General features: G+C 69.5%; 44 protein-coding genes and 3 pseudogenes (2 of these 47 cut by a window edge). 19 read left to right on the forward strand and 28 right to left on the reverse strand.

The window, feature by feature from the left end:
- The 3 genes and pseudogenes from NLX86_RS10095 to NLX86_RS10105 all read left to right on the forward strand — a co-directional run.
- A pseudogene (locus NLX86_RS10095) lies at window positions 1–289 on the forward strand (NAD-dependent epimerase/dehydratase family protein); it begins 416 nt to the left of the window's first position.
- Between the two features lie 81 nt (window positions 290–370).
- A complete protein-coding gene (locus NLX86_RS10100; protein ID WP_254371281.1) occupies window positions 371–2,050 on the forward strand; it encodes a carbamoyltransferase C-terminal domain-containing protein in 1,680 nt (559 codons plus the stop codon).
- A 49-nt stretch (window positions 2,051–2,099) separates the two neighbouring features.
- A pseudogene (locus tag NLX86_RS10105) lies at window positions 2,100–2,762 on the forward strand (glycosyltransferase family 2 protein).
- A 408-nt stretch (window positions 2,763–3,170) separates the two neighbouring features.
- Here the strand turns inward: NLX86_RS10105 and NLX86_RS10115 are convergent.
- The gene (locus NLX86_RS10115) at window positions 3,171–3,782 is read right to left on the reverse strand and encodes a hypothetical protein (protein WP_254371464.1); all 612 of its coding nucleotides are present in this window, start codon (window positions 3,780–3,782) and stop codon (window positions 3,171–3,173) included.
- Between the two features lie 307 nt (window positions 3,783–4,089).
- Here NLX86_RS10115 and NLX86_RS10120 point away from each other — a divergent pair, with 307 nt between their 5' ends.
- The 3 genes from NLX86_RS10120 (at window position 4,090) to NLX86_RS10130 (ending at window position 7,203) form a co-directional block, all read left to right on the forward strand.
- A complete protein-coding gene (locus NLX86_RS10120; RefSeq protein ID WP_254371282.1) occupies window positions 4,090–5,070 on the forward strand; it encodes an NAD-dependent epimerase/dehydratase family protein in 981 nt (326 codons plus the stop codon).
- A gap of 38 nt (window positions 5,071–5,108) precedes the next feature.
- On the forward strand, window positions 5,109–6,347 hold the full coding sequence (locus NLX86_RS10125) for a glycosyltransferase family 4 protein (protein WP_254371283.1): 1,239 nt from the start codon (window positions 5,109–5,111) through the stop codon (window positions 6,345–6,347).
- 448 nt (window positions 6,348–6,795) lie between these two features.
- Window positions 6,796–7,203 (forward strand): VOC family protein, encoded by a 408-nt coding sequence (locus tag NLX86_RS10130; protein ID WP_254371284.1) that lies wholly within the window; start codon window positions 6,796–6,798, stop codon window positions 7,201–7,203.
- 332 nt (window positions 7,204–7,535) lie between these two features.
- Here the strand turns inward: NLX86_RS10130 and NLX86_RS10135 are convergent, their stop codons facing one another.
- From NLX86_RS10135 to NLX86_RS10155, 5 genes are read right to left on the reverse strand one after another with little or no spacing between them, the layout of a single operon-like run.
- Window positions 7,536–8,243 carry an ABC transporter ATP-binding protein gene (locus NLX86_RS10135; RefSeq protein WP_254371285.1) on the reverse strand — a complete coding sequence of 236 codons (708 nt, stop codon included), beginning with the start codon at window positions 8,241–8,243 and terminating at the stop codon, window positions 7,536–7,538.
- Window positions 8,240–9,001 carry an ABC transporter ATP-binding protein gene (locus NLX86_RS10140; protein ID WP_254371286.1) on the reverse strand — a complete coding sequence of 254 codons (762 nt, stop codon included), beginning with the start codon at window positions 8,999–9,001 and terminating at the stop codon, window positions 8,240–8,242. The genes NLX86_RS10135 and NLX86_RS10140 overlap by 4 nt, the downstream gene beginning before the upstream one ends.
- Complete coding sequence (locus tag NLX86_RS10145; RefSeq protein ID WP_254371287.1) at window positions 8,998–9,975, reverse strand: branched-chain amino acid ABC transporter permease; 978 nt, start codon at window positions 9,973–9,975, stop codon at window positions 8,998–9,000. The genes NLX86_RS10140 and NLX86_RS10145 overlap by 4 nt, the downstream gene beginning before the upstream one ends.
- A complete protein-coding gene (locus NLX86_RS10150; protein ID WP_254371288.1) occupies window positions 9,972–10,850 on the reverse strand; it encodes a branched-chain amino acid ABC transporter permease in 879 nt (292 codons plus the stop codon). The genes NLX86_RS10145 and NLX86_RS10150 overlap by 4 nt, the downstream gene beginning before the upstream one ends.
- A 2-nt stretch (window positions 10,851–10,852) precedes the next feature.
- Complete coding sequence (locus tag NLX86_RS10155) at window positions 10,853–12,028, reverse strand: ABC transporter substrate-binding protein (protein WP_254371289.1); 1,176 nt, start codon at window positions 12,026–12,028, stop codon at window positions 10,853–10,855.
- Between the two features lie 303 nt (window positions 12,029–12,331).
- Here NLX86_RS10155 and NLX86_RS10160 point away from each other — a divergent pair, with 303 nt between their 5' ends.
- Window positions 12,332–13,957 carry a carboxylesterase/lipase family protein gene (locus NLX86_RS10160; protein ID WP_254371290.1) on the forward strand — a complete coding sequence of 542 codons (1,626 nt, stop codon included), beginning with the start codon at window positions 12,332–12,334 and terminating at the stop codon, window positions 13,955–13,957.
- A gap of 130 nt (window positions 13,958–14,087) precedes the next feature.
- Here the strand turns inward: NLX86_RS10160 and NLX86_RS10165 are convergent, their stop codons facing one another.
- On the reverse strand, window positions 14,088–15,551 hold the full coding sequence (locus NLX86_RS10165) for an alpha/beta fold hydrolase (RefSeq protein ID WP_254371291.1): 1,464 nt from the start codon (window positions 15,549–15,551) through the stop codon (window positions 14,088–14,090).
- A gap of 166 nt (window positions 15,552–15,717) precedes the next feature.
- Between NLX86_RS10165 and NLX86_RS10170 the strand changes: the two genes are divergently transcribed.
- Complete coding sequence (locus tag NLX86_RS10170) at window positions 15,718–16,335, forward strand: TetR/AcrR family transcriptional regulator (protein WP_254371292.1); 618 nt, start codon at window positions 15,718–15,720, stop codon at window positions 16,333–16,335.
- A gap of 47 nt (window positions 16,336–16,382) precedes the next feature.
- Here NLX86_RS10170 and NLX86_RS10175 read toward each other — a convergent pair whose 3' ends face one another.
- From NLX86_RS10175 to NLX86_RS10205, 7 genes are all read right to left on the reverse strand, one after another.
- Window positions 16,383–16,667, reverse strand: coding sequence for a glyoxalase/bleomycin resistance/dioxygenase family protein (locus NLX86_RS10175; protein WP_254371293.1), 285 nt, complete (start codon window positions 16,665–16,667; stop codon window positions 16,383–16,385).
- Window positions 16,668–16,728: 61 nt separating this feature from the next.
- A complete protein-coding gene (locus tag NLX86_RS10180) occupies window positions 16,729–17,571 on the reverse strand; it encodes a tryptophan 2,3-dioxygenase (protein ID WP_254371294.1) in 843 nt (280 codons plus the stop codon).
- Window positions 17,572–17,626: 55 nt separating this feature from the next.
- Complete coding sequence (locus NLX86_RS10185; protein ID WP_254371295.1) at window positions 17,627–19,108, reverse strand: carboxylesterase/lipase family protein; 1,482 nt, start codon at window positions 19,106–19,108, stop codon at window positions 17,627–17,629.
- A 111-nt stretch (window positions 19,109–19,219) separates the two neighbouring features.
- Window positions 19,220–20,797, reverse strand: a complete 1,578-nt coding sequence (locus tag NLX86_RS10190) for an ABC transporter substrate-binding protein (protein WP_254371296.1) — start codon at window positions 20,795–20,797, stop codon at window positions 19,220–19,222.
- Entirely contained in the window at window positions 20,779–21,864 is a 1,086-nt protein-coding gene (locus NLX86_RS10195) for an ABC transporter ATP-binding protein (RefSeq protein WP_254371297.1), read from the reverse strand. Before NLX86_RS10195 ends, NLX86_RS10190 begins: the two co-directional genes overlap by 19 nt.
- Window positions 21,861–23,789, reverse strand: coding sequence for a dipeptide/oligopeptide/nickel ABC transporter permease/ATP-binding protein (locus NLX86_RS10200; protein WP_254371298.1), 1,929 nt, complete (start codon window positions 23,787–23,789; stop codon window positions 21,861–21,863). The genes NLX86_RS10195 and NLX86_RS10200 overlap by 4 nt, the downstream gene beginning before the upstream one ends.
- Window positions 23,786–24,733, reverse strand: coding sequence for an ABC transporter permease (locus NLX86_RS10205; RefSeq protein WP_254371299.1), 948 nt, complete (start codon window positions 24,731–24,733; stop codon window positions 23,786–23,788). Before NLX86_RS10205 ends, NLX86_RS10200 begins: the two co-directional genes overlap by 4 nt.
- 555 nt (window positions 24,734–25,288) lie before the next feature.
- Here NLX86_RS10205 and NLX86_RS10210 point away from each other — a divergent pair.
- Window positions 25,289–25,981 (forward strand): alpha/beta fold hydrolase, encoded by a 693-nt coding sequence (locus tag NLX86_RS10210; protein ID WP_254371300.1) that lies wholly within the window; start codon window positions 25,289–25,291, stop codon window positions 25,979–25,981.
- Window positions 25,982–26,164: 183 nt separating this feature from the next.
- Here NLX86_RS10210 and NLX86_RS10215 read toward each other — a convergent pair whose 3' ends face one another.
- The 9 genes from NLX86_RS10215 to NLX86_RS10255 form a co-directional block, all read right to left on the reverse strand.
- Complete coding sequence (locus NLX86_RS10215; protein WP_254371301.1) at window positions 26,165–27,004, reverse strand: PaaX family transcriptional regulator C-terminal domain-containing protein; 840 nt, start codon at window positions 27,002–27,004, stop codon at window positions 26,165–26,167.
- Window positions 27,005–27,147: 143 nt separating this feature from the next.
- Window positions 27,148–27,873, reverse strand: coding sequence for an Asp/Glu racemase (locus NLX86_RS10220; protein WP_254371457.1), 726 nt, complete (start codon window positions 27,871–27,873; stop codon window positions 27,148–27,150).
- 84 nt (window positions 27,874–27,957) lie between these two features.
- Complete coding sequence (locus NLX86_RS10225; RefSeq protein WP_254371302.1) at window positions 27,958–28,863, reverse strand: fumarylacetoacetate hydrolase family protein; 906 nt, start codon at window positions 28,861–28,863, stop codon at window positions 27,958–27,960.
- A 210-nt stretch (window positions 28,864–29,073) separates the two neighbouring features.
- Window positions 29,074–30,186 carry a cupin domain-containing protein gene (locus NLX86_RS10230; RefSeq protein ID WP_254371303.1) on the reverse strand — a complete coding sequence of 371 codons (1,113 nt, stop codon included), beginning with the start codon at window positions 30,184–30,186 and terminating at the stop codon, window positions 29,074–29,076.
- A complete protein-coding gene (locus NLX86_RS10235; protein WP_254371304.1) occupies window positions 30,183–31,217 on the reverse strand; it encodes a carbon-nitrogen hydrolase family protein in 1,035 nt (344 codons plus the stop codon). The genes NLX86_RS10230 and NLX86_RS10235 overlap by 4 nt, the downstream gene beginning before the upstream one ends.
- A 39-nt stretch (window positions 31,218–31,256) precedes the next feature.
- Entirely contained in the window at window positions 31,257–33,653 is a 2,397-nt protein-coding gene (locus NLX86_RS10240; protein ID WP_254371305.1) for a bifunctional salicylyl-CoA 5-hydroxylase/oxidoreductase, read from the reverse strand.
- 92 nt (window positions 33,654–33,745) lie between these two features.
- A complete protein-coding gene (locus NLX86_RS10245; RefSeq protein WP_254371306.1) occupies window positions 33,746–34,240 on the reverse strand; it encodes a thioesterase family protein in 495 nt (164 codons plus the stop codon).
- Window positions 34,241–34,324: 84 nt separating this feature from the next.
- Complete coding sequence (locus NLX86_RS10250) at window positions 34,325–35,950, reverse strand: AMP-binding protein (protein WP_254371307.1); 1,626 nt, start codon at window positions 35,948–35,950, stop codon at window positions 34,325–34,327.
- Window positions 35,951–36,052: 102 nt separating this feature from the next.
- A complete protein-coding gene (locus tag NLX86_RS10255) occupies window positions 36,053–36,526 on the reverse strand; it encodes an ATP-binding protein (RefSeq protein ID WP_254371308.1) in 474 nt (157 codons plus the stop codon).
- Between the two features lie 301 nt (window positions 36,527–36,827).
- On the opposite strand from NLX86_RS10255, the gene NLX86_RS10260 reads away from it, so the two are divergent.
- Both NLX86_RS10260 and NLX86_RS10265 read left to right on the forward strand, forming a co-directional pair.
- Complete coding sequence (locus tag NLX86_RS10260; RefSeq protein WP_254371309.1) at window positions 36,828–37,793, forward strand: alpha/beta hydrolase; 966 nt, start codon at window positions 36,828–36,830, stop codon at window positions 37,791–37,793.
- Between the two features lie 230 nt (window positions 37,794–38,023).
- Window positions 38,024–38,698 carry a phosphatase PAP2 family protein gene (locus tag NLX86_RS10265; RefSeq protein ID WP_254371310.1) on the forward strand — a complete coding sequence of 225 codons (675 nt, stop codon included), beginning with the start codon at window positions 38,024–38,026 and terminating at the stop codon, window positions 38,696–38,698.
- Window positions 38,699–38,710: 12 nt separating this feature from the next.
- Here the strand turns inward: NLX86_RS10265 and NLX86_RS10270 are convergent, their stop codons facing one another.
- Entirely contained in the window at window positions 38,711–39,718 is a 1,008-nt protein-coding gene (locus NLX86_RS10270; RefSeq protein WP_254371311.1) for a LacI family DNA-binding transcriptional regulator, read from the reverse strand.
- Between the two features lie 431 nt (window positions 39,719–40,149).
- On the opposite strand from NLX86_RS10270, the gene NLX86_RS10275 reads away from it, so the two are divergent.
- A complete protein-coding gene (locus tag NLX86_RS10275; RefSeq protein ID WP_254371312.1) occupies window positions 40,150–41,523 on the forward strand; it encodes a cytochrome P450 in 1,374 nt (457 codons plus the stop codon).
- 599 nt (window positions 41,524–42,122) lie between these two features.
- Here the strand turns inward: NLX86_RS10275 and NLX86_RS10280 are convergent.
- The 3 genes from NLX86_RS10280 to NLX86_RS10290 form a co-directional block, all read right to left on the reverse strand.
- Window positions 42,123–43,985, reverse strand: coding sequence for a glycoside hydrolase family 3 N-terminal domain-containing protein (locus NLX86_RS10280; RefSeq protein WP_308409570.1), 1,863 nt, complete (start codon window positions 43,983–43,985; stop codon window positions 42,123–42,125).
- A 246-nt stretch (window positions 43,986–44,231) separates the two neighbouring features.
- The gene (locus NLX86_RS10285; protein WP_254371313.1) at window positions 44,232–45,770 is read right to left on the reverse strand and encodes a carboxylesterase/lipase family protein; all 1,539 of its coding nucleotides are present in this window, start codon (window positions 45,768–45,770) and stop codon (window positions 44,232–44,234) included.
- A 183-nt stretch (window positions 45,771–45,953) separates the two neighbouring features.
- Entirely contained in the window at window positions 45,954–46,670 is a 717-nt protein-coding gene (locus NLX86_RS10290; RefSeq protein ID WP_254371314.1) for a phosphatase PAP2 family protein, read from the reverse strand.
- 786 nt (window positions 46,671–47,456) lie between these two features.
- On the opposite strand from NLX86_RS10290, the gene NLX86_RS10295 reads away from it, so the two are divergent.
- The 7 genes and pseudogenes from NLX86_RS10295 to NLX86_RS10325 all read left to right on the forward strand — a co-directional run bounded on the left by NLX86_RS10295 (window position 47,457) and on the right by NLX86_RS10325 (window position 56,561).
- Window positions 47,457–48,701: an MFS transporter gene (locus NLX86_RS10295; protein WP_254371315.1), complete on the forward strand. Its 1,245-nt coding sequence runs from the start codon at window positions 47,457–47,459 to the stop codon at window positions 48,699–48,701.
- 111 nt (window positions 48,702–48,812) lie between these two features.
- Window positions 48,813–49,718, forward strand: a complete 906-nt coding sequence (gene surE, locus NLX86_RS10300; RefSeq protein WP_254371316.1) for a 5'/3'-nucleotidase SurE — start codon at window positions 48,813–48,815, stop codon at window positions 49,716–49,718.
- 322 nt (window positions 49,719–50,040) lie between these two features.
- Window positions 50,041–51,633 (forward strand): carboxylesterase/lipase family protein, encoded by a 1,593-nt coding sequence (locus NLX86_RS10305; RefSeq protein ID WP_254371317.1) that lies wholly within the window; start codon window positions 50,041–50,043, stop codon window positions 51,631–51,633.
- A 119-nt stretch (window positions 51,634–51,752) separates the two neighbouring features.
- Window positions 51,753–53,036 (forward strand): Bcr/CflA family multidrug efflux MFS transporter, encoded by a 1,284-nt coding sequence (locus NLX86_RS10310; RefSeq protein ID WP_254371318.1) that lies wholly within the window; start codon window positions 51,753–51,755, stop codon window positions 53,034–53,036.
- 315 nt (window positions 53,037–53,351) lie between these two features.
- Window positions 53,352–53,597: pseudogene (locus NLX86_RS35000) on the forward strand (M20/M25/M40 family metallo-hydrolase); the annotation flags it as partial.
- 154 nt (window positions 53,598–53,751) lie between these two features.
- Window positions 53,752–54,402: a peptidase dimerization domain-containing protein gene (locus NLX86_RS10320; RefSeq protein ID WP_254371320.1), complete on the forward strand. Its 651-nt coding sequence runs from the start codon at window positions 53,752–53,754 to the stop codon at window positions 54,400–54,402.
- A 116-nt stretch (window positions 54,403–54,518) separates the two neighbouring features.
- Complete coding sequence (locus NLX86_RS10325; RefSeq protein WP_254371321.1) at window positions 54,519–56,561, forward strand: SpoIIE family protein phosphatase; 2,043 nt, start codon at window positions 54,519–54,521, stop codon at window positions 56,559–56,561.
- 104 nt (window positions 56,562–56,665) lie between these two features.
- On the opposite strand, the gene NLX86_RS10330 is transcribed toward NLX86_RS10325, so the two are convergent.
- On the reverse strand, window positions 56,666–57,671 hold the 3' portion of the coding sequence (locus NLX86_RS10330) for a carboxylesterase/lipase family protein (RefSeq protein WP_254371322.1). 593 nt of this gene lie beyond the right edge of the window; only the last 1,006 of its 1,599 coding nucleotides appear in the window; its start codon lies off the right edge, out of view — the gene reads right to left on this strand; its stop codon occupies window positions 56,666–56,668.

The raw sequence follows: 57,671 nt of genomic DNA on the forward strand, positions 1-57,671 counted from the left end.
TACGACGGCCGCGCCGTCCCCACCTTCGTCCGGCAGGCCCTGGCCGGCGAGCCCCTCACCGTCACCGGTGACGGCCGGCAGACCCGGTCGCTGTGCTACGTCGACGACACCGTGCGGGGCATTCTCGCGGCGGCCGCCCACGGGTTGCGCGGCCCGGTCAACATCGGCAATCCGACTGAGAATCACGCCGGCCCGCGACAAGCTCGAACGGGAGCCGCGAGTGACCGCCGAGCACGGCCTGCGGCGCTCCGTCGCCTGGTTCCGCGCGCAGGCGGACACCGGCTCCTGACAAGGCCGTACACCCGTTCCGGCCGACGCCTCCACGCCCGGGCCCGGCCGGACACGATTCGCCGAAAGGCCTGGTACGCCCATGCGCATCCTCGGAATCAACGCACTGTTCCACGACCCCGCCGCCGCCCTCGTCATCGACGGCCGGACCGTCGCCGCCACGGAGGAGGAACGATTCTCCCGGCGCAAGCACGGCAAGCGGCCGGTGCCGTGCTCCGCCTGGGAGCTGCCCGAACAGGCAGCCACCTGGTGCCTGAAGCGGGCGGGCCTGCGCCCACAGGACCTCGATGCCGTCGCGTACTCCTTCGACCCTTCGCTCGCCCGCCCCGCGGAGACGATGGGCCTGGACGACCCCTGGGACCACCTGAGGCTGGCGTACGCCCGGGAGGCCCCCGGCTTCCTCGAGACCGCGCTGCCGGGGCTGGACCCGGACATCGTCCGGTTCGTACCGCATCACATGGCACATGCCGCGTCGAGCGCCTTCGCCGCGCCCGACGCCGCGGCGTCGTCGGTACTCGTCCTCGACGGCCGCGGCGAACGCGCCTCCCACCTCGCGGCCCGCCGGGTCCGGGACCGGCTGGAGCCCCTGTACGCACAGGAGTTGCCGCACTCGCTCGGGCTGGTCTACGAGGAGCTCACCGCCCACCTCGGATTCCTGCGCTCCTGCGACGAGTTCAAGGTGATGGCCCTCGCCTCGCACGGCACGCCGCGGATGCTGCCCGAACTGCGCCGGTACGTACACCCCACCGGCGACGGCGGGTTCCGCGCCACCGGCGTGCCCTGGCACGAGATGTGCGCGCCCCGGCGGCCCGAGGAGGCATGGACGCAGGACCACGCGGACGTGGCCGCGAGCGCTCAGGCCGTGCTGGAGGAGACTCTGCTGGATCTGGCACGCTGGCTGCACGGGAAGACGCACGACAGCGTGCTCGCACTCGCCGGCGGCGTCGCGCTGAACTGCGTCGCCAACTCCCGTATCGCCCGCGAGGGTCCGTTCTCCCGGGTGTGGGTGCAGCCCGCCGCCGGTGACGCGGGCACCGCACTCGGCAGCGCGCTGCTGCTGGCCGTCGGCGCGGGGCACGAGCCGGAGCCCATGACCGGCGCCGACCTGGGCCGGGACTGGTCCGACGCGGAACTCGGAGCGTGGCTGAAGACGGCGGCCGTGCCGTTCGACCGGCCGGAGGACATCGCCACCACCGTGGCCCGGGCACTGGCGGACAACGCGATCGTGGCCTGGTTCCAGGGCCGTTCCGAGTACGGGCCGAGGGCCCTGGGACACCGCTCGCTGCTGGCCCACCCCGGTCACGCGGGCAATCTGGAGCGGCTCAACGACGTCAAGGGCCGGGAACAGTTCCGGCCGGTCGCACCCATGGTGCTCGCCGACCGCGCCCCGGAGATCTTCGACGGCCCGCTGCCGAGCCCGTACATGCTGTTCGTCCACGACGTGGCCGCGGCGTGGCGGGAGCGCATCCCGGCCGTCGTGCACGTCGACGGCACCGCCCGTATCCAGACGGTGGACCCGGCGGGCGAACCACTCGTCGCCCGTATGCTCACCGAGTTCGAGCGGCTCACCGGCCTGCCCGTGGTGGTCAACACCAGCCTGAACACGGCGGGCCGGCCCATGGTGGACGACCCGCGTGACGCCCTGGAGTGCTTCGGTTCCTCCCCCATCGACCTCCTGGCCATCGGCCCGTATGCGATCCGGCGCGGCGACTTCTTCCGCTCGTGCGGCGAAGGGGCCGTCGACGAGGGGGCCGCGCGATGACGGCGTACGGACAGATGCGGCGTACGGACGGGAGCCGGTGTACGGACAGATGCGGGCGTACGGACGGGAGCCGGCCACCGCGTACGCCGTGGTGATCCCGACGCTCGGACGGCCCAGCCTGAGCGCGTGCCTGCGGGCGCCGGCCGATGCCACCGGCACCTGGCCGGTACGGGTGGTCCTCGTCGACGACCGCCCGGACGCCGGCGGCACACCGCTCCCGGTGGAGATCCCGGCGCGGCTGCGGCCGGTCGCACCGTCGTCGTCGGCCGGGCCCGTGGGCCGGCCGCGGCGCGTAACACCGGGTGGCGGGCCGCCGGGCCGGTGCCCTGGATCGTCTTCCTCGACGACGACGTGGTGCCGGGCCCCGCGTGGGGCGACCATCTCGTACGGGACCTCGCCGCGGCGACGTACCGGAACGCCGGGGTCACCGCCCGGATCGCGGTACCGCTGCCGGCGGACCGCCGCCCCACGGTCCGCGGCGTGGCTGGCCGGCACCGCCGAGGTCGCCTGGGCACGGGTCGCGCCCGGTCCGCGGACCCGGGACGAGGTCGTCTCGATGGTGCTGACCAGCGTGCTCATTCCCCCGGCGGCCACGTGGCACTGGCTGCGCGGACACATACGGCACCGGCGGACGCTGCCGTGGGGCCCGCACGAGTCCGGCGCGCCGTCGCGCCCGCCGCGACAGCCGGTCCAGGAGCGGGTGCGGTCATGACCGGTCCTTGGCTGTTCACCGGTGGCACGGCCGCCGCACGCCGGGACGGTGCGTGCTTGGAGGCCGTGCTCTTCGACCGCGACGGCAGGCTGGTCGCCGACGTGCCCTACAACGGTGACCCGGCGCGGGTCACGCTCATGCCGACGGCGCGGGAGAGCCGTCGACGCGGTGCGGTCCCTGGGGATCCCGGCGGGCTCCTGACTCGTCGTCAGGTAGAGGCCCGTACAGCAGCGGGTGGAGGCCCTCCTCGGACAGTTCGAGGTGTGGGCGGTCTGTCCGCACGGGCCGGACGACGGCACCAGCGTGGCAGCGTCGCCCCATACCCGGGGGACCAGCCCCCGCGCAGCGGCCGACCCGCGCCGCAGGTCGCGGGCGCGGGTCGGGGCTCGTTCCTTGCGTGGCGGGACGTCAGTAGCGGATGACCCGCTCGCAGGACACGGGGTCGACAACGTCCCTGCTCACCGGGTCGGCGATAACCGTGTCGAAACCGGAACCGCAAATCACCCGGTCGAAGCCGCCGTTACGGACCATCACGGTGTCGTCTCCGCCCTCGGCGCTGACGTTGGGCGATCCGGGCAGGGCCGGCCAGCCGTCGGAGTCGGTGATCCTGTCGCTTCCGTTCGCGGCGTCGATGTCGTCCGCGCCTGGACCGCCGACGATGTCCGCGGGGATGGTCAGCGAGTCCTGGATGTCGATCGTGTCGTTCAGGTTGCCACCGGTGAGGCTGAGCCTGCTCGTACTGGCGATCGTCCCGCAGGTCACGCTGGCCTGTGGGGCAAGGGTGGTGCAGCCGGGCCCGGCGATGATGCCGGGGTCGCTGACGCGCACCAGACCAAGGAAGTCGTCGACCAAGAGGTTGTTCATCTCGCCGCTGAACGCGGTCCACCGGACCTGGGACCCCTGACGGGTCGCTGTCGACGGATTGGCCGCCGCAGGTCCGACGGCCATCACGGTGAGGGCGACGGCAGCCGCGGTCGTAGCGGTGACGCGGCCGAACGAAAGCAGGGACTTGCGTTTCATCGGATGTCTGTCCTTTGTGTGATCGTCCCCCGAGGGGTGATCCGGGCCGGGACACGGCGGTGCGGCGCGCGGAGCCGGGAGATCTCCACGGCTGTACCCCTGCGCCTCCTCGCCGACGCCACACCCGAGAACAATCCGCCCGAACGGTGCAACTACCAAGATTTGGAACATTTCCACGCGTGGCATATCGCATTAATTGCGACAAGTCACCCGTAACCTACCGGAACGGTCCCGCGTCACCGGCAGCCGGCACGGCCTGGGAGCGGTCGACCGCACACCAGATCCCCGGGGTTCCAGAGGAGTTGCCATGAGCAAGCAGGTGGACGTCGTTGTTGCCGGAGGCGGTGGATTCATCGGTGGTCACCTCGTGGCCGACCTCCTGTCCCAGGGCCTGACCGTCCGTTCCATCGACATCAAGCCTCAGCACGAGTGGTACCAGGTCCACGGCGCCGCCGAGAACGTCGTCGCCGACCTGTCGCTCCTGGAGAACGCCCGCGCGGGCGTCCGCAACGCCGGCCAGGTGTACATGCTGGCCGCCGACATGGGCGGCATGGGCTTCATCGAGAACAACAAGGCCGCCTGCATGATGACGGCGCTGACCAGCACCCACATGCTCAAGGCCGCGCACGAGGCCGGCGTGGACCGCTACTTCTACTCCTCCTCGGCCTGCGTGTACGCCGCCGGCAAGCAGACCGACCCGAACGTCACCGCCCTGAAGGAGGAGGACGCCTACCCAGCCCAGCCCGAGGACGGCTACGGCTGGGAGAAGCTCTTCTCCGAGCGCATGTGCCGCCACTTCGAGGAGGACTTCGGGTTCACCTCCCGCGTCGCCCGCTACCACAACGTGTACGGCCCCGAGGGCACCTGGACCGGTGGCCGCGAGAAGGCCCCGGCCGCGGTGTGCCGCAAGATCGCCGAGGCGGTCGTCTCCGGTGAGCACAAGATCGATATCTGGGGCGACGGCCGGCAGACCCGTTCGTTCATGTACGTCGACGACTGCCTCCATGGCAGCCAGATGATCGCGAAGGGCGACAGCAGCATCCCGGTCAACCTCGGCTCCTCCGAGCTGGTCACCATCAACCAACTGGTCGACATCGTCGAGGAGATCGCCGGCATCCGCTGCGAGCGCACCTACCAGCTCGACGCCCCGCAGGGAGTGCGCGGCCGCAACTCCGACAACACCCTGATCCAGGAGATCTACGGCTGGCAGCCGTCCATCGCACTGGCCGACGGCCTGGAGAAGACCTACCCCTGGGTGTACGACCAGGTGAAGCGCGCCCGCCGCTGATGCCCCCAACCGGCTCTCAAGGACAGTAGAGGCAGCTGATGAGGATCCTCGTCCACGACTACAGCGGCCACCCGTTCCAGGCTCAGCTGAGCCGTGAGCTGGCGCGCCGCGGTCACGTAGTCGTGCACTCCACCTGCGCCGCCTACATCTCCGGCAAGGGAAACCTTGCCGGAGATGTTGCCGCCGGCCTCCGTTTCGTCACCATCGGCGACAGCACCGTGGTGAGGAAGGAGGCCTACTTCTACCGGCTCTTCCAGGAAACCCGGCTGGGTCTGGAACTGGCCCGCCAGGTACGACGCGAGAAGCCCGACGTGGCGATGTTCGCCAACCTGCCGATCCCGATCCTGGTTGTGGTCGCGTTCGTGCTGAAGCTGCTGCGCATCCCGTGGGTACTGTGGCATCAGGACGTGACCGCCGTCGCGCTCCGGAGTTTCGCAGCCGCCGGCATCTCGAAGTCGATGGGCATCGCCGCCAAGGTCTTCGAGCAGGGCGAGAAGTGGTCGGCGCGACGCGCCTCGGCGGTCGTGGTCATCGCCGACTCCTTCGTGCGGGTCCACAAAGAGTGGGGCACCGCCGACAAGGTCACCGTGGTTCCCAACTGGGCGCCGCTGGACGAGATCGTCCCCGTGGCCCGCGCCAACGCGTGGTCGGCCGGGCACGGCCTCACCGGCCTCAAGACCGTGCTGTACTCCGGCACCCTCGGCCTCAAGCACAACCCTGTGCTGTTGGTGCAGCTCGTAGAGCGGCTGCGTGAGCAGGGCGAGCAGGTCCGCCTCGTCGTCGTCAACGACGGCCCGGCCGTACCGGTCCTGAGGATGGCAGCTGCCGCCCGCGGCATCGAGCTGACCCTGCTGCCCTTCCAGCCCTACGAGCGCCTCCCCGAGGTGCTGGGCACGGGCGACGTGCTCGTCGTACTCCTGGAGGCGGATGCCGGGGAGTTCTCGGTCCCGTCCAAGACGCTGTCCTATCTGTGCGCGGGGCGTCCGGTGCTGGGGCTGATGCCGGCGGAGAACCTGGCTTCGAAGCTGCTCCAGCAGGCCGGGTCGGCGGTGTTCCCCCCGGAGGAGTCCTCCCTGACCGGCGCGGCCACCTGGATCCACGAGCTCCTGGCCGACCCGGCCCGTGCCGAGTCGCTGGGCAAGGAAAGCCGGGCCCTGGCCGAACGGGAGTTCGCCCTGGAGCGCTGCGCCTCGCGGTTCGAGGACATCCTGAATGGCGCGAGAAGAGGGATCCGTCGAACCGGAGACTGCCCGGCAGGTGACGCTGATCGCCGTTGAACTCACCGCCGGCGCCGTGCGGCACACCGACCAGCTGGGCGGTCGCGCCGCGGGAGGACGCCCGGTAGGACCGTATGGTCGGCGCTGCGGCAAGACGTGACGGAAACCGCGCCACAGCGCACGTTTCACACCAATGACCAGCGCTTTTCCGGAAGACAAGGCGTCTGATGACGGCCGCGCCCACTGACCTCGTCGCCCCGTGCCTGGGCACGGCCTACCGCACGCTTCGCACCCCGGCGGTGAGCGCGGTGGCGGTGGCCGATCGACCACCGCATCGCTCAGACCAATGGGCAGTCACCTCGGGCGACTGTCCATTGGTCTGCCTCTCTCCCCGTGGTGCGTCACAAGGACAGTTCCAGCCGAAACAGGTGGAAGAAAGCCGGAGATCAGAGCAGTAGACGCCAGAAAGCCAACCTAAAACAGCGGTATTTGGCCTAGGCTGCTATTCATGACTCCGCGTGTTGATAAGAGCCTGTTCTCGGCACTAGGTCGAGTGGTGGTGCTTGTTCACGATCCTGACGCAGCCTTGGCCTTCTATCGCGACATTCTCGGCTTCTCCGTCCTGCACGACCAGACGCCGGACGGGTATCGCTACTTGCATATCGGGGTGTCCGGCCCGGAAGGGGTCGGCCTGTGGCTAATGACCGCCACGACCGATCGGGAGCGTGAGCTGGTGGGGCAGCAGTGCGGTGGCCAACCCCTGCTCGTCCTGTACACCAATGATCTGGAGCCGGTAAGCAAGCACCTTCGTGAACACGGTGTGCGCGTATGGAACGAACGCAAGGATACCGGCAGTTGGTCGCTGCACTTCGCGGACCTGTACGGCAATGTCATCGTTGTGGCACAGCTGCATTGACGGCTTACGACCTCGGGAGGAATAGTCGGGGTCGGAGCGGGCAACACTTCGGCGAGTTGCTGAAGAACTCGCGCCACGCTGGGAGTCGGCCGTGAGTCCGCACGCGCCGAGGAACGCGGCGGTGGCCGTCCGCCAGGTCAGGCCCCTGCTCGCAGCCCGCGGCTTCGCAGCATGCGCCGAGGCGGTCCATGACATCGGCGCAAGGGTCCGCAGACGACGGCGTGGAGCGATGGTGAGCCGCGCGGCCGGCATGGCCGCACCTCAGCGATCGCGCGGGTGACAGAGGAGCGGTCCACGCCGAACCAGCAGGCCGGCTCGTCGGGCGTGACGGTTCAGTCGACGCCGAGCAGCCGGCGCCGGTCATCAGGGCGAGACTGGAATTCCGCGCAGCTTGTCCGGTGGACGATGCGGCCCTTCTGCATGACGGCCACGTCCTGGGCGACGGAGAAGGCCAGCCGCAGGTTCTGCTCGACGAGGACTACCGACATGCCCTCCGCGCACACCTCGCGGACCACCTCACCCACCTGGGCGACGACGGCGGGGGCAAGACCGTCGGACGGCTCGTCGAGGAGCAGGAGGCGCGGATTGCCCAGCAGGGCGCGGGCGATCGCGAGCATCTGCTGCTCCCCGCCGGAGAGCTGGTCGCCGCGGTGCCCGAGCCGCTCTCCCAGCCGCGGCAGCAGTTCGAGGACGCGCGCCCGGGTCCACGGCCCCTGCGCCCGGCGCCCGGCGGCGATCGCCAGATGCTCCGCCACAGTGAGCGGCGCGAACACCCGGCGCCCCTGCGGAACGATGCCCACCCCGGCCCGGGCGATCACATCGACCCGGGCTCCGGCGATCTCCCGGCCGTCGAGCGTGACGCTGCCCTCGTACGGCCGGACGAATCCCATGATGGTCGAGATGAGGGTTGTCTTGCCGACCCCGTTGCGGCCGAGGACGGCGACGACGCCGCCCGCGTCGAGGTCGAGATCGACACCGTTCAGGACGACACCGCCGGCGTAACCGGAGCGCAGCTCGCAGACGCTGAGGAACGGCTTCACGACGAGACCTCCATAGTGCCCAGATAGGCGGACTGAACCTCGGTGGATGCCCGTACCTCATCCGGGGAGCCGGTCATCAGGTGTCTGCCGAGGTGCATGACCGTCACCGTGTCCGCGAGCTCGAAGACCATGTCGAGATCGTGCTCGATGAGCAGAACGGTCACCTCGCCGGGCAACGCGGCGAGGAGTTCGGTGAGTCGCGCCGTCTCGGCCGGAGACATGCCCGCGGCGGGCTCGTCGAGCAACAGCAGCCGCGGTTCGGTGGCCAGCACGACGGCGACCTCGAGCTGCCGCCGCTCGCCGTGCGAGAGCGCTGCCGCCGGCACGTCGTGCCGGGCCGGCAGGCCCACCTGGTCCAGCAACCCGTGCGCCTGGGCTATCGCGGTCCGCCGCGCGCGCACCGGGCGCCAGCCGCCGAGCCCGGACCCGGCCCGCCGCAGCGCGGCGAGCAGGACGTTCTCCAGCGCGGTCTCGCGCATGAAGAGGCTGGAGTGCTGAAATGTTGTGGCGATACCGAGCCCGACCCGGCGGTTCACGGGCAGCCGGGTCACGTCCTTTCCGTCGAGGAGTATGGCTCCGGCGGTCGTCGGCAGGGTTCCGGAGACCAGACCGAACAATGTCGACTTGCCGGCGCCGTTCGGGCCGATGACGGCGTGCCGCGAGCCGGCCTGCACGGCGAGGTTGACGGCCTCCACAGCCTTGAAGGACCCGAAGTCCCGGGACACCTCGCATAGTTTGAGTAGTTCGGGACCTGTCACGCCGTCCTCTTTCGGGTCAGTCTTGGCGGTAGCCGTACGCCGGCGAGTCCGCGGGGCAGCGTGTAGACGGCGATGACGAAGAGCAGTCCGAGCAGCAGCGGTCCGCGGCCGGCGACGGCCTCGAGGTTGCCGAGATAGTCGCGGGTGAGCCAGACGAGCGCGGCGCCGGCACAGGCACCCCACATCGAGCCGGTCCCGCCGATGATGACGGCCAGCAACGCCAGCGCGGCGATCTCGAATCCGGCGTCCCCGGGCGAGACGAACCGCTGCACCGAAACCCACAGTGCCCCGGCGGCACCGGCCAGCGCCCCGGCCCCGCAGTAGACGGTCAGGGCGTACCTCTGGGTCGGGTAGCCGATCGCCTGCATGCGCTTCTCGTTGTCACGGATGCCGCGCAGCGCGAGTGCGAACGGCGTGGCGGTCAGATGGGCGATCACCGCGAAGAGCACCAGGAACACGGCCAGTACATAGAAGTAGACCAGTCCGTCGAGCTCCAGCGCGGGCATCCCGGGCAACGGCACGACGGGCGGGATGCCGGACATTCCGTCGGTGCCGTTGGTCAGCGACTTCCAGTTGACCGCGGCGCTGTATGCGATCTCGCCGATGGCCAGCGTCAGCATCAGGAACACGACGCCACGGGCCCGGACGGCGAGCCACCCGGTGGGCACTGCCACCAGCGCCGAGACGCCCGCGGCAATGACGAGCTGAAGGACCCCGACGTTGGTCACTTTCGTCGCCACGATCGCCGCCGTATAGGCGCCGACGCCGAAATAGGCCGACTGGCCGAGCGTCGGCAGTCCGGTCAGCCCGGTGAGCAGGTTCACGCTCATGGCGAGGAGGGCGAACACCAGGATCCGCGACAGAGTGCCGACGGCGTAGGGGCCGAGGACGAACGGGGCCAGCGTCAGCCCGACGAGAACGGCAGCCACCGACAGCCGCCGCGCGACGGATCCGGCCCATACGTGCGTGCTCATGCGCGCACCGCCGACGTGACCAGGCCGTGCGGCCGTACGACGAGCACGGCCAGCATGGTGCCGAAGAGGAGGAACGGAGCGTACTCCGGGAGCAGCGCCACACCGAGCGTCTGCACCTGGCCGATGAGAAGCGCTCCGACGAGTGCCCCGCGCACCGATCCCAGGCCGCCGACGACGACCACGACGAGCGAGAGCACAAGCACGGTTTCGTCAACACCCGGCCCGGGGCCCAGAATCGGTGCCCCGAGGACGCCGCCGAGGGCCGCCAGGGCGGCGCCGAACGCGAAGACTCCGTAGAGCACCTTGCGGGTGTCGACGCCGAGCGCACGGACCATGTCGCGGTCGGCGACCGTGGCCCGCACCAGCGCTCCGAGCGAGCTGCGTTCGAACACCAGGTACACGACGATCGCGAGCGCGACCGCGATGCCGATGAACACCAGCCGGTAGACCGGATACGTGTGTCCGAGGAGGTCGACCGACCCGCGGAGCGCACTCGGCGGGTCCGTGGGCAGCACGTCGCCGCCGAAGGCCGCAGTGAGCAGATCGGCGACGATGAACGTGATACCGAGCGTCAGCACGGCCTGGTCCAGGTGGCCGCGCCGGGCCAGCGGCTGGGTGAGCAGCGTCAGCAGCGCTCCGCCCAGCGTGCCCATCAGAACACCGGCCACCAGCGCGATGAGCAGGCCCCACAGGCTTCCGTCGGACAGTGCGTAGGCGACGTAGGCCCCGGCCAGGTAGAGCGTGCCGTGGGCCAGGTTGAGCACGTCCATCATGCCGAAGACCAATGACAGGCCGACCGCGAGCGTGAACAGGAGCAGACCGAAGGCGACCCCGTCGACGACGCTGACGAAGTTGCCGTCCAACCATCCGGTCATATTCAGCCGCCCAGCCGGCCGAGTTCCGCGGTGACGGTGTTGGTCCCCTGCTTGACCTCACGCAGATACCAGGGCTGGGCGGGAGTGCCGCCGCTGTTGAACCGCCAGGTTCCCCGCGGGCTGTCGATGTCGCCCACCTTCCCGATGGCGGCGTTGACGGTCTCAGAGGTGACCTTCCCGCCGGCGGCCTTGATTGCCTTGTCGAGCACCTGCGCCGCGTCCCACGACGCCATCGCGTACGTGGTCGGGGCCGACCCGTAGGCCGCCTTGTAGGCCGGCGCGAACGCCTTGTTGGCGGCGTTGTCCAGGTCGGCGCTGTAGTTCATCGAGGTGAGGATGCCGGTGGCCGCGTCCCCCTGCCCCTTGAGCACGCCGCCCTCGGTGAGGAAGCCGGGCGCGTAGAGCGGGATCTTGCCGGCCAGTCCGAAGTCCTTGTACTGCTTGACGAAGTCGACCGCCGCACCGCCCGCGTAGAAGCAGAAGACCGACTTCGCGCCGGACTTCTCGATCTGCGCGAGGTACGGCTGGAAGTTCTTGGTCCCCGGGAACGGCGTGTAGACCTCCGCTCCGGCGATCTTGCCGCCCGCGGGGAGGAACGTGGACTTGAAGCCCTCGATCTCGTCCTTGCCCGCCTGGTAGCCCGCGGCGATCAGGAAGACCGGGCCGTCCGCCTTCGTCGCCACGTGCTTGCCCAGGGCCTCGCCCGGTTCGTCGTTGACGTACGAAGTGCGCCAGATGTACTCGGCCCCGGTCAGCGTCGTCGGCGAGGCGTTCGAGCCGACGAGCGGGATCTTGCTGGTCTCGAACAGGTCCTTGACTCCGTTGATGGTGGCCGAGCTCACGACCCCGCTCACCGCCAGCACCCGGTCCTGCTTGACGAGCTTCTCCGCCGCCGCCTTGCCGGAGTCGGCCGTTTCGCCCTCGTCCGCGACCACGATCTCCACCTTGCGGCCACCGAGTTGGCCGCCCTGCTGCTTCACGTACAGCTCGAAGCCGTTCTTCATGTCGTCACCGAGCGCCTTGAAGACGCCCGACTGCGGGACGAGGAGCCCGATCTTCACGGGCCCGTCGTCTTCGTTGCCGCTGCCGTTCCCGAGGCTGGACCCGCCGCACGCCGTGGCCAGCAAGAGGCCCGCGGTGGCTGTGATCAGACCAACGGGGCGAAACCGACGTGTCATGGGAGCTCCCTGGCTGTTCTGGAGGTTCAAGAGGGGATGGCTGGTTCTATCGCGTATTCATGACGTCCGTCAAGGGATCGCGAGAAAGCTTGTTTACCCGTCAATCATTCCGCCAGGCGGACCGAATGAGGCCGCACGGCCAATCGGCCGGACGGACCGGAAGTGCCGCCCCGACCCTTGACCCGGGACCGGAAGTGTGGCCTATTCATGACAGGTGTGTGGCGCAAAAATGACTGCCGCCAATTTTCCGCAATGTTGGTTCGCCTGGCGAACCGCACGTCATCCCCCACGGAGTGATGCGACATGACCCACGATCCGCTGCGGCGGAACATCCTCAAGACCGGTGGAGTGCTGGCCGGCAGCATGCTCCTCGCCGGCGTGCCGGGTACGGGCCCGGCCCACGCCGGCTCACGAACAGCCCTGTCCTCGCCCACTGTTGACCTGCCGGCGGGCCGGCTGCGCGGCGCCGTGGAGGGAGGTGTCGCCGTGTTCAAGGGCGTGCCCTACGCCGCACCACCGGTCGGTGCCCTTCGGTGGCGGCCGGCCCAGCCGCATCCCGGGTGGGACGGAACGCGGGATGCGACCGCCTTCGGCCCGAGCGCGCCGCAGCTCTACCGGGAGCAGGGCGACCAGGTACTCGGCCACCACGGCTCGCCGCCCTTCGACGAGGACTGCCTGACGCTCAACGTCTGGACTCCGGGCGCCGACGAGGCCAAGCGCCCGGTGATGGTCTGGATTCACGGCGGTGGCTTCATCTCAGGATCCGGCTCAATGCCCAACTACTCCGGCGAGACCTTCGCGCGCAACGGCGACCTCGTGGCAGTGACCATCAACTACCGGCTCGGGCCGCTGGGATACCTCTACTTCGGTGAGGACGGCGCCGGGGGAAACTTCTGGCTCACCGACCAGCGCGCCGCGCTCCAGTGGGTACGAGACAACATCGCCGCATTCGGTGGAGACCCGGACAACATCACCGTCGCCGGTCAGTCCGGCGGTGCGCTGTCGGTGGCGGCACTCGCCGGCCAGTCCAAGGGCCGTCCGCTGTTCCGGCGCGCCATCCTGCAGAGCCCGCCGCTCGGGTTGCAGATCCCCACCCGTGCCGAATCGCTGCAGCGCACGGCCACGTACCTGGAGATCCTGGGTGCCAAGGATGTCGCGGAACTACGGTCCGTGCCGTGGCCCCGGCTGATCGCCGCCACCCTGCAGATGTTCGGGCGCACCACGCGGTGGGGATACTGGTCCACCCCGTTCCTGCCGGTGCTCGACGGGGTGACGCTGGACCGTCACCCCGCAGACCTGCTGCTGCGCGGTTCAGGCGAGGGCGTCGATGTTCTGATCGGCTGGACCAGGGAGGAGGCCAACTTCGCCTTCGGGCTCAGCGAGCCATACGCCGCAGCGACCAAGGACCAGGTGCTCGGCAGGGCACGGGACACGTTCGGGAACCGGGCTGCCGAGGCCTACACCGCCTACGAAGAGGCCCGGCCCGGCGCCCGTCCGGTGGACGTTCTCATGGACCTGATCAGCGACGACCTGTTCCGCATACCCAGCCTGGCCCTCGCCGAGCGGCGAGCGGCCCGCGGGCGCCCGGTCTGGGCGTACCAGTTCGACCTCCCCACGCCTGCGCACAACGGTCAACTCGCCGCCGCACACTGCCTGGAGCTGCCGTTTGTGTTCAACAACTTCGACAAGTGGTCGCACGCGCCCTTCCTGACGGGACTCAACCCAAGAATCCGTGACGGCCTCGCCGCGACCATGCACCAGTCCTGGATCTCCTTCATCCGCACCGGCAACCCCAACCACCACCCGATGCCGAACTGGGCACGTTACGACCGGAACTCCCGCACCACCATGAGCCTGGACGCCGTCACCACCGCCGCCGGCGACCTCGCCGGATACTGGCGGCGACTGCACAATCCGGCCGCCTCATAGCGGTCCTGGCACCCGGGCGAACGACGTTGCCGTCTGGCCCTGCACCGCCCGGCGCCGCATGGCCGGACGGTGCAGGGCCAGACCGATCACTTCGGGCTTCCTCCCGTGCGGCTCCCGGGTTCGACGAGGGTCACTCGTACCAGAAGTTGTGGGTGCTGAGGTCGCAGCTCAACTGTTCGAGTGCGGCGCCGTTGAGGTAGAGATTGTTCCAGTGCACGCGGACGCACTTGTTGCTGTTCAGGTTGCGCAGCACCTTGTTGGAGCTGTTGGCGGTCTCGATCTTCCACATCTGGCCCGGGGTACCGGCGCAGCCCTGCGCGACGATCCCCGCCAGGTCGGCCTTGGAGTCACCGCTCACACCCATGCAGTCTCCGGTGACACGGTTGAAGAACATGCTGTAGCCGTTGGGGGCGGTGGCGATGGCCCAGTCGTCGTCCATGTCCAGGGACTGGTACGACTGCACGATCGCGGGTCCCGCCAGCCCGACCGAATCGGTCAGCGCGTAGTTCAGGCTGCCTGACGAACGGATCTTCCAGGTGCGGTAGACATCCGTCCCGTTGCTCTCGCGGCCCAGATAGGGGTGGGGAAAATCGAACTCGGTGAGGTCGGGCCACCCGAGGGTCACGAGTGGCGGGGCGAACACGCAGCCGACCGGGACCGGGTGCGCCGGGTCCAGGGCGTTGAGGACATGATTGAGCACGTTCTGGCTCGTGTGGATGCTCGCATGGTCGCTGAAGTCCAGCTTGCAGGAATCCTGGATCCGGATGTTGGTGACCGATGCGCCGGTCATGAAAGCGGTATTGGGGTCGGTGCCGCCCCAGGTCGTGCTGCCGCTCGGCGCCATGAACCAGTCGTTGCCGGAGGCGATGTTCGTGTAGGTGACCCCGGGGACGGTTTCGCCACCGGCGTTGAGGTCGGTGAGGAAGGCAGAGCCGGGCGCCTGATCGCTGAGTGCGTCGAAGGGTGTCGGTGCGGGCGACAGGTCAAGAAGCTCACCGACGGCGGACACGAGATCCTCCCCCAGGGACAGGTCGGTGCCGTGGTGCGGTGTGGAGATCGCGACGAGGTTGCCGACTCTGGCTCCGCCGTGCTGCTTGAGGTACGCGCGGGCCAGCAGTCCGCCTTGCGAGTGGGCCACCAGGTCGACCTTGGCCGCGCCGGTGGAGGCGAGCACCTCGTCGATCTTCGCCTTGATGGTCGGGATGCTGTTCGCGATGTGCTGGGTGGCGTGTACCGGGCCCGGGGTCGGGCCGGATCCGTAGTTGAACGTGTAGACGCAGTAGCCGCTGTTGGCCAACAGCGGGGAAGCGGTGACCCAGTTGGTGTTCTGGTTGGCATAGGTGCCGTGCACCAGGATCACCGGACTGGGGTGTGCGGCGCTCGGCTGGCAGGTCGAGATGTTCGCCCCGGCAGGCGCGCTGTCCCACTGACTGGTGGCGCTGATGAGGGCCTCGATGGACGGGTTGTACGGAACCGGATAGGTCGCCGCGGCGGCGGGTGCCGCACTCGCGCCGGCGAGCAGCGCCGCCAGCAGTGCTGTGAGCAGCACGAAGAGGGTGGTGGGCAGGGTCCAGGCCATGCGCAGACGTGCCATGAACGACCTCCAGAGGTCGGTCGGCGGGAAGGGCGACAGGCGTCTACCGGCCGGTAGTTGGCGGGACTGTAACGTCCGGGAAACCTCCGCACAATAGAAATGACCGACCGGTCAGTCATTTGGTGGCGGGTCACTATGCTGTGCGGTGACCACTGATCGGAGCACCGTGACCGAGCCCGCCATACGCCGACGGGGACCAGGCAGCCACGCCGACGAGCGCCACCCCACCCGCCACCAGCTGCTGGACGCCGCCTTCCAGCTTGCCGAGGAGCAGGGACGCGGCCTCAAAGACCTGTCCGTCGCCGCCGTCACCCGCCGCGCCGGGGTGGCCAAGGGCACGTTCTACGTCCACTTCACCGACCGGGCCGCATTTCTGGTCGCCCTGCACCACCGCTTCCACGAAGAACTGCTCGCTCGGGTAGGGGCGGCCGTGGAGGAGATGGAGCCAGGCGCGGAATGGATGCGTACGGCAACCACGGCCTATCTGGACGGTTGCCTGGAAGCCAAGGGCGTCAAGGCCGTGCTGCACGGGGCACGCAGCGAGTCCGCCGTCCTGGAGGCTGTGGCGGAGCGCAATGTCCAGGCGACGGCCCTCGGCGCGGCCTGCTACCGGGCCCTCCGCGTGCCGCACCCCGAAACCAGTGCCCGGCTGCTGACCGCGATGGTCATCGAGTTGGCGATACTGGAACTGGAGCGGGGCGCGGCCGACCCCGCGGCACGCGAGGCGCTGTGGCGTATGGCGGGGCTCGATCCGGCGGCGGGCTGCCGCCCCTATGAGGCGTAGGGCACGAAGACACAGTTCAGCGGCCTGGGGTGTGCGGTGTCCGCAGTTCACCGTGGCCGGGGAGCGGATGAGGGTGTTCTTAAGGCAGTTACCTCGACGGTTCGGCCGTCGGGGTCCGTGAGCACGTGGCGGCCGGGAGCGAGTGCGGGTGTGATGGTGGACTCGTTGACAGCGAGGCCGAGCCGGAGGGCGCCGGTCCGCTGCTCGGGGCCCTGTCCGTGCCGTTCGGCGGTGAAGCTCAGGCCGAGGCCGCGATAGAAGCGCCGACACTCCTCAAGCTGCGGCGAGTACAGCACCAGCAGAGTCACACGGATCACGCTCTGATCGGTCATGAGCTCCTGGCCAGGGGCGGGAACGGGGTTCGGCAGCCGAGCCCGGTGTACCCGTTTCGTGTCACAACAGGCTCCTTGCACTCCACAGTTCGGGAAAGAACCGGTGCTCGCTCGCACGTCGGAGCCAGTCCACCCCGGCCGTTCCCCCGGTGCCGGCCTTGTTGCCGATGATCCGTTCCACGGTGAGCAGATGCAGGGCGCGCCAGCGGCCGAAGCCTTCGGCAACGGAGATCAGAGCCTCGGCGAGTTCGAACATGTCGTCGCCCGGGCCGGCCCGGTAGAGGTCTGCCCAGGCTCGCTCCACCGCGACATGCGGCACATAGGGCTCGGCGAGGTCTCGCGCGAGCACGGCCTCCGGGATGTCCGCCCCGCGCCGGGCCAGCAGGTGCAGGGCGGCGTCGTACACGCTCGGCGCTTGTAGGGCTTCCTGGACCTCCTCGTGCACGTGCGGGACGCGGCGGTGCGGACGGGCCATGGAGGCGTTCTTGTTGCCCAGGACGTACTCGAGCATGCGGTACATGTAGGACTGAAAGCCCGAAGCCTGGCCGAGGTGCTCGCGGAAGGCGTTGAACTCCGTCGGCGCCAGTGTGCCCAGAACATCCCAGGTGCTGGTGAGCAACTCGATCACCCGGCGTGTGCGACGCAGCGTCCATACCGCCTGAGCGACATCGTCACCGTCGAGCAGGCCCCGAACGGCACACAGCTCCCCGTAGAGCAGTTTGAACAGGAGCTCCTTCACCTGGCCGAGGATGTAGAACGTCGGCTCGGCGGGCGCGTCGGAGAGGGGGCGCTGAAGGGAAAACAGGACATCGAGGCACTGGTAGTCGATGTAGGGGGTGCTCGGGCCGGGGAAGTCCAGGTGTGGCTCACCGGTGGCGGGTTCACGTCCGCCGAGTGTGGTCATGTGCAGTCCTCAATTCCGTGTGGCGGGATGGCGCCGAGGAATGATGTGAACGCCTCTACAACCCGCGTATGGCGCCCAGGGGGTCGTCGGCCGTCATGGAAGCGGTGTCGAAGATCATGGTCCGGTGGCTGTCGGTGTCGAAGGGGGCCCAGTCGGCGCCGGGGTCGCCGAATCGGGCGAACGTCGCCCAGGCGGTGCTCATGCTGTGGGCCAGGCTCGTCGGCGGTTCGTCGCCGGTGAACTTCCGGATGCCCGGCTGGTCGAGGTTGTCGAAGACGAAGGGCAGTTCCAGGGAGTGACAGGCGCCCAGCTCCCCGTTGCCTGCCTTGGAGCGCCAGGTGAAGAGATACAGCCATAGGTCGGGGCTGACGAGGGCCTGGGTTTCGGCGAGCCGGGCGGTGGGCGCTCTGAACATCTGCTCGCCTGTCAGGGCGGCCAGGAGTCCCAGTGGGCTGGGGTCGGGTTCGAGGGCCCGGAAAGCGTCCAGCGCCTTGTCCGGCTCGTCGTAGGCGGCGCCGAAGAGAGCGGTCAGTGATGCTTCGTCAATGGCGGGGGCGTCGGGACCGATGAGGAAGAGGCGCCCCTCTTCGAGGTTGGTTCCGAGGATGACCGGGATGCCGGCAGCTGACCCGTTCCTGATCGCGTCGAGCGGTGCCTCGGGCAGGGTGACGCCGTCGATGACGGGGGCGAACGGGAGCCCCAAGCCTTCGCCGCGTGCCCGCATTGCCTCGCCGACGGCCTGCTGAGCCTGGAGGAGGCGTCCGACCGGGACGTCGTGCAGGGTGTGCGCCGCGTCTTCCGCGATATCCAGTGCGGCGAGGAGTTCACGGGTCACGGCGGTGGCGTGGGCGGGCTCGTGTACGTACTCGGCGCTTCCGCTCTGCACGATGGCCTTGTGGAACAGCCCCGCGGCCGCCGGCATCGCCAGCAGCGAGACGACGCTCATCGCCCCGGCGGACTGACCGAACACCGTGACGTTCCCGGGGTCGCCTCCGAAGGCTTCGATGTTGTCGCGTATCCACGCCAGGGCGGCAGCCTGGTCGAGCAGTCCGAGGTTCCCCGACTGCGCGTACCTCTCCCCCAGCAGCTCGCCGAGGTGGAGGAACCCCAGTGCGCCCAGGCGGTAGTTGAGGGTGATGACGATGACGTCGTGCCGGTGGGCGAGGCGGCTGCCGTCGAAGACCGGGTCACGGCCGGAGCCGGTGAGGAATGCGCCGCCGTGCAGCCACACCATGACCGGGCAGGCTGTGCCGCGGGAGTTGGGGCTCGGAGTCCAGATGTTGAGGGTGAGGCAGGATGCTTCGTCGGTGGGAAACGGCGGCTGGCCGAACATCTCCTCAAGGACGAGGTCATGGGGCTGGGGGGCTGCGGGCCCGTACGCCGTCGCCGGGCGGACCTCGGCCCACGGCTGGGGCGGCTGTGGGGGCTGGAAGCGCAGGGATCCGATGGGCGGTGCCGCGAAAGGGATGCCTTTGAAGGCGGTCCCTCTCGTGGTGCTGGTGCCTTCGACCGGACCGTACGCCGTACGAATGATCACTCGGAGCCTTTCGAGTCGTGGCGCGGGGTACGCCGCTTGGAGGGGCAGCGCGAGGCGGCGGGCCGGAGTTGATGCCGGCCCGCCGCCCGGACGGCAGGTTGTGCCGCGCCTCTACTTGGGTTCCACGGCCCAGGCGAGATCGGGAAGGTAGTTGGGAGCCGCGGTGAATCCGGTCAGCTTCTTGTTGTTGAAGGCGTACAGCCCGTCCATCCTCAGCACCGAGACGAACCATGCCTGATCGACGACGTGGCGCATGACGTCCTGGTAGAGCGCGGGCTGACGGCCCGCGTCCGCGGCTGCTGCGGCGGCGAGCATGCGGGTGAGCTTGGGGTCAGAGGTGGCGAAGGGGTTGAAGGCGGTGGCGTGCGGCAGCATCCAGTCGAGCGAAATGGCGTAGCCCGGCGCTCCCCCGTAGCCGAAGCCGAGGGCGGAGTACTTCTTGGAGGTGGCGCTGGCGAGCCATTGGCCGATGCTGGTGTCAGTGGTGACCTTCGCGGTGACGCCGATCTGCTTCCACTGCTGGACCACGGCCTGGGTGACGAGGTCGATGCCGAAGAAGCCCTGGGTCTCCATCTTCAGGGAGAAGCCGTTCGGGTATCCCGCGTCGGCGAGGAGCTTCTTCGCCTTGGCCGGGTCGTAGGGGTAACGGTTGTCGGAGTCGGCGGCGAAGCTGTCCAGGCCCGGAAGGGATATCTGGCTGGTGGAGTGGCCGTACTTCTGGACCACGGCTTTGGTGATGGCGTCGCGGTTCACGGCGTAGTTGAGGGCCTGGCGGACCCGGACGTCCTTGAGGGGCTTGGCCAGCGTGCCCTTGCGGTCGGCGAGGTTGACACCCAGGAACGCGGCGGGTGAGCCGACGACCTCGAGCCCGCCGGACTTGGCGGTGTCGACCTGGTTGGCGGTGATGGCCATGACGTCGGCCTGCCCGGTCTTGACCGCCTGGAGCGCGGAGTTCGGGTTGGCGACGACCTTGATGACCACCTTCTTCCAGTGGATCTTCTTCTTGTCCCAGTAGTGGGGGTTGGGGGTGTACGTGTAGTGGTCGCCCGAGGCGGTGTGTGCGGTGTCGAGTACGTACGGGCCGGCGCCGAAGGACTGGGTACCCATCGTGGCGGGACTGGCCAGGCCCTTGGGGCTGATCACCGATCCGACCATCAGCATCTGGGTCATCAGCATGGGCAGCATGGGATGGGGGCTGGCGCAGTGGATCCGCACAGTGAGGGGACCGGTGGCGGTGACGGAATCGATCGCCGAGGTCCAGGAGACGTTGAGGCCGTTCTTACGGCTGTAGTTCAGCGAAGCCGCGACGGCCTTGGCATCGAGCGGAGTGCCGTCGGCGAACTTCAGCCCACTGCGCAGGGTGAACTCGAACTCCTTGTTGTCGGCGCCGACGTATCCCCACTTCGTGGCCAGCCCGGGGCCGGCCTTCCCGTCCTTGCCCTGTCGCAGGATGGTGTCGTACGTGAGGTTGACGAACCAGTTGTCGGAGCCGACGTTGGCCTTGGCCGGGTCGAGGCTGGCGGGAGCACTGAGGGAGACCGCCGTGATGGTGCCCCCCTGTCCGCCACCTCCGCCGCCTCCACCGCTGCCGCCGGACGACGATCCGGATCCGGATCCGCTGCACGCGGTGGCGGAAACGGCGAGTACTACCAGTGTCGCCAGCCCACTGGTCATGCGCTTTCTGAACATGGTGCTTCCTTACCTGTGGAGCCCACGGCCGTGGACTGGTCCTCTTGCGGCTGGTCTTCTCGTGTGACGCTCAGCGGATGGAGTTCCGCGGAGCGGTGGCAGGCGACGGCGCGGCCGCCCTCGGAGTGGCTCTCACCTCTTCCCGAGATGGACAGCAGTGGAGGCCGCTCGCGATGACACGTGTCGACGGCGTGCGGACAGCGGTGGGCGAAGACGCAGCCGGCGGCAGCGGGCGCCCTCGTGGACTGGACGGCGTCCCGGGTCGCCCTGCGGGCGCGTTGGGCGCGCGGGTCAGGTTCGGGGACGGCCTCGAGCAGTGCCTGGGTGTACGGGTGGACGGGGTCGGAGTACACCGTCTCCGCCGGTCCGGACTCCATGACCTGGCCGCGGTAGAGGACGACGATGCGGTGCGAGAGGTGCCGCACCACGGGGAGGTCGTGGGCGATGAAGAGGTAGCTGAGGGAGAGTTCGCTCTGCAGCTCGGCCAGCAGGTTCATCACCTGGGCCTGGATGGAGAGGTCCAGTGCGCTGACGGGCTCGTCGCATATGACGAGGCTCGGTTCGAGCATGAGGGCGCGGGCGATGGCGATCCGCTGGCGCTGTCCGCCGGAGAACTGGCCGGGGTAGCGGCCGGCGGTGTCGGCGGGCATGCCGACCCGCTCCAGCATCTCGGTGATGCGTGCGCCGGTCTGCCGGTGGTCGGTCTTCTGATGGACCAGCAGCGGTTCGGCCAGGGTCTGTCCGATGGTGCGGGCCGGGTTGAGGGAGGAGTACGGATCCTGGAAGACCACCTGCAGGCGGGCGCTGAGTTCCCGCCGGGTGCGGGGCCGGGCGCGGGTGATGTCGGTGCCCTCGAAGTGGACGTGGCCCGAGTGGACGGGGTTGAGGCCGAGGACGGCACGTCCGATGGTGGACTTGCCCGATCCGGACTCGCCGACGAGTCCGACCGTCTCCCCCGCCGCGATGCTCAGGGACACGCCGTCAACGGCTCGCAGCGGCGGGTTGCGGCGGCCCTGGCGGAACTCGACCGTCAGATCCCGTATGTCGAGGATGAGTGGCTGGGTCATGGGCGGGTGCCTTCCACGAGGAGCTGCTGGGAGTGGATGCACCGGGTGAGCCGGTCCGGTGCCGGCTCGGTGAGGGCAACCGGTTCGTTCGTGCACGCGGCGGTGGCCAGGGCGCAGCGGGCGGCGAACCGGCAGCCCAGCGGCCAGTCCCTGGGGGCCGGTACGGTGCCGGGGATGGTCGGCAGGGGTTCGCCTTCGCCCGCCAGGTGGGGGTTGGCGGCCAGCAGGCCCGCGGTGTAGGGGTGGAAGGGGCGGGTGAACATCTGCTCGACCTCCGCCTGCTCGACGATCTGCCCGGCGTACATCACCACCGACCGGTGGCAGAGGTCGGCGACCACCCCCCAGTCGTGGGTGACGATGAGCACCGCCATCCCGGTCTCTGCCTGGAGCGTGCGGAGCAGGGCGAGGATCTCGGCCTGGACGGTCACGTCCAGCGCGGTCGTCGGTTCGTCGGCGATGAGCAGCTTGGGGTCGCCCGCGAGTGCCAGCGCGATGGCGACCCGTTGGGCCAGACCGCCGGAGAGCTGGTGGGGGTAGCGCCTGGCGACCGCGGCCGGGTCCGGAATGTTCACCATCCTCAGGAGTTCGGTCACCCGCTCCTGTGCGGCGCGGCGGTCGCAGCGCTGGTGCCGTCTGACGGCCTCGGCGAGCTGGCGCCCTACCGCGAACGTGGGATCGAGAGCGACCATGGGCTCCTGGGAGACATAGGCGATGCCGGCCCCGCGCACCCGGGCAAGGGCGGCGGGCGAGCCCGCCAGATCGACGCCGTCGAACAGCACCTGGCCGCCGGTGATCCGGCCGCCGCCGGGTACGAGACCGAGGATGCCGAGCGAGGTCACCGACTTACCGCATCCGGACTCACCGACCACGCCCAGTGTTTCGCCGGCGCTGACGTCGAAACTCACCCCCTGAACGACCGGGATGCCGCCGATCTCGATCGAGAGGTTCCGTACGGAGAGCAGGGCGCCCGGGTCCGGTTCGGCCGTCTCCTTCGTGCTGGAGGGCTCGGTCTCTGCGGGCGCCGGGGGTGCGGCTGCGGGCCCGGCCATCTTCGAGACCGACCAGCGCTCGATGGCCGCGTCGCGGATGGCGTCGCCCATCTGCGCGAGGGCCATCACGGTGAGGACCAGGGGGACACCGGCGGGGACGAGCATCCACGGAGCGCGGTCGATGGCCTGCGAGGCGTCGGCCACGAGTCCGCCCCAGGACGGATGGGGGGGCTGCGCCCCCAGGCCCAGGAACCCCAGCCCCGCCTGGATGATGACGACGATCGCGGCGAACAGTGCCCCCTGGACGATGACCATGCTGGTCATGCGCGGAAGGATGTGGCGGCGCAGGATCTGGGCGCGTGTCAGTCCGGCGACCGTGGCCGCGGCGACGTACAACTCCTCGCGGATGCCGAGAGTTTGCGAGCGCAGAATGCGGATCATGCCTGGGCTGCCGAGCACGCCGAAGGTGACCATCGCTGCGTGCAGGTTGCCGGGGAACACCGACAGCACGACCAGGACGATGATGATGCCGGGGAGGGCGAAGAACAGATCGGCCGTGCGCGTGACCAGCCAGTCCACCCAGCCACCCAGGAATCCTGATGCCAGCCCCAGGGTGACCCCGATGAGCAGGTAGACGGCAAGCGCCTCGCCCACCGCGAGCAGGGTGGAACGGCCGCCGAAGAGCAGTCGGCTCAGCAGGTCACGGCCCAGGTTGTCGGTGCCCAGCAGGTGATCCGCCGAAGGTCCGCCGAGTACATGGCTGAGATCCTGATCCAGCGGCCCGTGGGGGGCGATCAGGGACGCCCCGAGGGTGGCGAGGGTCAGCAGCATCAGCCATCCGACGGAGACCGCCCCGGCCGGGCGCCGCAGCACCCGTCGCGCCAGGCCCGGTCCTGTTACGGCCTTGCCGGCCGCCGCACGTGTCGACCGCCTCATGACGCACGCACCCGGGGGTCGAGTCGGCCGTAGGCGAGGTCCACCAGCAGGTTGACCAGCACCACAAGCACCGTGATGTACAAGACGGCTCCTTGGATGACGGGGATGTCGTGCTGGATGGTGGCCTGCTGGGTCAGGCTGCCGAGCCCGGGCATGGCGAACACCGTCTCCACGAACACGGCGGTGGCCAGCAGGCTGATCAGGACCACGCCCAGCACCGTCACCACGGGCAGAGCGGCATTCCGCAGCACGTGGCGGTAGAGGATCGAGCGCTGCGAGAATCCGTTGGCCTGCATCACCCGGATGAAGTCCCGGCCGGAGGTGTCCAGTACCGAGTCGCGGGTCTGCTTGGCGATCATGGCCACGGCGCCCAGCGACAGGGACAGGACGGGCAGCACCAGTGAACGCCCCCACTGGGCGGGGTCGTCGGCGAACGGCACGTAGCCCGTCACCGGGAACCAGCGCAGACGCACCGATCCGACCGCGATCAGAACGAGTGCGAACCAGAACGCCGGCACCGCCAGGCCAACGAGGGAAAGACCGTCCACGATCTTGACGAGGATGCCGCCGCGCCGAGCGGTGAGCAGCCCCAGCGATACGCCCAGGATCCCGGACACAACGGTGCCCGCGATGATCAGCGACAGTGACACCGGAAGCCGGTTGTTCAGCACCGACGTCACCGGCTCCCCGCTGAAGAGTGAGGATCCGAGGTCGCCTTGGAAGACGCGCACCAGCCAGTCCCAGTACTGGACGGGCAACGGCTCGTCCAGGCCCAACTGGCCGCGCACCGCCTCGTATTGCTCCACCGTGGCGTGCTGGCCGACGATCGTGCGGGCCGGATCCCCGGGGACCAGGGACACCAGAACGAATGTCAGGGCGGAGACCAGGAACAACAGGGGGGCCGACGACAACAGCCGCCTTACCGCTAGTCGGAGAATTGCCATGCTCACCTCATCGGGAGTCGTGCAACTGATCGGTCATTCAGGGGATATCGGGCCTTTAGAGGGTTCCGATGCGAGGTGCGGGACAACGGCGGACGGTTCGGCTCCCCGGCCGAACACAGGGAAAGGCGGTTCGCGGGCCTTCGCCCGCGCTGTGCGGCCCTCGCCGCAGGGAGGGCTTGTCGCCGCCGGATGAGAAGGGACCGCAGCGACGCTGCGGGTCCAACAGGCGATGCTCCGGATCAAGCACGGAAGTGAGCCGACGGGCCCCGGGCGGATTACGCCAAGCCCCTCCGGCCGGCCGCCGCTTCGGGTTCACGCGACGCTCCGGCTCCGGCACCCGCACTCGGCAGTTCGGGAGGACAACCGGTGGCCGACTTCTCCACCTCCGAGGAAGGTATCTCGCAACATTTACCACCGCCAGAAGAAATATATAAACATTGGGTAACCGATGCGACATCCGCGCACCCGTGAAATATCCACCCCTCCCTCTTGCCCGGAGCGCCGTTCGGCTAGAGACTGCTTACACGTGTTAACGCATATCGTCCAGGGGTGGGTATGAAGCTGAACGTTCACGAGCACGGCGAGGGCGACAAGGTGGCCCTGCTGATCCACGGAGGAATGTCGGACCATCGCACCTGGCACGCGGTGGAGGGCCGGCTGGTGGACCAGGGCTACCGTGTGGTGGCCCCCGATCTGCGCGGCCACGGCCGCAGCGACCGCGGGGAGTACCGTCCGGAGCTGCTGGCTGACGACCTGGTCGAGAATCTGCCGGCCGGAGCCGACGTGGCCATCGGGCACTCGCTGGGAGGGGTGTCGCTCTCGCTGGCAGCAGCGCGCCTGAAGCCCAAGCGTGCCGTGTACTGCGATCCTGGTTTCCGCCTGGGCGCCCTCGCCGCCGAGGCTTTCGCCTTCATGCGGGCGATGGTCGATGAGGCAAGTCCGGAGAGCGTGCGGCTCGCGAATCCTCGTTGGTCCGCAGCGGACGTGGAAGCGGAACTGGCCGGGTTCGCACTCTTCGACCGCGCCTTCCTGGGCAGCGTCGCAGGCTTCGACGGGGACTACCTGCCCTTGGCGCCGGCGGTGCCCTCACTCGTCCAGCTGGCCGACCCCAGCTTGACGATCGACGCCTCGGCAGCCGAGCTGCTGCGCGAGCGGGGCTTCGATGTCACCGTCGTCGCGGGAACCGGACACTGCATCCACCGCGACGACCTGGACGCCTTCATGGCCTCTCTGAAGGGCTGGATCTGATGCCACGGACTGCGGCGTTCCCGCCCGGGAACGGTCCGGTCCCGGCGCCCCCCTCGCTGCGCCGGGACCGGGTGACGCCGCGTCACTTCGACTGCGGCGCCGGGCTGGGAATAATAAAGTTACACGTGTTGATCGAAAAACTTTGAATACGTTTTCGCTCGTCCTGTTCCACTGAATGTCCGACTATGCCTGGGGAGACTTGTCCCCGAGGCCGGTGACTTTCCGTACGTGTAGCAAGCTCGGTTCGGCGAGCACTGCGTGCAGCCGCAGAAACACCTTGCGCGCGGCAACGGCGTTCCAGTCCGCGGGGAGCAGTTCGGTGGGCAGGCCGGGGTCGAGGTACGGCAGTCGACGCCACTGCGTGAGCATCGGCACGTAGTGGCGGAATGCCTCCGTCGTGTCGAGGTCGCTCTGCCGCCTCAGCCGTTCGGCGACCGGTGCGTAGGTCTCGGTGAACGCGGCGTACTGCGTCTGGATCGCCGGGAAGTCCCACCAGGTGCTGACGGTGGTGCGCAGGTCGCTGAATGCGGCGTAGTCGGCGGCGAAGAGGTGCACGTAGTCGCTGAGTCCGAGGCGGACGAGCGTGCCGCGGGCGTCGTCGAGGATCCGGCCGGGCGCCAGCCAGACGCCGGGGGCGATGTTCCCGAAGCCCAGCCAGGTCAGCCGGGTGCGCAGCTGGTAGCGGTGGGAGCGCTCGGACTCCGGCACGGAGAAGACGGCCATCGCCCAGCCGTCGCTGAGGTCCGCGGGTTCCAGGCTGCCGAAGATGCGCCGGTCGCCCTCGTCGAAGACGGGCAGGACGGCCGGGCTGAGCCGGTATCCGGTGGCGCCCTGCCGCTCGGGCTCCAGGATGCCCTTCTTCTTCAGCCGGGAGATCGCCGAGCGCACCGCCGGGCTGTCGACGTCCAGTTCGGACATCAGGGTGATCAGGTCGGCGATGGAGATCCATCCGCCGAGGCGGCGCAGGAATGCTCCGTAGACCGTGTTGATCAAAGAGCTGGGCCTGATGGGGCTGTCCGACATGATCGCCTTCCGTCGTGTGCGGTGGCGATCCTACCGACCCCTGCAGCCATGCCACGGCCCCGGGATCCGGGTGGGTGGGTGCTGTGGTGCGATGTCCGCCGTCCTGCGGGGGCCGGCGGACAGGAAGGTCATTCCCCGGCTGTCTACTGCTGCGCGAGCGGTGTCTCCGCGTAGGCGCCGGACAGCAGGTGGCCTGCACCGGGAGCGATCGCGGGGAGGTCGAGGGCGCGCAGCATCTGGTGGGCGGTGCAGACCGCTGCGGACACCACGGGCTTGCCCAGGAGTTGCTCGGCTTCTTCGATGGCTCCCAGGGAGGGCATCTGGACGCAGGCGGAGAGCACGACGGCGTCGGCGTCGGCGTAGTCCAGGGCGCGGGCGAGGCCGGGCAGGTTGCCCGGGTCGTGGGCGGCGACGTCGAGGTTGTTGGGGATCTCCAGGGCCTGGTAGTCGAGGACTTCGATTCCTTCGTGGGTGAGGTAGTCCACGACGGTCTTGGTGAGAGGGCGCATGTAGGGGGCGATCAGGGCGATCTTCTTCGCGCCGAGGGTGTGCAGTCCGTGGACCAGGGCTCCCGCACTGGTGACGACGGGGGCCGGGGCGCCGTTCTCCACCGTCCGGGTGTGCAGGCGCTCCTCGGAAGTGCGGTGGTAGCCCAGGCCCATGCTCATGATGGCCACCAGGCAGGCGTAGCCGAGCACATCGACGTGGGCGTCGGAGAGTTCCACGGCGCACCGGTCGGAGTCGGCGTCCATGGCCTTGAGCTGCTCGGGCGTGACATGGGTCATGCGCATCCGGCTGGAGTGGAAGGTGAAGCGTTCCGGCGCGATGGTGTGCCTGGCGCGCAGGATGGCCGGCACTTCGGTTTCCATGGTGACGTTCGAGCTCGGCACGATCTGGCCGATGCGATAGGTGCGGTGCGACACGTCAGACTCCTGGTTACGGGGGCGGGGCGGTCAGCGGGCGTCGATCACGGGGTTGGTCAGCGTGCCGATGCCTTCGACGGTGGCTTCGACCGTGTCGCCGGGGGTGAGGAACTCCGGCGGGACCATGCCGGCGCCGACGCCCGAGGGAGAGCCGGTGGCGATGACGTCGCCGGGCTCCAGGGTCACGCCCGAGCTGATGTCGGCGATGAGGCGGGCAATGGGGAAGAGCATGTGGCGGGTGTTCGACTTCTGCTTGGTCACGCCGTTGACGCGCAGCGACAGGTCCAGGTCCATGGGGTTCGGCACATCGTCCGCGGTGACCACGGCGGGGCCGAAGGGTGCGTAGGAGTCCTGGCCCTTGGAGAAGAACCACTGGCCGGAGCGGCGCTGGTCGCGGGCGCTGATGTCATTGACGATGCTGTAGCCGAAGACGTGGTCGAACGCGTCCGCCTCGCTCACGCGGTAGGCGGTGCGTCCGATGACGACGGCGAGCTCGCACTCCCAGTCCAGCTGGGTCGTCAAGTCAGCGTTGTGCAGGATCGGCTGCCCGGGTCCCGTGACGGCGGTGGCGGGCTTGCTGAAGAGGACCGGGCGAGGGGGCAGTTCCTTGTCCGTGTCCAGGCTGCGGCTGGACTCCTCGACATGCTCGACGTAGTTCAGCCCGACACCGATGATCTTGCCGGGGCGCAGCGGGGCGCGCAGCGTCACCTCTGCGAGCTGGTGAACGGCCTCGGCCGGCCAGTCGGCGGAGTCGCTGTCCAGCAGGCGCTGCGCGGCCTCGCGGGCGGCGTCACCGGCCTGGATGAAGGACAGCAGGTCGCCGGGCAGTTCAACGCCGGCGTGAGCTGCCAGCGCGGCGAGGTCGACCACGCAGTCGTCGACCTGCGCGCCCAGGCGGTTGGGCGAATCGTTGTGGGTGTACGTGAGCAGACGCATGGCGTTCCTCGCTGAGGGGGACGGCTGAAGGGGCAGCCGTCCGGGATTAAGGGGACCGGTCGGCGGTGGAGTGTCAGGTCACCCCACCGCCGGCCGGGACCGGGGAGCGGTGCAGGGCAGGAAGGCCGCCCCCGGCTTGATGCGCCGCCGTACCGGTACCGGTGTCAGGGCCGGCGGATGCCGTTACGGCGGCGCGGTCTTGGGGGTGTTCTAGGCGGTGGGCTGGTGCCCGCCGTTGTCGGTGTACGCCTCTTCCCGGAAGAAGCCGAGCGAGCGCATCACGGGGAAGTCGTTGAAGGAGAACAGGCAGGCGTCCTCCGACTGGTCGAGGTTGGTGTGTTCGTGCCAGGCCCAGGACGGGACGCAGAAGATGTCGCCCTGCTTCCACTCGAAGCACTGTCCGGCGATCACCGAGACCCCGTGGCCCTTCGCGGCGGTGTAGATGACCGATCCGGTGTGGCGGTGGGCCCGGGTGGCCTGGCCGGGTCGCAGGAGCTGCATGTGGGCGCCCATGGTGGGCATGACCGAGCCTCCGGTGACCGGGTTGGTGTACTCCGCGATCACTCCGTCGTACGGGGATCCCTCGCTGGCCTTCGCCAGGTTGCGCAGGGCCTCGTAGGTCGGCTCCCACGGGTAGGCGAGGAGCGGCGAGTAGGGCCTGGTCCACTTCTCCACGCCGTACGGCAGCAGGTTCGCGCCGTAGGTCAGGACCGAGGAATTGATGACCTTGCCAGGTGTCTGGTAGAGATCGGGGTGGACCTCGTAGAAGCCGGCGTCCAGCGCGTTGACCAGGGGAATGTCGAGGCCGTCCTGCCAGATGACGGGGGCGTCGCCGGACTCGTTGCCGTGCTCGTGCCAGGTGCCGTTCGGGGTGATGGCGAAGTCGCCAGGACCCACCTTGAGCTTCTGTCCGTCCACGACGGTCCAGGCACCGGTGCCCTCGTGGACGAAGCGCAGGGCGGCGGCCTGGTGGCGGTGGGCGGTCATGGCCTCGCCGGGGCCCATGATCTGCAGGCCGGTGTAGAGGAGTCCGACGGCGGCGCTGACGTCCCTGCGGCCGGGGTTGACGAGCATGACGACGCGTCGCCCGGCGTCGTCGGCCTTGACCAGGTCGAGCGCCTTGTGGACCAGGGGCCGCAGTTCGTCGTAACGCCACAGGACGGGGACGGACTTCGGTTGCGGGTACCAGGGCTCGATGTCGTTGGCCACGGTCCACAGAGCGCCGGCCTCAAGTTCGGCCAGTTCGCCGTAGTACGCGGTGAGCTCGGGGGTGTCGGACACGCGCGCCCGGCCCAGCATGCTGTCGTCCTGCTCGGTGGTCATGCTTCCTCCTTCATGATGCCGGTGGTTTCGGTCGAAAGGGGTGCAGTGGTGGGTGCCGCATGCGCTGGATCAGTCGCGAAGGTCACCGGGGTGCGCGGCCGGTTGTCGACGTGGAGCTGGAAGACGTCGAAGCGGTTGTAGTGGCCGACGATGTCGTGCATCTGCTTGGGCTGGATGCACTTGGTCAGGTCGATCTCGGCGTAGACGATGCCCTCGTCGTCGATCAGTGGTTCGGTGACCGGCCGGCCGTCGGGACCGAAGATCCCGGACAGGGCGCTGCGGGGACGGGCGAGCATGCGCCGTACGTCCTCGTCGTCACCGGCGATGGTGTCGACGATCTCCGGGGAGATGGTCGAGCAGGCCACGACGGAGAAGACCTTGCCCTCGAAGCTGTGGGCGGCGGTACGGACCGCGATGGCGTCCGCCATGTCGTAGTCCTCCGGGGCAACCGGCAGGGCGATGTAGCTGGAGGCGTGGACCAGTTCACCCTGGGCGAGGAGGGTGAAGCGCGCCAACGTGTTGGTGTTCTCTCCGCAGGCGAGCACGCCGAGCGGCCCGACGGGCGTGTGGTGGACTCGCAGGGAGCTGCCGTCGCCGCCGGTCCAGGTGAGTTTCTCGGCCCAGGTGGGCACCAGTTTGCGGTGTACGCCGAGGAGTTCTCCGTCCGGGCCGATGGTGAGCAGGGTGTTGTAGAGAACACCGAGGCTGTGCGGGCCTCGCTCGTTGACCCCGATGACGAGAACGACGCCGTGTTGGCGGGCCGCCGCCCGCAGTGCGTCCACGTGCGGGCCGGGGACGTCGATGGATGAGCGGTAGAGGCGTTCGAACCACGGGGAGCCCTGGACCGGGTTCATGGTCCAGTTCCAGTACGGGTAGCCGGGGACGAAGACCTCGGGAAAGACGATCAGCGAGGCGCCGTTGGCCGCGGCCTCGCCGATGAGGGCGATCGCCTTGTCGACGGTCGCCGCGGCGTCCAGGTAGACGGGGGCCGCCTGGACGGCCGCCGCGGTGAAGCGGGGCAGGTTCTCCATCAGTTCCTCCTCGGGCCTGCTGGTGCGGGACGGTTCATGTCAGCGGCCGGCCGCCGCGGGCACGGCGGCGGCCTCTCCGTGCGGAAGCCAGCGCTGGTGCACGGGAGCGGGAGGTTGGCGGAGCAGCTGGAGGCGGGGCGGGATGCGGTCGGATCGGGCGCCAGGAGGTCTACCGCTGCCTGCCTTCCAGGACGGGGGCCAGGGCGCTCCGGGGCCGGTGTAGTTCTGGGCTGCCGCGGCGTGCAGGGTCCACAGCGGGTCATGGAGCTGGGCGCGGCCGACGGCGCACAGGTCGGCCCGGCCGGCCAGGATGATCGAGTTCACGTCGTCGTAGGTGGAGATGGCACCGACCGCGATGGTGGGGACGCGGGTGGCGTTGCGGACCAGGTCGGCGTAGGGCGTCTGGTAACTGCGGCCGTACCGGGGCCGCTGGTGGGCGACGACCTCCCCGGTGGAGACGTCCACCGCGTCCGCGCCGGCGTCGGCGAGGGCGCGGGAGATCTCGACGGCGTCGGCTTCGCTGGTTCCGCCTTCGGCCCAGTCGGCGGCGGAGATACGGACGACGAGCGCCTTGCCGGCGGGCCAGACCGCCCGGACCGCCCCCAGCACTTCCAGCGGGAAGCGCAGCCGGTTGGCCAGGGTGCCGCCGTAGGCGTCGGTGCGCACATTCGTCAGCGGTGAGAGGAACCCGGACATCAAGTGCCCGTGGCCGTACTGGAGTTCAAGGGCGTCGAATCCGGCACGGTGGGCCCGTTGGGTGGCGGTGACGAAGTCGATGGCGATGCGGTTCAGGTCTTCACGGGTGGCTTCGCGCGGCACCGTACTGGCCGGATCCCAGGCGAGGGCGGAGGCCGCGACCAGCGGCCATCCGCCGGTGCCGAGCGGGGCGGAACTTCCGTCCCGGCGGGGCGTGCTGGTCGCCGCGCGGCGGCCGGCGTGGGTGAGCTGGATGCCCAGGCAGGTGTCCGACTGCCGGTGGACGAAGTCGGTGATCCGCCGCCAGGCGGCCTCCTGTTCGTCGGTGTACAGCCCCGGGCATCCGGGGGTGGCCCGCCCGTTGGGGCTGACGGCCGTCATTCCCGCGAAGACCAGGCCGGCTCCACCCAGGGCCTGGGTGCTCAGGTGTACGAGTTCGAAGTCGCCGGGCACCCCGTCGCGTGCCGCGTACAGCGCGGTGGGCGGCACGACGACCCGGTTGCGCAGATGCAGTCCGCCCAGCTGGAACGGGCGGAACATCGGCGGGACGGGGCCGCCGGCGGGCAGGGCGTGCGGTGTGTCTGCCGCGGCGTGCCAGGTGTCGACGTCGGTGGTGAATTCCTCGTCGCGTACGCGCAGGTTGTCGTAGGTGACGCGGCGGCTGCGGGTGAGCAGGTTGAACGCGAACTGGTGCGGATCCTGACCGGTGTAGCGGCCGACGTTCTCGAACCACTCGAGGCTGGCCTGGGCGGCGCGCTGAGTGGATTCGACGACCGGCCTGCGTTCGGCCTCGTGTGCGGCGAGCGCGGCGGGGACGTCGGGGTGTTCGTGGAGGCAGGCGGCCAGGGCGAGCGAGTCCTCCATGGCGAGCTTGGTGCCGGAGCCGATGGAGAAGTGGGCCGTGTGGGCGGCGTCCCCGAGCAGCACGACGTTGTCGTGGCGCCAGGTCCGGTTGCGCACGGTGGTGAAGCGGATCCACTTGGAGTTGTTGGGGATCAGGCGGTGGCCGTCGAGGTGGCCGGCGAGTATCTTCTCGCACAGCCTGATGCTGTCCTCGTCACTGGCACCGGGCGGGAAGTCGCCGGCGGCGAACTTGTCGAAGCCCGCGCGCCGCCACGCGTCCTCGTCGATTTCGACGATGAAGGTACTGCGGGTGTCGTCGAACGGGTAGGCGTGCACCTGCACGGTGCCGAAGTCCTGCTCAGCGACGATGAAGGTGAAGGCTTCGAAGACCTTGTCCGTGCCGAGCCACATGTAGCGGCAGTTCCGCTCGTCGAGGTCCGGTACGAAAGTGTCCGCGTAGGTGTCCCGGGTCGCCGACCGCACCCCGTCGCAGGCCACCACCAGGTCGTATTCGGCGGCGAGTTCCTCGACGGGTGGTGCCTGGGTGCGGTAGCGGACGTCCACGTCAAGGGCAGCGCAGCGCTCCTGCAGGATCTGGAGCAGGCGCTTGCGCCCCAGGGCCGCGAAGCCGTGGCCGCCCGAGGTCAGGACCTGACCCTTGAAGCGAACGTCGATGTCGCTCCAGCGTGCGAAGTCCGCGGACATGGCTTCAAAGACTTCCGGGTCGGCCTGCGCGATGCCGTCGAGCGTCTCGTCAGAGAACACCACCCCGAAACCGAAGGTGTCGTCGGGCGCGTTGCGCTCCCAGACGGTGACCTCCCATTGCGGGGAGAGCTGCTTGGCCAGGGCCGAGAAGTACAGCCCGCCGGGCCCTCCTCCGATGACTGCTACGCGCACGGCGTTCCTCCTAGTGGTTCCTGGGAACAAATATACTGTAATTTCCACGACCGTCAAGAAAGCTATATACGACCTGGAGGCCCCCGCCCTGGTCAGGCGAAGAGCTCGGGGGCCTGCGGTCCGGCCTTGGTGAGGACTTCACGCACGTCATCGGGCCAGGGCGTCGATCCAGTGGCACGGGCAGCGGAGTGAACGATCGACATGCGGCCGGTGGCGGCGGTTCCCTCCCCTTCGCCGCGGACGGAGAAGGCGTAGTGGAGGGAGCTGGTCCCCACCTTGGTGATCCGCAGTTCGGTGCGGACGGTCTCCCCGAACCACAGACGCGCCTGATAGTCGGCCTCGAAGTGGACCCGGGGCGTGCTGCCGAAGAGGTGGGCCAGTCCCAGGCGCCGCAGCAGGACGGCCTCGGCCGCCTCGACCCAGCGCACCACGGTGGAGTGGTGGTAGTGCCCGGCCGCGTCGGTGTCGGGCCACTCGACCCGCCGCTCGATGACGACACTGGGCAAGTTCTGCTCGGGGACGTCCGCGCATCCGGCGGCGCAGCTGCCCGCCGGGGAGGAAGTCTGCTGCGGGCTGTGGCTGTTCATGGTGGTGCCTTTCGCCTGGCCGGACGGTGCCGACTTCGGGATGCACGGCAGGTGGGAGCCGAGGACGGGGGTGCGGCAGCGGGTCTAGTCGGCTGCGGCGTGGGCCTGCTTGCGCAGTTCGCTGCGCTGCAGCTTTCCGTTGCTGGTGCGCGGCAGTTCGGTGACGAACTCGATGGCGCGGGGGTACTTGTAGGGCGCGATGGTCCGCTTGACGAAGTTCTGGAGTTCCTTGACGGTCACCTCGTCGGCCGCGACCTCGGCGCGCAGCACCACGTACGCCTTGACGAGCATGCCTCGCTTGTCGTCCGGTGCGCCGACGACGCCGCATTCCTCGACGTACGGGTGGGCGGCGAGCGCCTTCTCGACATCGGGGCCGGCGATGTTGTACCCGGAGGAAACGATCATGTCGTCACTGCGGGCCACGTACCAGAAGTAGCTGTCCTGGTCGCGTATGTAGGTGTCTCCGGTGATGTTCCAGCCGTCCTTGACGTACGTCGTCTGGCGCGGGTCCGACAGATACCGGCAGCCGGTGGGGCCGGTGACGGCGAGGAGACCGGGCTGCCCGTCAGGCACGGGCTCGCCTTCCTCGTTCACCACCATCGCCCGGTAGCCGGGGACGGGTCTGCCCGTGGCACCGGGGCGTATGTCCTCGTCAGCCGCGGAGATGAACACGTGGAGCATCTCGGTGGCGCCGATGCCGTCGATGATGCGCAGTCCGGTGGCGGCGTGGAACTCCTCCCACACGGCCGCCGGCAGCGCCTCCCCGGCTGACACGCACCGCCGCACGCCGGCCAGGCGGTCCACCGCTCCGGCAGCCATGATCGCCCGGTAGGCGGTGGGGGCGGTGAAGAGCACGGTGACGCCGTGTTCCGCTACGAGGTCGGCCAGCTGTTGAGGAGCAGCCTGCTCGATGAGCAGGGTTGCCGCCCCCACATGCAGGGGAAAGACGACCAGTCCGCCGAGGCCGAAGGTGAATGCCAGCGGCGGCGTGCCGGTGAACACGTCGTCCTGCCGGGGCTTGAGGACATGACGGGAGAAGGTGTCGGCGTTGGCCAGCACGTCCCGGTGGAAGTGCATGGTCGCCTTGGGGCGCCCCGTCGTACCGGAGGTGAAGGCGATCAGGGCCACGTCGTCGGCGGAAGTGCCGACGTTGGCGAACTCACCGTCCTTGGCGGCGCAGCGCATTGCCAGGTCCTGCTCGCCGGGGCCGCCGTACGCGAGCACGGCGAGGCCGGGGGTGTCAGCGGCGGTGAGCTCATCCAGGTAGCGGTGGTCGCACACGGCGACGACCGGCCGGCTGATGTCGTGCAGTTCGGCGAGTTCGGAAGCACGCAGCAGCGGCATGGTGGTGACGGCCACTCCGCCGGCCTTGAGCACTCCGAACCAGGCGGCAACGAGCCAGGGGTTGTTCGGCCCGCGCAGCAGGACGCGGTTTCCGGGTCGGAGGCCGAAGTCCTCGGTGAGCACCTGAGCCACCTGGTTGGCGCGGTGCAGCAGTTCGCCGTACGTCCACCGCTCCGAGGGAGTCAGCAGACAGGGGCGATCCGCTCCCCAGCGCTCGACGGCGTCATCGAGCAGGCGCTGGGCGCAGTTGAGCCGGGCCGGATAGACCAACTCCGGCAGGTCGAAGTGGAGTTCGGGCCAGAGCGGGAAGGGCGGGAGCCGGTCACGGCAGAACGTGTCGACATGCGCAGATGGGGAGAGCTCCATGGGGCGGCACCTCAATCTCGGGGCAGCGGGGAGGGTGAAGCCAGTATCTCGATAATCTGACGTCAGTCAATCTTTCGCGATACACGCTAAGGAATCCGCTGGTCAGAGCGCCGGAAGCCGTACCCGCACAGTCTTTCCGTGGTCATGGGGGAGTACTGCCAACGCACCGCCGGCCTCGATGACCAGGAGATTGACGATCATCAGGCCACGGCCGCTCTCGGCATCCGGGTCGACTTCCGGCGCGGCGCACAACAGGGAAGGGTCCCCGTCATCGACCTCGAGCTGCAGTTGACCGCCATCCAGCGTCACGGCGACGCGCAGCCGCTCGGTCACGTCCCCGGCGTGCTGCACGGCGTTGGAGGCCAGTTCACTGACGGCCAGCAGCAGTACGTCCGCGACGTCGGGGGTAACGCGCCAGCCTTCAAGAACGGCGCGCAGCCGCGCCCGGACCTGGGGGACAGTCGCGACGGTCGGCGACAGCGCCCAGCGGACGAACGAAAGCCGGGGCGCGACGGGTGGACGGAGGGCTGCCCCGGCTGGAGAGGTGGGGGCGGGTTGAGAGCTGGCGGTGAGCATGACGGGCTCCCGGCACGGAAGGGCGACAACGCCGGGATAGCTCGTGTAACCAGCCGACAGACCGGCTGCATGGATTGGCTAATTTGAGCGTTCCTGATGTCGCAAGAGTTAGTGTTACACGTGTAACATGATGCTAAGCGCCTTCCCTCGCCAGCGCAAGGCATTTCGGACAAACGCTGCGAACTTCTCCAGGAACCGCCTGCCCGGGCAGCCGGACGGGCCTCCTGCTGCCTTCGCACGGTCCTTACCGTCGCGCTCGGCGAGGGCATCACTGGATCACACCGATTGAAAAGGGACGGATATGACGCAATCGCTTCCGGCCGAGCTCGACCTGGGATGGCCGCCGCCCCCCTTCCTGGCCCCCGTACCGCCTGTCGTCACGGAAGACGGCGTGCGGCGCTTCGAAGGAGTCACCTACGCGACCACACCCGGGTACCGGCCCCGCCTGCTCGATGTCCACGTCCCCGCGGGCGGCGGGCCGTTCCCCGTCGTCGTCTGGATTCACGGCGGAGGCTGGCTGGAGGGCGACCGGCGCTACCCGCCGCCGACCATTCCCGTCGACCTGCTGCACGGTTCGGTCCTACGGTCCGGGCTCGCCCTCGTCTGCGTCGACTACCGGCACAGCCTCGAGGCGCCGTTCCCGGCGCAGCTCCACGACGTGAAGGCCGCGATCCGCTACCTCCGGCGATACGCCGACACCTTCGGCATCGACACGGACCGGATCGGAGTGTGGGGCGAGTCGGCGGGCGGCCATCTGGCCGCGCTCGCAGGACTGGTCAGACCCGACGGCCCTGACGGCGTCGCGCTGGAGGGCATCGAGGGGGTCGTCGAGGAAGACAGCGCCGTCCAGGCTGTCGTGGACTGGTACGGGGTGTCCGAGGTGGCCTCGCTGCACGCGCAGCCCTTCCCGCCGCCGTCCCCGTCCGGGATGCTGCCGCCGCCCCCGTCCGGGATGGAGTTCCCGAATCCGTACACCGCTCTGCTGGGCGGCACCGCCGAGGAGCACCCGGCACTGGCGGCGGTCGCCAGCCCTGTCACCTACGCGGGCGGGGAAACTCCCCCTCCCTTCCTCCTGGTTCATGGAACGCAGGACGGCCTCGTGCCCTACAGCCAGAGCGAAGTGCTCGCCGAAGCGCTGAAGAGCGCCGGAGGTGACGTCACGCTCCAGCCCGTGGACGGCGCCGACCACATCTTCCTCGGCGTGGCGGACGTCACGCCGATCGTGACCGACAGCGCCGCCTTCCTCGCCCGACAGCTGTCTGTCTGACCGAACGCGGGCACCGGGGAGGTCCGCCACCGGACCCCCCGGTGCACGGGCGCCGCCCAGCGGCGCCCCTGCCCCCTCCCGGACTCGCACAAGTGGGTCCGTCTCCCCCACTCATGTACGGCCCCGGCGACGCACCGCGGCCGCGAGAGGCCCCCATGACCAACTCTTCGGCCACTGCCCCGGTGGCGCCCAGGCACCGTCGCTCCACCCCCGCTCCCCCGCGAGCCGGTGTGCTTCCCCTGGGAATCGTCTTCGTCCTGGCCACCGTGGTGATGGGCGTCATCGTCCGTGCGAATGCCGAGCAGCCGCCCTTCCAGAGCTTGGACGAGCGCTGGCTGACCTGGATGGGAGGCCCGCACGACGGCCTCTACGCGGCCGGCGCCGCCGTCCTCAACTGGTTCGGCGGACCCTTGGGCGTGGTGATCCCCGTCGCCCTGCTCATCTTCCTGATCGCGCGAAAGCGCTGGTGGTCGCTGCTCTACCTGCTCACCACTTACACGGCCAACATCGTCGTCGTACAGACCCTCAAGAACCTGGTGGACCGGCCTCGCCCGGAAAACCCGCTGGTCCGGGTGGACCACGGTTCCTTTCCCTCCGGGCACGTGGCCGGAACGGCGCTCCTTGTGGTGATCGTCGGTGCTCTGCTCATTCCGGCAGCCCGCAGACGTGCGTGGTGGCTGGGCAGTGCGGTCTTCACCGTGGCGATGATGTGGAGCCGCACCTGGCTCCACGCTCACTGGCTCAGCGACACTCTGGCCGGCGCCATGGCCGGCGCCGGCGTGGCCCTGCTGCTGTGGCGGGTCTTCGCAGCCCGGCTGGCCCGGGAAGGCAGCCGGCAAGCAGCAGCGCGGGCGGGAACCTCTCCTACGCTCCCGCTCGAAACTCAGGCACGCGTAGACCGCTGATCCGAGACCGGCTCAAGAGGACTTCCGGTGCACAAGGACGGCTTCCACACCGGGCACCGGGGGCGCCGTACCGTGCTCAATCAGCTCGTGAAGGGTATCGGCGATGCGTGCGGCCCTGGGAAGGTCCAGCCGGATGGTCGTCAGCGGCGGCCGCTGAAGAGCGGACAGCACAAGGTCGTCAGAGCCGACGACGGCCACGTCCTCCGGGATGGCGATGCCCTCGTCCTGGAGCGCGTGCATCAGCAAGGCGGCGTACTCGTCGTTATAGGCGAACACCGCGTCCAGGCCCAGGCCATGCCAGCGCTTGGCCAGCTCGGCGGCGGACTCCAGGCTGTAGGCCATCTCCACCGCGGTGACGGTCGCCATGTGCCGAGCGGCAACACCTTGTGCGCCGGCCAGGCGCGGGCGGGCGAAGGCGTCCAGGCCACGCTCCTGCGGCATGACCACCCCGATTCCGCGCCGCCCACGGGCGATGAGGTGTTCAGCGGCGACAGCGCCGATACGCGTGTCGTCGAACATGACCGTGTGGATGCCTTCCACCGGCTGGGCGGCGAACGCGAGCAGCCCCCGAGCGCCGGCACGGCGCAGGATATCCGCCGCTTGTGCGGTGAAGCGGTTGCCGTCCAGGGCGAGTACCGCTGCGGGCCGCAGTTCGGCCCAGGCCCGGGCAGCGGTAACCGGGTCGGGGAAGCGGCCTGCATGCAGCACAACGGTGTATCCGTGACGGTCGAGTTCACTGTGCAGATCGTCCAGCCATTCGCTGACCAGGCGTCCGATCGCCGAGACCGCGGAGGGCACCAGAACCAGGTTGCTGCGACCGGCGCGAAGGGAACGGGCCGCGGCGTGCGGCACATAGCCCAACTGCTTGGCCGCGTCCAGCACGCGGGCGCGGGTGGTGTCGCTGACCCGGTGCCCCTGGGTGTCATTGAGCACGAAGGACACGGTGGCGCGTGACACCCCTGCCAGGCGGGCCACGTCCGCGCTGGTGACCGGTGCTGGGTTGGTCGTGTCTTTGGGCATGACGTCCTTGATCGATTTCTCGCGGTCAGCAGACCGGCTCCACATCAAGGTTACACGCGTTAGTCACAATCGGGACACCATGCCACCCGCGCACCACCGGCCCCGAATGCATTCATCGCGCAGCGTTGACCGTCGCAACGATTGCTAGATACTTTGGGGCCTTCGCACACGGGTTCACCCCCTCGTTCACTCCACCCGCCCGGGCCGTTATCCCAGCCTCGCCGGATGGCCGCTCGCTCCGTGCAGGCACCCCGCTGCCCGGCCGCCTCGCCGCCCACCTGTACCGCGCTCCCATGCCCTTGCGGCGTGCTCCGGCCTGCTGCCGGCTCGCGGGAAACGCGCGCCTCGCTCCTCGTCGGGGCGGATGCGCCTCAGCGCCACCGAGACCCGTCCCTCCGCGCCGAGGCCGGAGGTGCCAGAGAAGGAGCCCGATGAATCCGAGCAGCCATGGCGAGTACCCGTCCGAGTGGCCCCCGCCCGTCGGCCTGACTCCGCTGTACGGTGCGGTGCTCGCGCAGGACATGCGTCACGTCTACGACCAGTTGCGGCGGTACTGGGGCCCGATCGCTCCGGTCGAACTCACTCCCGGAGTCGGGACCTGGCTGGTGCTGGGGCACCAGGAGGTGCTCGAACTCGTCTGGGACGAGCGGGCTTTCTCCAGCGACTCGCGGCACTGGAACGCGATCAACGAGGGCCTGATTTCCGCGGACTCACCGCTGCTGCCGATACTGGGCTGGCGGCCGGCGCTGTCCCGCACCGATGAGCAGGAGCACCGCCAGCAGCGGCAGGCGGTGACGGAGACGCTGGACCGCATCGATCTGCGGCGCCTGCGCATCGTGGTCAGGCAGCAGGCCGACGCTCTGGTGGACGGCTGGGCGGTGCACGGCACCGCTGATCTGGTGACTCAGTACGGCCACTCTCTGGTGTGGTCCGTCTTCACCCAGCTTCTCGGGCTCTCGGACGACTTCGCTCCCCGGCTGGATTCGTTGATCACGCGCATCGTCGACAGCGCCGAGGAAGCGGCCGACGCCGATGCGGAGTTGATGGAGGTCCTGCACCGCCTGGTTGCCGAGAAGCGCGCTGCTCCCGGCCCGGACCTCCCCTCGTGGCTGTTGGCTCACGCAGCCCAGCTGACTGATGCCGAGGTCGCACACAACCTTGCGGCCCTTCTCCTCGCAGGCACTGAGAGCAGCAGCAGCTGGATCAGCAACACGGTGCGGCTGCTGCTGAGCGATTCCGGGTTGATCTCCGCTCTGGCCAATGGGCGGCTGACCGTCTCCGACGCCGTCGACCGAGCGCTCTGGGCCGGCTCGCCGGTGCCGAACATCACCGGACGCTGGGCGAGGGCCGACGTCACCTTCGCAGGGTGCCGGATTCGCGCCGGGGATCTGCTCATACCGTGCCTGGCCGCCGCCAACACCGACCCCGGCGTCCAGGGTGCGGGGGACTCGGCCTTCGGCAACCGGGCGCACCTGGCATGGGGCACCGGCGCTCACGGGTGCCCTGCCAAGGATCCGGCCCGCCTGATCGTCGAGACGGCAGTGGACGTCCTGCTGCACCGGCTGCCCGAGATCCGCCCCGCCGTTCCCGACGCCGGTTTGCAGTGGCGGCCTTCCCTGTGGCGCGGCGCGCCTGCCGGACTGCCTGTGGCGTTCCCCGCGTTCCGTCCCGACGAGGACGCAGCCGCCCCGCCGGAGGCCCTCACCGTCATGCCGGTGCCGGAGGGGAGGCGGGACGACAGCGCCCCGACGGGCGAACTCGCGCCGCAACGATGGGGCTGGTGGGATTCCATGGGCGGGTGGTAAGGGGCAGAGCAGGAAGATCGGTCCCGAAGGGGTCGTCAGCTGCTTGCCGGGGAGCGTGCACGAGGGCGGTTTAACTCGATCGTGTGATGGTCGGCTTCCGGGCTTGCGGCGTCCTGGGCCGTCCGGGTTAACGTGATCGTGTGATCTGGGACGCCGGGTACGGCGCCGGCGTGCGGGGCCCCCGCTCCACCGGAGTGATGGTTCAGGGCCTCCCCGTCGCATCTGGCCGTACCCATTTGGCCGGATCGCGCAGGGAACCGACCTCCCGGACCCGGACCACGCACAGGATGCGTGTCGCCGCCCCGGGGTTGAGTACGCCAGTGCGCCCAAGACCGTTCGGGGCGTGCGGCTGAGCGGACTCACTCCTGCTCAGTCCGGAGGAACGGTGTGGGCCGTCCCGGGACGGTAACGACCTGGGGGCAATAGCCCGCGGGCTCCCGACGCCTGGCACGCAGGCTCGCCGCGTTTCCGGAGCGTCCCGATAGCTCAGCTATCGGGACGCTCCGGCGCCTTGCGATCGCACGCACCAGACGCCGCTCGCTGATCCGCGCTCTATTACTCCCAGGTCGTAAGGGAAGCAACTGTCGCGGGAACCTGGTTCAGCCCACCCGCAGGCCGTGGCCGTAGGGGAAGACGGGGTCCACGGAGTCGTTGGGCACGTCCTCGTGGCCGGCGGCGAGGCTCTCCATCGAACGCGGCAGTTCGAAGGGCAGCCGGCCTTCTGCCTTCACCCGGCCGAAGAGCACGTTCAGCAACGCGGTGTCCGAGGCACCGAAGTTGGCCACGAGTGCTGCCGCCTGCTCAGCGATCTCCGGTATGACCGCCGCACGGTCCAGGAAGATGTCGACGACGGTGGGGACGGCGGCGGCAACCTCGAGGATCGGACGCAGTTCGTCCTCGGTGAAGTCGAGGCGGCCCGCACGGAAGAAGGGCTCGATGCCCGTGGTCCGCTTGTCGTGGGGGGTGACGATGCGCAGCACCGCCACATCCGCCTCCTCGGGGGTGGCCACCACGGTTGCGTACTGCGCGGCGACGGCGGGGGCGATGCCCTGCGTGTAGAGCCGGAGCCCGGGTGCCAGGGGCAGCACAGGTGCCGTCGCATCGTGCGGACGGTCCGTGAGAACCGTGATCGAGCGGCTCTGTGCGGCGAGTCCGGCCGCGGTGAACTCGCTGCTGCCGCAGACAGCGGCGGCGTTGTCGGGGTCCACGTACGGGTCGTCGAAGAGACCGAGGGTGAACTTCTCCCGCAGCAGACGTGCCACCGACGTGTCGAGTCGCTCCTGAGTCACTCTGCCGGTGCGTACGAGTTCCACGATGAGTTCCGGGGCCGCCTCGCCACCGAGCTGGTCGGCTCCGGCGTCGATGATGCGTTCCACCCGGGTGAGCCGGTCCAGCTGCTCGGCGCCCCACGCGCGGGCGGGGAAGGGCGCTCCGAAGATCTCCGTGTCGGTCACCAGGCCCCAGTCGGTGCAGACGATGCCGTCGAAGCCGTACTTTCCGCGCAGCAGGCCGGTGATGATGCCCTTGTTGAAGCCGAAGCCGATCTCCTCGTGCTGCGTGCCGACCGGCATACCGTAGTACGGCATGATCTGCGAGGTCCCGGCCTCGAAGGCGGCTTCGAAGGGGATCAGGTGGTAGTCGAAGTTGTCGCCGGGGTAGACCTGTTCGCGGCCGTAGGCGAAGTGGGCGTCCTCGCCGCCCAGCTGCGGACCGGCACCGGGGAAGTGCTTGGTCATCGCGGAGACACTGGTGGTGCCGAGGACCTCCCCCTGAAGGCCTCGGATGTAGGCACCGACCATGCGCGCGGCGACCTCGGCATCGGATCCGAAGGTGCCCACGACGCGCGCCCAGCGGAGTTCGGTGGCCAGGTCGGCCGTGGGGTGAAGGGCCAGGCGGATACCGACCGAGAGGTACTCGCGGCGCACGATGTCGGCGTACTCCCGCACAAGTTCCTCGTCGCCGATGGCGGCCAGGCCGGGGGGCTCGGGCCACATCGAGAATCCTTCGGTGCGCAGACTCGCGGCGACGTTGTCCAGGAAGCCGTGGCGGGGGTCGGTGGAGATGGTCACCGGAATGCCCAGGCGGGTCGCGGCGGCCAGGTCCTGGAGGCGGTTGTTCCACTCGGCTATGCGGCGCGGGGCTGCGGTGCCGAACAAGTTGAAGTGGTTCATGAGCTTGCCGGTGACCATGGCAGAGGTGGAGGCACGCATCGGGTCGTCGTCCGAATCCGCGGGATCCGGCTCCGCCAGGGTTCCGTCGGCGTTGATGCCGATCATGGTCTGGAAGAGCAGGCCCGCCTTCTCTTCCGGCGTCATGCGCTGCAGAAGATCGGCGACACGCTCGGCAACCGGCAGGCGGGGGTTCTCGTAGGGCTCCATGACGCCGTTGCCGTTCAGGTCGCGGAACGTCGTGCCGTCCGGGGCGGTGAGTGTGCGCGGCCGGGCCGCCGGGGTCTGTGACATGGGTGTTCGTTCCATTCCGTAGGTCGGGCAACGGCCCCGACAGGGCTCGGGGAATCCATCGGACGGTTGGCCGGTTGGTTGCGCCGTCATTCCGCCCGCGTGCGAGGGCCTCCAACGGCCGGTCCCGGGCGTCGGAGGCCCGGGACCGGCGTGGCCGCTGTCCCCAAGCAACGGCCGCCTCGATTGTTACACGTGTAACGCACGACGGGTAAGCCCCGGACTCTGTGGCGGAATGGCCCTGCGGCCCTACCGGGACGCGCGCAGGTGCAATTCCCGCGAGCCTCCGGCGGGGTCACTGGCGGCAGCCGTGACGGAGTCGAAGACCATCGTGGTGCGGGACTGGACGTCGTACCGGTCCCAGACCGGCAGGTCCGGGTGGTTGGGGTTTCCGGTCCGGATGAACGAGATCCACGCCTGGTGCATGGACTGCGCGAGGCCGTCGCGGGCGGCGGGCTCGATTCCTTCCAGGAAGGGCGCATGCGACCACTTGTCGAAGTTGTGGAAGACAAACGGCAGTTCCAGGCAGTGCGCGGCGGCGAGCCTGCCGTCGTACGCCGGGGTCGGGAAGTCGAACTGGTACACCCACACCGGGCGGCCGAGTTCCGCCCTGGCTTCGGCCAGTTCCACGCTGGGTACACGGAACAGCTCGTCGGAGATCAGGTCCATGAGTACGTCAGCGGGGCGGGCGCCGGGACGGGCCGCCTCGTAGGCGGCATACACCTCGGCCGCATCGTCCTTGAAGGTGTCCGCGATCCTGTTGATCACTTGGTCCTTGGTCGCAGCGGCGTAACCCTCGTCCAGCGCGAAGCCGAAGTTCGCTTCCTCCCGCGTCCAGCCGATCAGCACGTCGATGTCGGTTCCGGCGCCGTGGAGGAGTGTCTCGGCGGGGTGGCGGTGCAGTGTCACTTCGTCGCGTACGGGCAGGAACGGTGTGGGCCAGTAGCCCCATCGCATCGTTTGCCCGAACATGCCTACGGTCGCCTCGATCAGCTTGGGCCAGGGCAGGCGGCGCAGTTCCTCGATGTCCTTGGCGCCGGCCATCTCCAGGAAGGCAGCGGTGCGCTGCAGGCACTCGGCGGGGGCCGGGATGTGCAGGCCGAAGGGCGGGCTCTGCAGGACGGCTCGCTGGAAGAGGCCCTGGGCCTCGGGGTGGCCTGCCAGCGCCGCGGTGGATATCGCGCCGCCGGACTGGCCGGCGACGGTGATGCAGTCCGGGTCCCCACCGAAGCGCGCGATGTTGTCACGGACCCACCGCAGTGCGGCGAGCTGGTCGGTGAGCCAGAAGTTTCCGGCCTGCGCCTCCCCATCGCTCTCGGAGCCGAAGTACAGGTAACCCAGCGGCCCGATGCGGTAGTTGATGCTGACCACCACAAGGTCGCCGTTGCGGGCGAAGGTCTCGCCGGAGTAGTTCGGCAGCGAGCCGGATCCGGAGACGAAGCCTCCGCCGTGGATCCAGACCATCACCGGCCGGCCGGCATCATCGGCGGACGGCGTCCACACGTTGAGCGTCAGGCAGTCGTCGTCGAAGGGCGGAGAGCCATGCCCGCCGAGCACGGGGTCGCCGCCTTCCATGAACATCTGTGGTGCGCTCGGGCCGTCGACGGTGGCGTCTCGCGTCCCGCTCCAGCCCGGATGGGGCTGTGCCGGGCGCCACCTCAGGGCGCCGACGGGCGCCGCGGCGTAGGGCACACCCTTGAATACGGCGACACCGCCCTCGACACAGCCCTGGAGTCGGCCGGAACGCAGGTCCACGACGGGTGGGACCTGGCCGTTGGCAATGCCCATGAGAATTCCTCCCTCGGTCACCGACGATCGGCCGACGGGGGCGTTGCCACACCTCCTGGAGCGCGTGGCCGCGTCCGCCTCATGGCCGTCGCGTGGCAGCTGGCGCCGCCCACAGCGAGATTATGTTGAAATTTCGACGACCGTCAATTGTTCGAGCTATGTCGCACTCGACTGCCGACTTCGCTAGTCCCAGAGTCGGCCCGCCGCGGCCCGCACCGCCTCCCGGTCCAGCAGGGGAGCAAAGGCCCGCCACAGCAGCAGGCCGGTTCCGGCCCCGGCCAGGGCCCCCGCCACCGTGTCGCTGGGCCACTGGGCATGCAGCCATGTGCGGCTCCACATCATCGCGGCGACGAACACGATGCCGAACAGCCACCACCAGAGTCGCGCACGGGGAGGGAACACCACCACCGCGACCACGACTACGAGAGTCGCCGCGCTGGAAACCTGCCCTGACGGGAACGAGCCGTCGTTCACCAGGACCCACGGGTCCGACGGGCGCGGACGGTCGGCCAACGACTTCAAAGGCAGGACCACGAGCATGTTCGTGACGGCAGCAGAGGTGAACACGAAGACCGCGGACCTCCAGCGCCCGTAGACGCACAGGCACCCCGCGAAGGCGAGAGTGATGATCTGCCCCAGAGGCCCTCCCAGCCGGTCGAACACGATGGCCAGGTCCGTCGCCGCGTCCTGGCGCGACCCGTTCATTCCCTCCATCCAGCGGTCGTCGAAGCCCTGGAAGAACGGCGGTCCGTCACCGCGGAGGATCAGGCCCAGCACCACGGCGGTCAGCAGGAGCAGGGCTCCGGCCAGGAGTGCGCCGCGCGGCGGAGCTGCGGGAACGGCGTGTCGAGGCGGCGCCGATGGTGGCGGCGGATGGCGGGGGGAGGTCGCGTTGAGCACAGCCGGCCTTTCACGGTCGGCTCCCCGGCCGGCCCGGCACGGAGAGCGGGTTGAAGGAGTCAGGAATACGGGCCGACGCATCAGCGTTTGCGCGCGGCGGGTCGCGCGCGGGTCCGCTTGCAGCAGCGGCCCTCCTCCGGCGGGGCTCCTCGGGGCAGGCCCCGGTGAGAGGCACCGCGGCCGGGAACGTCCGCGGGTGGGGATCGCAGAGAGAGATCGGCGCCGCCACAGCGCGCCGTGCCGCACCGCCCTTCGTGGGGGCGGCGCGCGCTACTCGGTCGCGATACGAGGGGAGCGCCCTCTGTTGCCGGCCGGCGCTGCGGCGGTACTGATCGAGCGTGTCGCGTTCGGTGCGGCCCCACCGGGCGCAGCTCGACTCACATGAGAATATCGCGCTTGAGTGACGCTCGCCATACTGTCTAGATAGTTTTCCGCCAACTCGGTCCGCCGGGCCGCGCAGTGACCCCTGGAGCGCAGCTCAGGTCGACGAGGACCACGCGAGAACAATCCGAGTTACACGGTTCACAAAGCCCGGCCCACCCTCTCGATCGTCACGATTCCCATACAGGACCTAGCAAGTGGCTCATCCGCGTGCTAAAACAAGGCCCAGCGCCAAGTAACACGTGTAACTACTCCGCTGACGTCGGCAGGGCTGTCGCGCCGTAAGGGCACGATCACGCGGCCGCTTTCCATCCCCCTCCCCCCGCTCCGTCCCCGAGGAGTCGACATGTACCTCGTCATCAACCGTCACGCGGCGCGAGCGCCCCGCAGACTCCGGCGGTCGTCGTGACCACCGATGAACTGATCCAGCCACCCGCACACCCAGCGCCCAGCGCACCTCGGCAGCGCGGACTCATGCTGCTGCTGCTCGTTGCCAACTCCTCAATGCTGGCTGTCTACATGGGCGTCGGCTCGGTCCTGCTACCCACCCAGATCGCGTCGATCGATCCCGCGAACAAGGTCGCCATTCTGGGCGTGGTGGGCGGGGTGAGCGCGGTCTTCGCGACCGCGTTCAACCCGATCGCAGGCGCCCTGTCGGACCGGACCGGCAGACGCAACCCCTGGATCCTGGGCGGCGCCCTGGCCTCGCTGGCCGCACTGGCGTTCCTCGGCAACGTACACACCGCGCTGCTGGTCGGCATCGGCTGGTGCCTGGTGCAGGCGACGATGAACGTCTACCAGGCCGCGGTCACCGCTGTGGTACCCGACCGGATCCCCGCGGCCCGCCGCGGAACCGCGTCCGCGCTGGTCGGGCTGGCGCTGCCGATCGGCGGCACGGCCGGCGTATTGATCGGCTCGCAGACCGCCGACCACCTGCGCACCGGCTACCTCATCCTCGGAGCCATAGTCGCCGGTGCGGCAGTCCTGCTGGCCACCTTCTGCCGGGATCTCCCCAAACGGGCGCCCGCACCGGCCGTGCCCCGGCGCGAGAAGCTCGCCGCGTTCATGTCGGCCCTGGCCCATCATGACTTCCGGTGGGCGTTCATCGGCCGCGCCCTGATGATTCTCGGTTACTTCTCCGTCATCGGTTACCAGCTGTACATCCTGGACGACCACATCGCGCTGCCCGCCGGTCTGGAACCGGCCGCGGCGATGGCGATTCTCACCCCGGTCTCGATGGTCGCCATGGCCGTCTCCACGGTGGCCGGCGGCATGCTGTCCGACCGGTGGAACCGCCGCAAGGTGTTCGTCGGCGTCTCGGCCGCGGTTACCGGGCTGGTCACGGTGATCCCCGTCGTCAGCCCCACCTGGACCGGGATGCTCGTCTTCAGCGCGCTCAACGGGCTGGCGTTCGGCTGTTTCATGGCGGTGGACACCGCGGTGGTCACGCTGGTTCTGCCCAAGGCCGAGGATGCCGCCCGCGACATGGGCGTACTCAACATCGCCAACGCCGGGCCGCAGATCATCGCGCCGTTCGTCGCCTCCGCGATCGTGACCACCCTGGGCGGGTACGCCTCGCTGTTCCTGATCGGCGGCGCCCTGTCCCTGCTGGGTGCGCTGGCGATCGTCCCGATCCGCGGCGTCCGCTGACCCACCCCATGCCTGTCCCGCGCGGACACGGCCTGGCCAGAGCTCCGGCGGGCGTATCGCCGAGGGTCGTACGCCCGCCGGTTCCACTCCTCACCCTCCAAGGAGCTCATAGTGAGACGTAAGCGAGTTCTGCCCCTGGCCGCCCTGCTGCTGTCTGCGCCCGCCCTTGCCGGGACGGTGCCGGCGGCTGCATCTCCGCAGACGACGCCGGCCGGCCCGCTGCGGATTCTCCTCACCAATGACGACGGCTACAACGCCCCTGGCATCCGTAAGGTGTTCGAGCACCTGACCGCCGCCGGACACGACGTCACCATCGTCGCCCCGCTGACCAACCAGAGCGGCACCGGGACGAAGATGCTCAGCGGCACCACCATCGCGGTCAAGCATCCCGAGCCGAAGGTGTGGGCCGTGGACGGCACACCCGGCGACTCGGTGATGTTCGGCCTGTCCGAGGTGTTCGAAGGGCAGGCCCCCGACCTGGTGGTCTCCGGCACCAACTTCGGGCCGAACGTCGCCGGTCTGGCGAACCACTCGGGAACAGTCGGCGGCGCCATCGCCGCCCTCGAGTCCGGTGTCCCCGCCATCGCGGTGAGTACGGGCGGCTTCGCCGCTCCCGATCCGGTGGCCACCGTCAACGCCATGCGCCCCACCGCCGACTTCGTGGTCAAGCTCATCGACCGCCTGCAGGCCCGGTCGAAGTCCGGACAGCTGCTGCCCGAGGGTGTCGGCCTGAACATCAACCACCCGGTCATCGGCGCGGACGGCAAGGGAACCGCCGACGGCACGTCCACCACGTTCCAGGACCCGCAGGCGCCGCTCGTGCCGGACTTCACGGACTCCGGCGACGGCACCTGGAAGGTGGGCGTGAAGTTCGCCCCGCAGCCCGCTGCCAAGGGCGGGGACGTGGAGGCCGTGAGCGCCGACAGGATCGCCATCAGCCCCATGGCGGCCAACTGGAACACGGGACCTGCCGACTTCGCGAAGACCAGGGCCCTCCTCGCCGGACTGCGCCCGTAGTTCGGTCCGTTCACAGGTATCCCGTCCTGGCCGTGACGACGGGACGGCACACACGCCACTTCCGGGCGCACGGCCAGGGCCCGGAGTGACGAGAACCGGATGACCGGGGGCGGGGTGCACGGTGCACTCCGCCCCCGGTCACTTCGGCCTGCGCGTCGCGGCCGCCGAGCGCCACCGAATCGGCCCCCGTCGCCCGCCCCGCGCCCCAGCCCGGACGACGGGCCCGGCATGCCCGCCGGTGACCCGACCGATTCCAGGAGGATCAATGAGAAGGCTTCACCTTGCGAGACCATCCACGGTTCTCGCCTCGGTTCTTGCTCTGGTGGCGCTGCTTGTGCCGGTACTGCCGGCCGCGGCGGCGTCGCCGTCGGACAGATCGTCGGCGAACCCCGAGGTCAGGACCGGCGATGGCAGCCTGCGTGGCCAGACACAGGGCCAGGCAGAGGAGTTCCTGGGCATCCCCTATGCGGCGCCCCCTGTGGCGGGCTTGCGGTTCCGGCCGCCGCAGGAGCCCCGACGATGGAGCGGGGTACGCGACGCGACGCACCAGGCGAAGGCGTGCCTGCAGTTCTTCCCGTTCGGCCTGCGTGATCCGCAGGCAGTCAGCGAGGACTGCCTCTACCTCGACGTATACCGCCCGCGGGGCGCCCGGCCCGGAGCGCGCCTGCCCGTGGTCTTCTGGATGCACGGCGGCGCGTACAACATCGGCACGGGCACCCAGTTCGGCGGCCGGGCCATGGCCGAACTCACCAACACCGTCGTGGTCAGCATCAACTACCGGCTCGGCCAGCTCGGATACCTGGCGCTGCCGGCGCTCACACGCGAGAACACTCTCGGTTCCGGCTCGTGGGGTCTCATGGACCAGATCGCGGCCCTGAAGTGGACCCGGGAGAACATCGCGGCGTTCGGCGGCAACCCGGGCAACATCACGATCTCCGGGCAGTCCGCGGGCAGCGGCTCCGTCTGCGCGATGCTCACCTCGCCGCAGGCCTCCGGGCTGTTCAGCCGTGCCGTCCTGCAGAGCGGAGCGTGCACCCTGATCCGCACTCCCAGCCGTACCCAGGCCGAGACCACAGGTCAGGCCTTCGCCGCCACGGCCGGCTGCCCCGACCCGGCGACCAGCGCCGCCTGTCTGCGAACCGCGTCGGGAGCAGACCTGATCGCCGCCGCCCGCACGCAGCCGGCTTCCGGGCCCGCGTTCGGCGACCGTCTGCTGCCCGTGCAGCCCTCGGAAGCCATCGCCGCCGGCGACTGGAACAAGGTGCCCGTCATGATCGGGAGCACCCGCGCCGAGAGCAGATTCTTCGTCGCACTGAGCCAGCCGTACCTGACCGCGAAGGAGTACACGGAGCAGATCACCGCGAACCACGGACCGGCCGCGTCACAGGTGCTGGCCCGCTACCCGCTCACCGGCTACCCCTCCCCGTACCTCGCGATGTCAGCGGTCCTCACCGACTCCACCTTCGCCTGCCACAACTACTGGACGGCCCAGGCCTTCACCACCCAAGTCCCCACCTATCTCTACGAGTTCGACGATCCCAACTCGCCGACCCTGTACGGAGCGCAGGTCCCAGGAGTGGACATGACCAACGGCCACACCGCCGAACTCGCCTACCTCTTCGACTTCACGATGAGCGACCGGCCCCTGACAGAGGTCCAGGCCCAACTCGGCAACCGTATGAAGCGCTACTGGGCCGCTTTCGCACGGTCCGGCAGCCCCAACGTCGTCGGGCAGACCCGGTGGCCGCTGTTCGGCCCCAGGGGCACGGCCCTCACCCTCAACACCCAAGCCGACAAGAGGTCCACCGCTTTCGCGTCCGACCACCAGTGCGGATTCTGGGCGGCCCTGGCTACCGGTCACCCGGGAACGGCCACGGGGCGGTGGGCACCACTCGGGCACAACGCCCCGTCCTGATGCGAGAGGTCCGGGGTAACGCCCTTCCCCGGACCCCACCGCTCCGAGCGCGCTGAGCGCTTCGCCTCAGCGCGCTGCCCGCTCCCCACCCATCACAGGTATCCATGGAGGCTCCGCGCATGACCGCCCCTTCGCGCCCTCTGGCGACCGAGCCGCGGGTCCGTCCGGCGCCCACCGGGGCGCGCCGCACCGGGGCGCGCCGGACCGGCTTTCTCGTCACGCTGGTCCTCGGCGGGATCACCGCGCTGGCGCCGCTCTCCACGGACATGTACCTGCCGGCGCTGCCGGAGGTCACCAGCTCGCTGAACAGCCCCGCCGCGACCGTCCAGCTCACCCTGACCGCCTGCCTCGCCGGCATGGCGCTCGGCCAGCTCGTCGTCGGACCCATGAGCGACCGGTGGGGCCGCCGCCGCCCGCTGCTCACCGGCATGGTCGTGTACGTCATCGCCACCGCCATCTGCGCGTTCGCACCCACCGCCGAGATGCTGATCGGCTTCCGGCTGCTCCAGGGACTGGCCGGTGCCGCCGGCATCGTGATCGCCCGCGCGGTGGTCCGGGATCTCTACGACGGCGTCGAGATGGCCCGGTTCTTCTCCACCCTGATGCTCATCTCCGGCGCCGCCCCGATCATCGCCCCCCTCGTCGGCGGCCAGGTCCTGCGTATCACCGACTGGCGAGGCGTCTTCTACGTCCTGACCGCCATCGGTGTCGTGCTCACCCTCGTCGTGGCGAAACGGCTGCACGAGACCCTGCCACAGGACAGACGGCACAGCGGCGGCGTCGGCCAGGCCCTGCGCACCATGCGCTCGCTGCTCGCCGACCGTGTCTTCACCGGCTACACGCTGGCCGGCGGCCTCGCCTTCGCCGCGCTCTTCGCCTACATCTCCGCCTCGCCCTTCGTGATGCAGGAGATCTACGGCGCGTCCCCGCAGACCTTCAGCCTGCTCTTCGGGCTCAACTCCATCGGCCTGATCGCCGTCGGCCAGATCAACGGCAAACTGCTGGTCGGCCGGGTCAGCCTCGACAAGGTACTCGGCGCCGGCCTTGCGGTCATCACCCTCGCCTCGGCCGCCCTGCTGCTGATGGCCTCCGGCGTCTTCGGCGAGGTCGGCCTGGTGCCGGTCGCCGCCGGCCTCTTCGTGTTGATGTCCGCGATGGGCCTGGCGCTGCCCAACACCAACACACAGGCCCTGATGCGCACCCCGCACGCGGCCGGCACCGCCTCCGCGCTCATCGGCACCACGGCCTTCCTCATCGGCGCCGTCGCCTCCCCGCTCGTCGGCATCGCCGGCGAGGACACCGCCGTCCCGATGGCCGTCGTACAACTGCTCTGCGCCCTCGGCTCCACCGCCTGCTTCCTGGCCCTGTGCCGACCCTGGCAGTACAGGATTGCGGGCAGCTGACGGGCTGCCCGACCTGATCGATGCGTAGATCTCCATCCCTGGCCACGTATCCACGGAAGCATCCTCATGCCAGCTTCACCCGAGCCGATGCCCCTGCCCTTCAGTTGGGCCGACCAGCAGCAGCACCTGGTCGGTCATCTCTCGGCGCTGGTCCGCCTGGACACCTCGAACCCGCCGGGAAACGAGATCGCCGTCGCGCGCTATCTCTCCCGGGAACTCTCCCGCTCCGGCATCTGGCACACCGTGCTGGAGTCCGAGCCCGGGAGGGCGAATCTGGTCGCCCGGCTGCCCGGGTCGGGACACGAGCCGCCGCTGATGCTGCTGGGCCATGCCGATGTCGTCGGCGCCCAGCCTGAGCAGTGGAGTCGTCCGCCCTTCTCCGGTGAGGTGGCGGACGGCTGTGTGTGGGGCCGGGGGGCGCTCGACATGAAGAGCCAGGTCGCCGCGAGCCTGCTGGTGATGCAGCTCCTGGCCGGGCACCGCATTCCGCTGCGCCGTGATGTGCTGCTGGTGGTCACCGCAGACGAAGAGGCCGGAAGCCGACTGGGGGCGTACTGGCTGTGGGAGAACCATCGCAGCCTCGTCGAGGCCGAGGTGGCGTTCAACGAAGGCGGCGGCCAGCGTTTCGTGACACCTGGCGGCCCCGTCTACACCGTCCAGGTGGCGGAGAAGGGCAGCGCCCGCATGCGGATCACCGCGACCGGCCGGGGCGGTCATGCTACTCCGACTGCGCGCGTTCGCCCCCGAGTCGGTGCTGCAGCCGACCTCGCGCAGAATGCTGACGACCCTGGCGGAGCTGTATTCGGGCGCGACCGCCGAGGCGATCCGCCATCTCCTTCAGGCGCCGACGTGGGAGCGCGCGAACAGCCTGCCCATCGATCCCGTCCTCCGCGATTTCGTCGTCGCCGGACTGCACAACACTGCCACTCCGACACTCCTGTCCGCGGGACGGCGGCTGAACGTGGTGCCGACCGAGGCGACCGTGGTGCTCGACGGACGGCTGCTCCCCGGCGAGCGGCCCGAGCAGTGGAGCCAGCAGATCCAGAAGGCCCTCGGGGAGAGCGTCGAAGTGAGTCTGCTGAGCGGCAGGGTAAGCAGCCTCGTGCACGACGATCCGCGGATCATCGAGGTCCTGGACGAGACCGTCGCGGCCCAGGAACCGGGTGCGCGAGTGCTTCCCTACATCAACTCGGCCTCCACGGACGCACGCGCCTTCCCCGACACCAAAGTGATCGGGTTCTTCCCCTCGTCAAGTGACGAGGACATCATGCGGCTCATCCACGGAGTGGACGAACGCGCCCGCATCAGCGACGTGCTGTTCGGCGGGCAGTGCCTGCTGGACGCCGTCGTCCGCCTCTCCACCTGACCCTCGTCGTGGACGTCGCGACTCCCTCCGGGCACCCGGCTCTCGCGCAGTCGCAGGCCGATCACCGTGGCGCGACAATGGGGTACGACCCGGTCGGGCTAGGACATCGAGGTGACATGCACGCACCTGCCAGTGGCCGTCCCGGGGAGCACCCGCTGCCCACCGACTACAGTGCCGCCCTCGTCGTGGACGGCAGGGGCAGCGTGCTCCAGTACACCCCGGACGCCCTCCAGGCGCTGGGATGCCCGCCGGAGGGGGTCCTGTCACTCTCCATCGGTGGCCTGCTCCCGGCATCGGACGGTCGCACGACTCATGGGCTGTGGACCGACGACGTGTCGGGACGCTGGCAGGAGGTGCCCTACGTCGTTCTGCCGCTCGTAGCGTCGGACCCGTCGCCGCAGGTCGCCCGCTGGCTGGTAGTCCTCGCCTCCGCCGAGCCGGCAGGGGAGCTGGAACGGGCGCGCAGGCAGCTCAGCCTCTCTCGCGGCGCCGCCGTGCGTATCGGTGCCTCACTGGACGTGGTCAGGACGGCCGAGACGCTGGCCGAGGTGCTGGTCCCCGACTTCGCCGACCTGGTCACGGTGGACCTCGTCGAGGAGGTACTCGTCGGGGACGAGCCGCCACAGCTCGCCCATGGAGGCGACATCCGCCTGCGCCGGGTGGCTGCCGCCCCGAACGGCGGGGCAGGGCTCGGCGCCGTGGTGCGGGTGGGCGAGGCGATTCCGCCCATCCCCGACAGCGCCATAACGCGGCGGCTGATGCACGGAGAGCCGGTGACCGTGCCGGACATGGATGCTCTGCGCACCGCGCTCGGTCTGGACGAGGAGCAGGCGCGGGTGCTGATCCCCGAGGGAGCGCGTTCGACCGTAGCCATTAGTCTGTACGCACGCGGCCTGGTGCTCGGCACGGCCACACTGTGGCGGACTCGGCTGACCACCGCCTTCGACGACGATGACGCCGCTCTCCTGACCGAGGTCGTCTCACGCGCGGCGTTGAGCGTGGACAACGCACGCCGGTACACCAGGGAGCACCGATCGGCCGTTGCCCTGCAGCGCAGTCTGCTGCCCGGCTCCGTCTCCCGTACCCCCGGCGCCGAGACGGCCGGAGCCTACCTGCCTGCGGGCGCCGGGATTGGAGTCGGCGGTGACTGGTTCGATGCCATCCCCCTGTCGTCTCTGCGGGTGGCTTTCGTGGTCGGGGATGTTGTCGGGCACGGACTGGGCGCCACGGCCGCGATGGCGCGGCTGCGTACGGCAGTGCAGGCGCTGGCCGACCTCGACCTCGACCCGGAGGAGCTGCTGGCGCACTTGGACGACCTGATGCTCATGTTCTCCACGGAGCACGACCCGCAGGACCCCGCGGCGGAGCTGGCGGTGCTCGGCGCGACGTGCCTGTACGCGGTCTACGACCCCGTGACCCGGCGGTGCACCATCGCGAGTGCCGGCCACCTACCGCCCGCCGTGGTACGGCCGGGCGAGGCACCGCTGTTCGTCGACCTTGCGCCCGGCCCGCCGCTCGGTATCGGCGGGATGCCGTTCGAGCCGGTGGAGATCGAGCTGCCCGAAGGCAGCCTGCTCGCGTTCTACACCGACGGTCTGGTGGGGCGTCGGGACGAGGACATCGAGGAGGGCATGGCCAGGCTGAGAGAGCGGCTCGCCGACTGCGCCACCACGGACCGTCCGTTGGACGAGGTCAACCGTGAGGTTCGTGAGGGGCTCCTCCCCGCCTCACGCGCCGACGACGTCGCCCTGCTGCTGGCCCGTACCAAATGTGTGCCGCCCGAGTCTGTCGCCGAGTGGGAGTTCGCGGCCGACCTGTCGCTCGTGGCGCAGGCACGAAGACTGGCATGCCGCCAGTTGGCCGAGTGGGAACTGGACGAGCTGGCCTTCACGACCGAGCTCGTCGTGAGCGAACTCGTCACCAACGCAATCCGCTACGCGGGCGGACCGGTCAGGCTCCGGCTCATCCGCAGCGAGGTGCTGGTGTGCGAGGTTTCCGACCCCAGTAATACCCAGCCACGGCTGCGCCGGGCCCGTTCGACGGACGAGGGAGGCCGTGGACTCTTCCTCGTCGCCCAGCTGGCGACCCGGTGGGGCAGCCGCTACGCCCGCTCGGGCAAGACCATCTGGACCGAGCAGCCCCTGGGTGCCCCAGGCTGAGATCGCCTCGGCGTCCGCGGCTTCCGGTGAGACGATGCCTTCGAGGTCACCACCCTCGGCGCTACCGGTCGTAGGCCGGATCCTCGCGCAGTGCCGCCTGTGGACTACAGCCCCGAGCGGGATCGCCAGATCCCGCGGGACGCGCCGAGCGGGTCCTCCGCCACGGATGGCTCGGTGTCCCAAATCCGCACCAGTGGCCGCTCGGTGGTGAACTGCGGCCATCCCGGGTCGCCCGTGGTCGCGAAGGATATCCATGAGTCGCGAAGCCGTCGCGACAGGCGGGTGAAGTCGTCAGGCACAGATCTGCCGATCAGGAAGGCCGAGAGGGGGCCGTCCGCGTGCCCGAAGGTCACCGGGATGTCCAGGGTGTGGACGGCCCCCAGGGTGCTTCCCCACACCGGGCTCGTCCAGGCGAACTCGTAGAGGTGGCTACGGCCACCCGCAGCGGCATGGGCTTCGGCCAGCCACGTCGCCGGTATCCGGAACAACGCGTCCGAATACATCACCGTGTACAGCTGCTGGTCGGTCATCCCTGGATGGGCCGCCCGGTAGTCGTCCGCCGCCGAAGCGCCCAGGCGCAGGTGCCCGGCGACAGCATCAAGGCCCAACTCGGCCCGACCGCGGCGGCCGCGTTCCGGTGCGGGGGTGGCGGCGCGTGCCGGCCCTCGGCCCCTGCTGCGGAGGCGGTCGCGGAGCATACCCATGGCCATGGGAAGCATCCTGGCGAGGTCCGACAGCCGCGGCCTGATCATCCCTCGTTGCATCGAGAACATCGTGAACTCGTCCCGGGTGTACCCGCAGATCAACTCGACGTCGCGCGCTGCCCCCGAGCGCACGGCGAGCCATGGGTTGTCCACCACCGTGACGCCGTCGATGACGGGCGAGAATGCGGTGATCGCCTCCGGAGTGGTCCAGGCGGTGGGATCCGCCTCCATGGACGGCAGGGCGACATCCTGCACGGCCAGCAGGGCTTCGGGCGCCACCGTGGTCAACTTCTCCGGTTCCACCCCCACGGCGTCCGAGATCATGCGCGAGATGCGCTTGGCCTCCTCCTCCGGGAGAAAGCGTCCGGCCATGCTCTGCACGATGGCGCGGCGGAACAGCCCCCGC

This window comes from Streptomyces sp. A3M-1-3 (assembly GCF_024213665.1).
Classification (GTDB): domain Bacteria; phylum Actinomycetota; class Actinomycetes; order Streptomycetales; family Streptomycetaceae; genus Streptomyces.

Coding starts and splice junctions, on each gene's coding strand:
- NLX86_RS10195 (WP_254371297.1), bottom strand. CDS start 21,864: ATGACCCAGCCACTCATCCTCGACATACGGGATCTGACGGTCGAGTTC.
- NLX86_RS10285 (WP_254371313.1), bottom strand. CDS start 45,770: ATGGGCATTGCCAACGGCCAGGTCCCACCCGTCGTGGACCTGCGTTCC.
- NLX86_RS10250 (WP_254371307.1), bottom strand. CDS start 35,950: ATGGAGCTCTCCCCATCTGCGCATGTCGACACGTTCTGCCGTGACCGG.
- NLX86_RS10120 (WP_254371282.1), top strand. CDS start 4,090: ATGAGCAAGCAGGTGGACGTCGTTGTTGCCGGAGGCGGTGGATTCATC.
- NLX86_RS10160 (WP_254371290.1), top strand. CDS start 12,332: ATGACCCACGATCCGCTGCGGCGGAACATCCTCAAGACCGGTGGAGTG.
- NLX86_RS10320 (WP_254371320.1), top strand. CDS start 53,752: ATGCTACTCCGACTGCGCGCGTTCGCCCCCGAGTCGGTGCTGCAGCCG.
- NLX86_RS10150 (WP_254371288.1), bottom strand. CDS start 10,850: ATGACCGGATGGTTGGACGGCAACTTCGTCAGCGTCGTCGACGGGGTC.
- NLX86_RS10155 (WP_254371289.1), bottom strand. CDS start 12,028: ATGACACGTCGGTTTCGCCCCGTTGGTCTGATCACAGCCACCGCGGGC.
- NLX86_RS10205 (WP_254371299.1), bottom strand. CDS start 24,733: ATGGCAATTCTCCGACTAGCGGTAAGGCGGCTGTTGTCGTCGGCCCCC.
- NLX86_RS10280 (WP_308409570.1), bottom strand. CDS start 43,985: ATGTCACAGACCCCGGCGGCCCGGCCGCGCACACTCACCGCCCCGGAC.
- NLX86_RS10115 (WP_254371464.1), bottom strand. CDS start 3,782: ATGAAACGCAAGTCCCTGCTTTCGTTCGGCCGCGTCACCGCTACGACC.
- NLX86_RS10125 (WP_254371283.1), top strand. CDS start 5,109: ATGAGGATCCTCGTCCACGACTACAGCGGCCACCCGTTCCAGGCTCAG.
- NLX86_RS10260 (WP_254371309.1), top strand. CDS start 36,828: ATGACGCAATCGCTTCCGGCCGAGCTCGACCTGGGATGGCCGCCGCCC.
- NLX86_RS10255 (WP_254371308.1), bottom strand. CDS start 36,526: ATGCTCACCGCCAGCTCTCAACCCGCCCCCACCTCTCCAGCCGGGGCA.
- NLX86_RS10175 (WP_254371293.1), bottom strand. CDS start 16,667: ATGACCGATCAGAGCGTGATCCGTGTGACTCTGCTGGTGCTGTACTCG.
- NLX86_RS10190 (WP_254371296.1), bottom strand. CDS start 20,797: ATGTTCAGAAAGCGCATGACCAGTGGGCTGGCGACACTGGTAGTACTC.
- NLX86_RS10235 (WP_254371304.1), bottom strand. CDS start 31,217: ATGGAGAACCTGCCCCGCTTCACCGCGGCGGCCGTCCAGGCGGCCCCC.
- NLX86_RS10310 (WP_254371318.1), top strand. CDS start 51,753: ATGACCGCCCCTTCGCGCCCTCTGGCGACCGAGCCGCGGGTCCGTCCG.
- NLX86_RS10275 (WP_254371312.1), top strand. CDS start 40,150: ATGAATCCGAGCAGCCATGGCGAGTACCCGTCCGAGTGGCCCCCGCCC.
- NLX86_RS10210 (WP_254371300.1), top strand. CDS start 25,289: ATGAAGCTGAACGTTCACGAGCACGGCGAGGGCGACAAGGTGGCCCTG.
- NLX86_RS10245 (WP_254371306.1), bottom strand. CDS start 34,240: ATGAACAGCCACAGCCCGCAGCAGACTTCCTCCCCGGCGGGCAGCTGC.
- NLX86_RS10270 (WP_254371311.1), bottom strand. CDS start 39,718: ATGCCCAAAGACACGACCAACCCAGCACCGGTCACCAGCGCGGACGTG.
- NLX86_RS10230 (WP_254371303.1), bottom strand. CDS start 30,186: ATGACCACCGAGCAGGACGACAGCATGCTGGGCCGGGCGCGCGTGTCC.
- NLX86_RS10145 (WP_254371287.1), bottom strand. CDS start 9,975: ATGAGCACGCACGTATGGGCCGGATCCGTCGCGCGGCGGCTGTCGGTG.
- NLX86_RS10200 (WP_254371298.1), bottom strand. CDS start 23,789: ATGAGGCGGTCGACACGTGCGGCGGCCGGCAAGGCCGTAACAGGACCG.
- NLX86_RS10215 (WP_254371301.1), bottom strand. CDS start 27,004: ATGTCGGACAGCCCCATCAGGCCCAGCTCTTTGATCAACACGGTCTAC.
- NLX86_RS10180 (WP_254371294.1), bottom strand. CDS start 17,571: ATGACCACACTCGGCGGACGTGAACCCGCCACCGGTGAGCCACACCTG.
- NLX86_RS10165 (WP_254371291.1), bottom strand. CDS start 15,551: ATGGCACGTCTGCGCATGGCCTGGACCCTGCCCACCACCCTCTTCGTG.
- NLX86_RS10100 (WP_254371281.1), top strand. CDS start 371: ATGCGCATCCTCGGAATCAACGCACTGTTCCACGACCCCGCCGCCGCC.
- NLX86_RS10225 (WP_254371302.1), bottom strand. CDS start 28,863: ATGCGTCTGCTCACGTACACCCACAACGATTCGCCCAACCGCCTGGGC.
- NLX86_RS10220 (WP_254371457.1), bottom strand. CDS start 27,873: ATGGAAACCGAAGTGCCGGCCATCCTGCGCGCCAGGCACACCATCGCG.
- NLX86_RS10325 (WP_254371321.1), top strand. CDS start 54,519: ATGCACGCACCTGCCAGTGGCCGTCCCGGGGAGCACCCGCTGCCCACC.
- NLX86_RS10130 (WP_254371284.1), top strand. CDS start 6,796: ATGACTCCGCGTGTTGATAAGAGCCTGTTCTCGGCACTAGGTCGAGTG.